Below are 53,191 nucleotides of genomic sequence, written 5' to 3'. Positions count from 1 at the left end.
ACATCGATGGGCAGGTCGTGCTCCGCCCGTATCCGCGCCGTGCCGTCGCCGAGGCGGCGCACCCGTACGGGCAGGGCGGCGGACCCCGCGTGCAGGATCAGCTCACCGGACCGGCAGTCGGCGAGCCAGTTCACCCGCGCGTCGAATTCCCGCGCGCCCGCCCACCAGCCGGGCGCGACCAGGGCGTCTCCCCTGCGGACGTGGTCGCGGTCGAGGCCGCGGAGGTTCACGGCGACGCGGGCGACGGCCTCGGCGTGGTCCACGCTCTCGCCGAGGCTCTGCAGCTGCCTGACCCTGACCGGCCGACGGCTGGACCACAGCAGCAGCTCGTCACCGCGCGCGAGGGTGCCGGCGCCCAGCGTGCCCGTCACGACCGTGCCGGCGCCCCGCACCGTGAAGACGCGGTCGATCCACAGCCGTGCGCGCGGGGTGGGGGCGGGTTTCGGCAGCCTTGCGGCCAGTCTGCCGAGCGCCTGGCGGAGTTCGGGGATGCCCGCTCCGGTGGGCGCGCTGGTGACGACGGCCTCCAGGCCGGACAGCGGGGTGCCGGACAGCCGGTCCCTGGCCTCCTCGACCGCAAGGGAACCGTCGCCGAGATCGGCCCGGGTGACGACGAGGACACCGTCGCGGACGCCGAAGGCGCGCAGGGCGTCCACGTGCTCCTGCGTCTGCCTGCTCCAGCCCTCGTCGGCGGCGACCACGAGCAGCACGGCCGGTACCGGACCGACGCCCGCCAGCATGTTGGGGACGAACCGCTGGTGGCCCGGCACGTCCACGAGGGCGAGGGTTTCGCCGGTGGGCAGGGTGGTCCAGGCGTACCCGAGGTCGATGGTCATGCCTCGCCGCTTCTCCTCGGCCCAGCGGTCGGGCTCCATGCCGGTCAGCGCCCTTACGAGGGTGGACTTCCCGTGGTCGACGTGTCCCGCGGTGGCCACGACGTGCATGACGGCGTCACCCGCCCGCGCGGTCGTCGACGAGCCCCGTGCTCCGGGCGGCGGCGACGGTCGCCGCGAGGACGTCGCCGTCCCGCTCCTCGGGGACGCAGCGCAGATCGAGCAGCAGCGCGCCGTGGGCGATGCGGCCCACCACGGCGGGCCGGCCCCGGCGCAGCGGTGCGGCGAGGGCCTCGGAGACCTGTACGGCGAAACCCGGCAGGGCGAGCCCGGGTGCTCCGCCGCCTCCGACGGCGCCCGGGTGCGGCGTGACGGCGGCGGCGAGCCCCCGGGCGTTGAGCGCGGCGGCGAGCGCGGCACTGCGCTCCCGCAACCGCTCGGGGTCGATGTGCACGGCCCGGCGCACGGGCGGCTCCGGGCCGCGCAGAGTCGCCTCCAGCGCCGCGAGGGTGAGCTTGTCGACGCGGAGGGCGCGGGCGAGCGGATGGCGGCGGAGCCGGTCGATCAGCTGCGTGGTGCCGAGGAGGAGCCCTGCCTGGGGTCCGCCGAGGAGTTTGTCGGCGCTGGCGGTGACCAGGGCGGCGCCCTGGCGGAGCCAGGTGGCGGCATCCGGTTCCGCGGGCAGCAGCGGGTCGGGGCGGAGCAGACCCGAGCCGATGTCGGCCACCACGGGCGCGTCGAGCGTGGCCAGTTCAGCGACGGACACGGCGGAAGTGAAGCCTTCGACGCGGAAGTTGGAAGGATGGATCTTGAGCACGAAGGCGGTGTCGGGGCCGACGGCGGCCCGGTAGTCGCCGAGGTGGGTCCGGTTGGTCGTGCCCACCTCGCGGAGTCTCGCGCCGGTGCTGACCAGGAGGTCGGGCAGCCGGAAACCGTCGCCTATCTCGATGAGTTCACCCCGGCCGACCACGATCTCCCGGCCCTGCGCCAGCGCCGTGGCCGCCAGGACGAGCGCGGCCGCGCCGTTGTTCACGAGATGGGCGTCCTCGGCGTCGGGCACGGCGGCACGAAGGGCGTCCAGTGTCGCCCGGCCGCGCCGGTCGCGGCGGCCGGTGGCCGTGTCGTACTCCACGTCCACATAACCGGCGGCGATGTCCACCGCCGCGCGTGCCTGAGCGGAGAGCGGGGCACGGCCGAGGTTGGTGTGGATGACGACACCGGTCGCGTTCAGCACGGGGCGCAGGGTGGTCGCGTGGTCCGGCAGGAGGCCGACGGCCAGATCGCCGATCCGATCCGGCGTCACCTCGCCGGCCCTGACCCTGTCCTGAGCCTGGTGCACGGCCTGTTTGACGAGGGCGGGGCCGAGCCGCGCCGCGGCTTCGGACAGGCGCGGGTCGGCCAGGACGGTGTCGGTGCGCGGCACCCGTCGCCGGGGTGCGACAGGTGCGGGAGATTCGGAGGCCATGGATTCAGCCTACGGTCACGAAGTGGTCGCCGAGCGGCGCGAGATGGCCGATGACGGGGGCTCCGGGGATCTCGCCCGCGATCAGGAGGCCACCGGAGGTCTGGGCGTCGGCCAGCAGAGCAGGGCCGTCATGGCGGCCGTGCCGGCGGCGGCCGGCCCGAGCAGGCCGGCGACCGCCACAGCGACAGAGGCCAGGCCGCCCACGATGTTGGCCGTTCCGAGGGGCTTGCTGTCTGCGATGCCGAAGCAGCCGCACGGGCGGTCACTGCCGCGGATGAGTTCTATCATGTCCATGACAGGAAAGGATCTCTCCGGGCTCACCGCGGATCACCATGCCCACGGCCATCTGGAGCGTCAAGAGGTCACAACGGCACCACAGTTCGGGGAAGTCGAGCTGCCGCTCGCTCCCTTGTGGAAGCGAAACCGCCGCTTCCACAAGGGGGTTTCCCATTCCGCGTTCACCGCAGACCTTGAAATACGCCCCACGAGGACCAACGATCAGGGATGCCGCCCGGAGACCACGGACCGCAAGACCGCGGACCGCGGACCACAGACCGGAAAAGGAGCAGAATTGACGGTGGAACAGGTACCGGTCGGTATGACGGACGGACTGCCCCGGCCCATCTATCTGGACCACCAGGCGACGACACCGGTCGACCCGCGTGTCGTCGACGCCATGCTGCCGTACCTCACCAGCGAATTCGGCAATCCGTCGAGCTCCCACGTCTACGGCAGAGCGGCGGCCGAGGCGGTGGGCAGGGCGCGCGCTCAGGTGGCCGCGCTGATCGGGGCACGGCCCGAGGAGGTCGTGTTCACCTCGTCCGGCACCGAGAGCAACCAGCTGGCGCTGGCCGGCACCGCCTACGCGAGGCGGGCGGCCGGAAGCGGAGACCATGTCGTCACCTCGGCCATCGACCACCCCGCGACCCTGGCTGCCTGCGCACAGCTCGAACAGGACGGCTTCCGCGTCACCCGGCTGCCGGTCGGCACGGACGGGCTCGTGGACCCGGACGACGTGGCGAGCGCCGCGGTGCCCGGCACGGTCCTGGTGTCGGTGATGCACGCCAGCAACGAGATCGGGACCGTCCAGCCGCTGGCCGACATCGCGCGGGCAGTCCGGGGCCGCGGCATCGCGCTGCACACCGATGCGGCACAGAGCCTGGCCACGGTCGTCACCGACGTGACCACGCTCGGGGTGGATCTGCTGAGCGTCGTGGGACACAAGATGTACGCGCCGAAGGGGGTCGGTGCCCTGTACGTGCGGGCGGGAACCCCGGGCCCGCCCCGCGGTTGGTGGGGGCGGCCAGGAACGCGGGCTGCGCGCCGGGACGGAGAACGTGCCGGGCATCGTCGCGCTGGGCGCCGCCGCCGAACTGGCGCTCAAGGAGCGGGAGAGCGACGCGGCCCGTATCCGGGGCCTGCGCGATCTCCTGCTCGGCCTGCTCATCGAGGGGATCCCCGGGCTGAGACTGAACGGGTCGCGGGAGCACCGCCTCGCGGGGAATCTCAGTCTCACCCTGCCCGCCACCTGCGCCGCCGCACTCGCGGCCGCGGTCCCTGAGGTCGCGTTCTCGGCGGGAGCGGCCTGTCACACCGGTGCGAGCGCACCGTCACCCGTACTGACGGCGATCGGGCTGTCGGCGGCGCAGGCGAGCCGTACCGTACGGCTGGGCCTGGGCAGGTACACCGGCGAGGACGACGTGCGGACGGCCGCCCGGGCCCTCGTACGGGGCGCACGCGGCGCCGCCGCCGTCACACCGGGGTGACCACTTCCGGCTGGGGACACGGCCGTGCCGCATCCGTCCCCGGACACAGCTGTGCCCGGCACCTGTATCGGGCGCCGGGCACAGGATCGGGCGGGCGTGGTGCTACGCGCGGCCCGCCGTCTTCTGGGTGCGGCGGGAGACCGAGTCGATGACCACTGCGGCCAGCAGAACAGCGCCTGTGATCATGTACTGAATGGCATTGGCCATACCGATCATGTTCAGGCCCTGCTGGATCGACTGGATCACGATCATGCCGAGCAGCGCGGACCAGACCTTGCCCCGGCCGCCGAAGAGGCTGGTGCCACCGATGACGGCCGCCGCGATGACCAGCATCAGCGTATTGCCGCCGCCGACGCTCTTGGTGGCTCCGCCCGACAGGCTCGCGATGAAGAGACCACCGAAGGCGCCCAGCATTCCGGAGAGCGCGAAGACGGTGATCCGGACCCGGTCGACGTTGATACCGGCGCGGCGCGCCGCTTCCGGGTTGCCGCCCACCGCGAAGACCTGGCGGCCGAAGGTGGTCCGGCGGGCCACGAAGTCCGCGACGACCAGCACGGCGAGGAAGAGCACCAGGGCCAGCGGCAGGCCGCGGGCACCCGAAGGCTCGTTCAGCACGTACGCGACGACGAAGCACAGGACCGCGACGACGGCGGTGCGCAGCACGACCTCGCTGGTCGGCCGGGCGGGCAGGCCTGCGGCCTTGCGGCGCCTGCTGTCCACCAGGAGCGAGGCGGCGTACGCGAGGACGGCGACCAGGGCGAGACCGTATCCGGCGGCCTTGTCCTCGAAGAAGTAGTTGGTCAGGTTCTCGACGATGCTGCCGGACGGCGTGTTGATCGAGCCCTCACCGCCCATCATCCACTCCTGCAGACCGCTCCAGCCGAGGAAGCCCGCCAGGGTGACGACGAAGGCCGGCACCCCGATCTTGGCGAAGAAGAAGCCGTGCAGGGCGCCGAGCGCCATGCCGGAGAGCACGGCGACGAGAACCGCCAGCCAGCCGTTCCAGCCGTGGTTGACGTTGAGCACGGCCCAGACGGCCGCACCGACACCGGCGACCGAGCCCACGGACAGGTCGATCTCGCCGAGCACCAGCACGAAGACGATACCGACCGCCATGATGCCGAGGCCGGAACTGTAGACGGCGATGTTGGCGACGGAACTGGCGGAGAGGAAGTTGCTGTTCTGGAACTGGAAGACGATCGCGATGACGATCAGCCCGACGAAGACCGGCAGTGAGCCGAGCTCGCCGCCGCGCAACTTGCGGGTGAACTCGGACCAGTAGCCCTTGAGGCCCTCTTCGCGGATGAACAGGCGCGGGTCCACGGCGGGGATGGGGGCCGCCGACTGCTCGGCTGCCGGTGCCGCCTCGGCGGCGGGCTTGTCGGTGGAAGTCCCGGGGGTCTTGGCGAGGTCGCTCACTTCGCGTCCTCCTTCGTGGCTGTGCGTGCCTGGCGGCGCGTGACGGCATTGTCCGTGGCGCCGGTGATCGCGGAGATGATCTCCTCGTGGGAGGTGGTCGCCACGTCGAAGACTCCGTTGTTGCGGCCCAGCCGCAGCACCGCCACCTTGTTCGCGACGGCGCGCACATCGGCCATGTTGTGGCTGATGAGGATGACCCCGTGACCGCGCTCGCGCAGCCGCTCGACGAGGTCGAGGACCTGGGCGGTCTGCTCGACACCGAGGGCGGCGGTCGGCTCGTCGAGGATGACGACCTTGGGGTCACCGATCAGGGCGCGGGCGATGGCCACGACCTGGCGCTGACCGCCGGAGAGCGAGGCGACCGGGATGCGGACGCTGGGTATCCGGATGGACAGGGTGTCCAGCAGTTCCTTGGCGCGCTTCTCCATCGCGATCTCGTCGAGGACGGAGGCCTTGCGCAGTTCGCTGCCGAGGAAGAGGTTGGCGACGACATCGAGGTTGTCGCAGAGAGCCAAGTCCTGGTAGACGGTGGCGACTCCGAGCTCCTGGGCGTCGTTCGGCCGGTTGATCCGGACCGTCTCGCCCTCCCACTCGATGGCGCCTTCGTCGATCGGGTGGACACCCGAAATGGTCTTGACGAGGGTCGACTTGCCGGCGCCGTTGTCGCCGACCAGGGCAACCACTTCGCCGGGGTGAATCTCCAGGTCCACGTCGGTGAGCGCCTGGACGGCGCCGAACCGCTTGGAGATTCCGCGCAACGCCAGCACGGGCGTAGCGGACACGTGAATCATCTCCTTCGCCGCCTGACCGGCGGGGATGGTGCTGCTGAGCACAGGGGGGTAGGGCCGTCGTCCGACCGCTGTCCTGCCCCGGAGGGCCGTCGCTCGACAGACGGCGGGGTGACGACGTGCCCCCAGGTCCCGTCGTCGGACCGCCGCCGTCGCCCGAGGGGGCGGCGGCGGTCCGACGACCGGACCTGGGAAGGAGTCCGGCGCCCGCCCCCGCCTGCGGGGCTTTGACGGGGCGGGTGCCGGACTGGCAGAGGTGCCCGGGGGAGCTTGCCCTCGGGTGTTACTTGATGCCGGCCGCGTCGCAGGCCGCCTTGTACTGGGCGGTGCAGATCTCCTCGACCGTGTAGACCTTGTCCGCGACGATCGTGGAGGCGATGTTCTCCTTGGTCACGACCGAGGCGTCGTACAGCTTCGACGGGGTGCCCTTGAACTCGCCCGAGAGGCTGTCGACCTTGATCGGGGCCAGATCGTCGATCTTCTCGCCCTTGAGCAGCCTGACGGCGATCTCGGCGGTGGTCTCGGCCTCCGGCTTGATCTGCTTGTAGATCGAGAAGGCCTGCTCGCCCGCGATGATGCGCTGCAGACCGGCGAGCTCGGAGTCCTGACCGCCGACCGGAATCTTCACACCCTGCTTCTTCAGGGCCGTGATGATGCCGCCGGCCATGCCGTCGTTGGCGGAGTAGACACCCTGGAAGCCGTCCTTGCCCAGGGAGTCGATGGCCGCTCCCATCTTCTTGTTGGCCTCGTCCGCCGACCAGTCCGGGATGTCCTGCTCGTAGACGACCTTCTTGACCTGCTTGTCGAGGACGCTGTGCGCGCCCTTCTTGAAGAAGGGGGCGTTCGGGTCGGTCGGCGAGCCGTTGATCATGACAACGTTGCTGTCCTTGGCCTTGGCGCCCAGCGCCTTGACCAGCGCCTCACCCTGGAGCTGGCCGATCTTCTCATTGTCGTACGACACATAGGCGGAGATCGGCCCCTCGGCAAGACGGTCGTACGCGACGACCTTGACGTCCTTCTTCGCGGCCTGCTGGACCCAGGACTTCGCGGCCTTGAAGTCGACGGTGTCGAGGATGATGACCTTCACACCCTGCGTGACGAGCGCGTCGAACTGCTTCTTCTGGGTCTCGGTGTCCTGCGCGGCGTTGTTGTACTTGACCTTGCAGTCGGCGCAGAGCGCCTTGATCTTCGCCTCCATGATGGGGCGGTCGAACGTCTCGTAACGCGTGGTCTTGTTCTCCGGCAGGAGCAGACCGATGGTCTTGCTGTCACCGCCGCCGGAGTCCTTGTCGTCGCCCGCCTTGCCACAGGCGGCGAGGGAGACGGCCATCGAAACTGCGGCCGTGCCTATGACGATGCGTCGCGTCATTGCGTTCATTGTGGGGTTTGCCTCCCTGACGAGGCCGCAGCGTTGCGGCCGAGGTGGCTGGAAGTCAACTCGGCCGCGACGCCAGCGTCAAGGAGTAAATTCTTAACGAGATGACAACGGTGCCATTCGTTATCTAAGTGAAGACAGGGGTGGCCGTCGACCGGGCGCTCTCCAAAAGGGTCGAATCCCCCATCTCGCTCAGTACCAGGGCCAGTGCGCCCAGCACTTCGGCCCGGCCGCCGAGCGCCCCGGGCAGCACGGAGAGCTGCCTGGCGGCGCTGGGAATGGCATAGCGGGAGACCGAGTCGCGGATCGGTGCGAGCACCAACTCGCCCGCCTCTGCGAGCGAACCGCCGAGCACCACCCGGCTGGGATTGAGCAGATTGCAGAGATTGGCCACCCCGCTGCCGATGTGCCGCCCGACGTCCCCGATCACCCGACGGCAGCCCGGATCGCCCCCGCGGGCCAACTGGACCACCCGTTCCATGGTGAGATCGGGCCCGTGACTGGGCTGGAGCAGCGGAAGGACGTATCGCGCGGCCGTGAACGTCTCCAGGCACCCCCGGTTGCCGCAGCGGCACACCGGGCCCGATTCGTCGAGCGTGATGTGCCCGATTTCGCCGGCCGTGCCGCCCGGCCCCCGGTAGATGTGCCCGTCGATCACCAGACCGGCGCCGACACCGCTGGCGACCTTGATGTAAGCGAGGTCCTTGACCCCCCGGCCGCTCCCCCAGACCAGCTCGCCGAGCGCCCCGAGGTTGGCGTCGTTGTCGACGTACACCGGCACGCCGAGCCGGCCTGCGAGCTCCTCGCTGGGGTTGATGCCCGTCCAGCCCGGCAGGATCGACGTGGAGCCCAGCGTGCCGGACTCGACGTCGATCGGGCCGGGAACACCGAGGCCGACCCCGATCACCTTGTCCGGGCTGATCCCGGTCGTCTCGATCAGCCGTTTGACCAGCCGCTCCGCCCGCCCGAACCCCTCCGCCGCCGAGGCGTCGACATCCATCGGCTCGGACTCCTCGGCGAGCACCTGGTGGGCGAGATTGCCGACTGCCACCCTCAGATGCGTATGCCCGAAGTCGACGCCGATCACAATGCCCGCGTCACCGCTGAGCGAGACACTGCGGGCCCGGCGGCCGCCCGCCGAGGTGGGGGTCACCTCGACCGTGCCGCCGTCCTTCAGTTCGCGAACGATGTTGGAGACGGTGGCCGCTGACAGGCCGGTGCTCCGTGCGATCTCCGCCTGGGTGAGCGAGCCGGCCATACGTACCGCGCGCACAACCCGCTCAAGGTTGGCGCGATGCAGAGATGTCTGCGACCCCGGAGTCTCCATCGACTCTCTCACTCCTACCATTTTCTCTAACATGTGAACTCTAAGCTGAGCGTTTTGGGGTGCTCCCCGTCAAGACCTTGAGCATGCGAAGCCTCGGATGAGCAGCATTGCCCGCACCGAGGCAGCCGCCTGCACACACGAACCGCCCGCCGGCGCGTGGCCGACGGGCGGTTCGTGTGTGTACGGAGGGTACGAGTACTACTTCACCGCACCCGCGGTGAGCCCTGCGACGACCTGACGCTGGAAGATGATGTACGCCGCGAGAACCGGCAGCATCGCCATCACCAGACCGGCGAAGAGACCGGACCAGTCACCCTTGTATCCCTGGCTGTTGGCCAGTTCGACCAGCCCCTGGGAGAGCACCCGGTGGCCCGGATCGGTATTGAGCACCGTCGGCAGCATGTACTGGTTCCACTGCCCGAGGAAGTTGAAGATACCGACGCTGATCAGGCCGGGCTTCGCCATCGGCAGCATCACCTGGAAGAACGTCCGGGTGTGCGAGGCCCCGTCGAGCATCGCCGCTTCCGCGACCGAGGTCGGCAGCGTCCGGAAGAACGAGGTGAGGAAGAAGACGGTGAACGGCAGCGAGTACGCGATGTAGACCATGATCAGTCCGTGCCGCGTGTTCAGCAGGCCCATGTTGTTCATGACGAAGAACAGCGGAACCAGCGCCAGGATGATCGGGAAGCTCATCCCGCCGATGAACAGGTAGTAGAGGAAGCGGTTGCCGGGGAAGTCGAACCGCGCCAGTACGTACGCCGCCATCGACCCGAGCACCAGAGTACCGACGAGCGAGCAGCCCACCACCACGACCGTGTTGAAGAAGTAGTCGCTCATGTGCGCCTGGCTCCAGGCGCGCGACCAGTTGTCGAAGTGCAGCTTGTCCGGCAGCGCCCAGGGCGTCGACAGGATCGAGTCGTCGGTCTTGAACGACGCCATCACCGCCCACAGCAGCGGCATGACGACCAGGATCGCCCAGATGATCAGCACACCGTGCGAGAAGACATTGAGGACCTGGCCCTCGCTGCTCTTCTCCTTGACTGCGGGCGCCGACGCCTTGGCCACGGGGGCCGGGTCCACGTCCGGGACCGCGGGCGGGGTGTCAGTGGTCTTCACGTGTACTCACCTCGTACTGTCGAGCCGGACACGGAGGCCGACCTGTGGTGCCTGCCGGTGATCCGGGGGCCGTCTCCCGTCAATCGCAGCATCAGAACTCCAGCCGCTCGCGCCGGCCCAGCCGCATCACGATGGCGGCGAAGGCCATGGTGACGATGAGCAGTCCGACACCGATCGTCGTTGCGTATCCGGCCTGCCCGTCGCGGAAGGCCGTCTGGTACACGTACAGCGGAAGGACCGTGGTCGAGTAGTCGGGACCACCGGGGCCCACGGTCATGACCTGTACGGCGGTGAACGCCTCCACGCCGAGGGCCAGGATCCCCATGTAGACCCAGCCCGACTGCACCGTGTCCCAGAGCAGCGGAAGCGTGATCCGGAAGAACGTCGTGAAGCGGTTGGCGCCGTCCAGGAGCGCTGCCTCGTAGAAGTCCTTCGGGATGGACGCCATTCCGGCCGAGAAGAGGACGACGAAGAATCCGACCGTCGACCAGACCAGCACCGACATGACGCAGACCAGCGCGAGACTCGGATCGCCCAGCCAGTCCGGCTGGATGGAGCCCAGACCGATTCCCTTCAGTGTCGAATTCAGCATCCCGCTGACGGGGTTGAAAGCGAACTGGAAGAGCAGAGCGACGATGACGATCGAGAGCACCTGCGGGAAGAAGTAGGCGATCTTGTAGAAACCCGAGCCCCGCACGCCGGAGACCGCGGCGTTCTTGCGCCGCCGGCCTCCGACATTGAGCATGAAGGCGAAGAACAACGCCAGGCCCAGCGTCACCAGCGGCAGCAGCAGCACGAGCAGCACGCTGTGCTGCAACGACTTCCAGAAGATGTCGTCCTTCAGCATCCTCGTGTAGTTGTCGAACCCGACCATCTTGAAGTCCGGGCTCAGGCCGGTCCAGTCCGTGAACGAGTAGTAGATGGACTGGATGAACGGCCAGATGACGAAGACCGCGTACAACGCGAGTGGGACCACCAAGAACCCCACGATGAAACGGTACTTGCCGTGCTGCATCGTTTACCGACCCCGATCTTTCCGCGGGTGCCGCCGCTGGTGACGGTTGCTCACTGGTGCTTGTAGTGCTTGATGGACTGGTCCTTGGCCGCCGCGTCGGCGAAGGCCTGGATCTTCTTGATGGCTTCCGCCGGGGTCGCGCGGCCGGCCATCATCTCGCCGATACCGGCGACACCGATCTGCTCCTTCTGGAGCTTCACGTACCAGTCCTGCAGACGCGGGTTCACCACGTTGTCGCCGGCCTTCTTCAGCGAGTCGACGCCGGACTGCATGGCGGTCGACAGGGTCAGACCGTCGGTGCCGCCGTTGAAGGCGCTGAGCGACTTGACCTGCTTGGTGAAGTTCTTCGAGGACTCCTCGGAGAGCATGATGCGCAGCTGCTCCATGCCGCCCTCGGGGTTCTTCGCCTTGGCCGGGACGACGAAGGGTTCGCCGCCGGAGGCCCAGATGGTGCCGAACGGCATCTTGTCGGACGAGTCCAGGCTGGACGGCGGCGCGACCATCATCTTGAAGTCCTTGGGCGTGGTCGGTGCCGCCTCGTTCTCCACCCACGAACCGTTCGGGATGAAGAGCGCCTTGCCCTTGGTCCACTCGGTCTGCGACTGGATGTGGGTCAGGCCAGGAGTGCCCTTGAGGATGTACCCCTTCTTGTACAGCTCGTAGTACGCCTCGAACGCCGCCTTGACCGCGGGGTCGTTCCAGGCGTTCGGCTCCAGGTTGTCGATCTTGTCGAGAACCTCCCGGCCACCGATCTTGGCGATGAACGGGTAGAGCGAGAACGGCAGGTAGTAAGGGTACTTACCGGCGTACGTCCAGCCGGCGATGCCCTTCTTCTTCGCCTTCGCGCAGAGGGCGAGCATGTCGTCCCAGTTCTCGGGGTACTGCGCGTCGAGGTTGTCGAGCGCGGTCTGCGAGTACCAGACGCCGTACACGGTGTACGCGTAGTACATGATCCAGACCGGGTCGCCGTCGAACTGACCCATCTCCAGGACACCCGGACGCAGCGTGTCGCGGACCTTCTTGGTCGGGTCGTCGATGGACGGGGCGTCCATCAGCGGCGTCAGGTCCAGCAGCTGCTTCTTGCCGACCAGGACACCCATGTCCATCTGCTCGGCACCGGAGTTGTCGATCAGGTCCGGCGGGGTGCCACCGTTGAAGCGCGGCTGCAGCTGCGACTGGATCTTCTGGGTCGCGACGTGCTTGACCTTCGGGGCCTTCGGGAACGCCGCGTTGTACTTCTTCTCCGCGTCGATCGCGTACTGCTGACCGAAGCCGCCGTCGAAGATGACCACCTCAAGGGGGGCCGTCTCGTTGACGCCGAGCGGGTTCGTCTTGCTGACCTTGCCCTTCTCGACCTTCTTGTCACTGCCGCTGTCGCTGCTCGCACACGCCGACAGGAAACCCATCGTAGGAACGGTGAGCAGGCCGAGCGCGGCAGATCGCTTGATCACATCGCGACGGCCGAGGCCCTCATTCTTGTGGGCGGAGGTGGATCCCATGCTCAAGTCCTCGCCTTCTCCAGGACTCAGGCGGTGTGTACCGGTCGCCCGTCGATATTCGCCTCAGGCGAAGGGCCCCGCCACCGCGGTCAGTTGCGCTTGGGTAGTGCTGATCTCAGGCTAGCCATGTGCAGTGGGGGCTTCGGGAGATCGGGCATCGGATGCACTTGTTGTGCGCGCCTTGGCCGTTCCCCCGTGTCCCCCTTGTCCGCGTCGCCGGAAAAAGCTGTGCGGATGCCGACAGGTATAGTCCACTCACGGCCGCCTGAGCAAGATCGAATGCAAGGTCGAGCAGCAGTCTTTCCCGAGTTGAGACCTCGCGGATACCTGGACCCCGTGCGCCCCGGTCCGGGTGTAACGATTTCCGCATTACGGTCGATTCGGCCGGCGATTCACGCTCAACACCCTTGACACATCGCGGCACTTGGCTCCCTACTGGACCTTGCGCATCTCCATGACAACGTTGTCCAAAGCGCACTTCCTCGGGAGGAATGGCTCGGCATGCAGCCCCGACATGGTTCTCGCAAGAGAGAAAGCCGTACGGCCGCTCTGATCGCGGCTTCACTGGTTCTGGTCGTGACAGCCCCCACCGCAGCCGCCGCTCAGTCGGCAGGGACAGGCGGAAAGGGCCAAAGCCCCTCGGCGGAACGGACATTCAGTTCGTCCTTCGAATCGGATGAAAAGCAGCCGGACTGGCGCAACACCGTCGAAGAAGGCCCTGACGGAAAGAAGCGGTCATCGGGCGTCGATGGCGGCTTCTCCGCAGGAATACCGGGCAATGTCACAGACAAGGTGACAGATGTCCGCGCCAGCAACGAGAACACCGGCGGCGGGGAGGTGAAGGAGAACCTGATCGACGGGGAGTCCGGCACCAAATGGCTGTCCTTCGAGCCCACCGCTTGGGTCGAGTTCGATCTCACCGAACCGGTGAAGGTCGTGACATACGCGCTGACGTCGGCCAATGATCACGACGAGCGCGATCCGAAGGACTGGACCCTGCAGGGCTCCGCCGACGGCAAGGACTGGAAGGACCTCGACTCCCGGACCGGCCAGACGTTCACCGAGCGGTTCCAGACGAAGTCGTACGATTTCACATCTGACACGGCATACCAGCACTACCGTCTGCAGATCACGAAGAACAACGGCGCCGCCGACGCGACCCAGCTCGCCGACGTCCAGTTCTCCGACGGCAGCACCCCGGTCCCGGCTCCCGACTCGATGCGCAGCCAGATCGACCGCGGCCCGTCCGGCTCCCCCACCGCCAAGGCGGGCGCCGGCTTCACGGGCAAGAAGGCCCTGCGGTACGCCGGTACGCACAAGGCGGACGGCCGGGCCTACTCGTACAACAAGATCTTCGATGTGAACACGGCTGTCACCCGTGACACCTCACTCTCCTATCTGATCTACCCCCAGATGGGCGAGACGGACCTCTCCTACCCGGCGACGCATGTCTCGGTGGACCTGGCGTTCACGGACGGCACGTATCTGAGCGATCTGCGGGCCACCGACAGCAACGGCGGCCTGCTGACCCCGCAGGGCCAGGCCGATGCCAAGCGGCTGTATGTCAACCAGTGGAACAAGGTCGACGCGACGATCGGCTCGGTTGCGGCGGGCAGGACCGTCGACCGGATTCTGGTGGCGTACGACTCCCCCAAGGGCCCGGCGAAGTTCCAGGGCTGGATCGACGACATCAAGATCGCCCCGAAGGCACCCGAGAAGCGCCGCTCGCACCTCTCCGACTACGCGTCGACGGTCCGCGGCACCAACTCCAGCGGTTCCTTCTCGCGTGGCAACAACTTCCCCGCCACCGCGCTCCCGAACGGCTTCAACTTCTGGACGCCGGTCACCAACGCCGGATCGACCAGCTGGCTGTACGACTACGCGCGCGGCAACAACGACGACAACCTGCCCACCCTCCAGGCCTTCAGCGCCAGCCACGAGCCGAGCCCGTGGATGGGCGACCGGCAGACCTTCCAGCTGATGCCGTCGGCGGTCTCCGGCACCCCGGACGCCTCCCGCAAGGCGCGGGCCCTGCCGTTCCACCACGAGAACGAGACGGCGAAGCCGCACTACTACGGTGTGACATTCGACAACGGCATCAAGGCCGAAATGACACCGTCCGACCACGCCGCCCGGATGCGGTTCACCTACCCGGGTGACGACGCGAGCATCGTCTTCGACAACGTCTCCAACGACGGCGGGCTCACCCTCGACCCGAAGAGCAGCTCCTTCACCGGCTTCTCCGATGTGAAGAGCGGCGGCTCGACCGGCGCCACCCGCCTCTTCGTCTACGGCGTCTTCGACGCGCCGGTCACCGCGAGCGGCAAGCTGTCCGGCGGCGGTGGCGACGATGTCACGGGCTACCTCCGCTTCGACGCGGGCAAGGACCGCACGGTCGACCTGCGACTGGCGACCTCACTGATCAGCATCGACCAGGCGAAGCAGAACCTCGCCGCCGAGATCCCCGCCTCCCGTTCCTTCGGCCGGGTGGAGGACCGGGCGCAGCAGGCCTGGGACGACATCCTGGGCAAGGTGGAGGTCGAGGGCGCGACGGCCGACCAGCTGACCACGCTGTACTCCAGCCTGTACCGGCTGTATCTGTACCCGAACTCGGGCTTCGAGAAGGTCGGCGGCAAGGACAAGTACGCCAGCCCCTTCTCACCGCAGGTCGGCTCCGACACCCCGACCCATACGGGCGCGAAGATCGTCGACGGCAAGGTGTACGTCAACAACGGCTTCTGGGACACCTACCGGACGACGTGGCCCGCGTACTCCCTCCTCACGCCGGACAAGGCCGGCGAGATGGTGGACGGCTTCGTCCAGCAGTACAAGGACGGCGGCTGGATCTCCCGCTGGTCGTCCCCCGGCTACTCCGATCTGATGACCGGCACCTCTTCGGATGTCGCGTTCGCGGACGCCTACGTCAAGGGCGTGAAGTTCGACGCCGAGGCGGCGTACGACGCGGCCCTGAAGAACGCCACCGTGGTCCCGCCGTCCTCGGGCGTCGGCCGCAAGGGCATGCAGACGTCCCCGTTCGTCGGCTACGCCAACACCTCCACGCACGAGGGCCTGTCCTGGTCGCTGGAGGGCTACCTCAACGACTACGGCATCGCGCAGATGGGCCGGGCGCTGTACAAGAAGACGAAGAAGGAGCGGTACAAGGAGGAGTCCGAGTACTTCCTGAACCGCGCCCGCAACTACGTCGACCTCTTCGACAGCAAGGCCGGCTTCTTCCAGGGCAAGGACGCCAAGGGCGACTGGCGGCTCCCGTCGGACCGGTACGACCCGCGGGTCTGGGGCTACGACTACACGGAGACGAACGGCTGGGGCTACGCCTTCACGGCCCCGCAGGACAGCCGGGGCCTGGCGAACCTGTACGGCGGCCGCGACGGCCTGGCCAAGAAGCTCGACACGTACTTCTCCACTCCCGAGACGGCGGGCCCGGAGTTCGTCGGCTCGTACGGCGGTGTCATCCACGAGATGACGGAGGCGCGTGACGTACGGATGGGCATGTACGGCCACAGCAACCAGGTCGCGCACCATGTCACCTATATGTACGACGCGGCCTCGCAGCCCTGGAAGACGCAGGAGAAGGTCCGCGAGGTCCTGAGCCGCCTCTACACGGGCAGCGAGATCGGCCAGGGTTACCACGGCGACGAGGACAACGGCGAGCAGTCGGCCTGGTACCTCTTCTCCTCGCTCGGCTTCTACCCGCTCGTCATGGGCGGTGGCGAGTACGCGATCGGCTCCCCGCTCTTCACGAAGACCACGGTCCATCTGGAGAACGGCCACGACCTGGTCGTCAGGGCGCCGAAGAACAACGCGAAGAACATCTATGTGCAGGGCCTGAAGGTCAACGGCAAGAAGTGGAACTCGACTTCACTGCCGCACGACCTGCTGGCCAAGGGCGGTGTGCTGGACTTCGACATGGGCGCCAAGCCGTCGAAGTGGGGCACCGGCAAGGACGCGGCGCCGACCTCGATCACCACGGACGACAAGGTGCCATCGCCGAAGGCGGACGTGCTGAAGGGCGAGGGTGCCCTGTTCGACAACACATCGGCCACCTCGGCGTCGGTCACCTCGGTGGACCTGCCGGTGCCCTCGGCCACGAACGCGGTCCAGTACACGCTGACGTCGAGCGCGGCGGACAAGGCCCCGACCGGGTGGGTCCTGCAGGGCTCGTCGGACGGCACGACATGGAAGGACCTCGACAAGCGGTCGGCCCAGTCGTTCGCCTGGGACAAGCAGACGAGGGTGTTCTCGGTGAGCACGCCGGGCTCGTACGCGCACTACCGCCTGGTGTTCGCCGGTGAAGGGACGCTCGCGGAGCTGGAGTTGCTCTCCTGATCCGACGCTCCCCCCGCTGGTGGCACCACCCGCGTTTCACACGGCCGGCCGGTACCTCCCCTGTGAGGTACCGGCCGGCCTGCGCGCTTCGACGGTGGGACGGGGACGGCATCGCGCCTCCGATCGGCCACGGCGCTCAGGACGACGAGGCGGCGGCCGGCGGCCCCCTCAGCCGGGTACGACGCCCTCGGTCCCGTTCGGGGAATCCGGAACAGCCCGAGGGAACAGGCTCTCGGGCAAGGTCACATTCCACGCCGTCATGACCGGCTGACCGTGCTCGGTGCCGAGCCGGGAGACGGCCCCCGTGGCGAGCTGGAACAGCGTGCCTTCGGCCGGGGTCAGGCCGAGATAGCGGGCGGTCAGAACGCGCAGGAAATGGGAGTGGGCGACGAGCGCGATGTCCTCGTCCGCGTCGCGGCCCGCCGCCTCCGCCACTTCGGCCAGCACCCGGTCGGCGCGGGCTCCGACCTCGGCTGGGGTTTCCCCGGGGTGTGCCTCGGGGCCGGGGGCGACTCCGTCGGTCCAGAGGTTCCACTCGGGGCGGGTGCGGTGGATCTCCTCGGTGGTCACCCCTTCGTAGCCGCCGTAGTCCCATTCGCGCAGCTCGGGTGTGATGCGGGGGGCGGCGAGTCCGGCGAGCTCCGCGGTGCGCCGGGCGCGTACCGCGGGACTGACCAGGGTGAGTGCGATCTGCCGGTCGGCGAGCAGGGGCGCCAGCGCGCGTGCCTGACGTTCGCCGAGGGGGGTCAGGGGCAGGTCGGTGTGGCTCGTGTGCTGCCCGGACCGCGACCACTCGGTCTCGCCGTGCCGGATCAGGATCAACTCGCCCATGGGTGCCATCCGCTCTCTGTGCTGTTCGTTCCGCGTGGCTCGCAGATCTGCAAACCCGCTGGTCGACCATCGCATTCCGTGCGCCCACGATGAAGCGGGCGGTGGCTCGTTTCCGGGTACGGCAGCCGCGTGGTCCGCGACATTCCGTCAAATGCCCCAGCCGGACGGACCGGACCCGGCAGGGCCGCAACCGGTCACGCGGCGCGCTGCTCCCGGCGGTTGCCACCGCGCAGCAGGGCGAAGACGACGGCGCACAGGACGAGGAAGGCCATCCGGAACCGGAGGAAATGGACCTGCGCACGGTCCTGAACGCGATCCCCGATCCCCTGCGATGGGGGATCGTCGTGGCCCTGCTCCACGAGCCGGAGGGCACGGCCCGCACCTGCGCGTCTTCAGCCCGCCGGTCTCCAAGTCGAAGACGACGCACCATTTCAGGCCCCTGCGGGAGGCGGGGCCGGCCCGGCAGGTGGACCGTGGCAACAGCCGCGCGGCCACGCTGCGCAAGGACGAACCGGACAAGCGTTTCCCGGGGCTGCTGGACCTGATCCGCACCCACTCCTGAAGCCGGGCCGGCCGGGCGATGTCACACCGGCTTCACGGCGCGGATCCGTCGTCGGTGAGGACTTCACGGATGACGTGTCGTGCGATCGTCACCATGGCCGGATTCGAGTCCCGGTAGTAGCGCAGTTCGCCGAGCGCGGTCGACAGCGCCCAGCCGCGGCCTCGCGCCCAGGCCGCGTCATCGGCCCGCAGAGCCGTACGGAAGACGCCGCGCGCGTGGGCCGGCAGCAGGTACCACGCCGCGATCAGGTCGACGGCGGCATCGCCCAGCCCCATGCAGCCGAAGTCGCGGCGACGAAGTTCGCCAGGTCCACCGCGAGCGGGCCGGGTTCGAGGACCTCCCCGACCGCCGGGTTCGCGCCGTCGAGCCATCGGAAGACCGACCAGTGCCACGGATAGCCATCCGCGGGCCCGCCCCTGCCCAGCGGTACGGGGATCGCGGCGGGAAGCGACGGGGCGAGCCGGGGCAGCCAGTGGTGCTCCTTCTCCACGTCACCGGCGGCTCCCGCGGTACGGGGCAGTCGCACCACCAGGTCCTCGCCGAGCCGGTACATGGCGTTGGACGTGCCCACGGGGACGACCGGTTCGACGGGCAGCCCGATCCACTGCGGGAACTGTGCGGCGATCAGCCGGAGCACCAGTGATCGGTCGATGTCCGGTTCGTCGGCGTGCATCTTGCCGGTGTGCATGAGGACCCTTCAGGAGTGTCGCACCGACCGGCGGTTGGCGGCCGACGGCCATACGAACGCTCGCGCGCGCCACCCGTCAACTCGTTTACCACGCACGGCCCTCGACAACCGGGCGGCGGCAGCCACCTACGGGTGGCGCGTTCCCCGATTCCCGGCCGGCGCGTCCGCGCGCCGTTACATTTCGGCGTATGCCGCAGCCCAAGGACCTCGATCCGTACACCGACGCCCGCTCCTTCTACGGCTCCGAGTTGCGCCGCCTGCGCGAGGCCGCCGGGCTGTCCCAGAGCGAGCTGGGCGACCGGGTCTTCTGCTCGGGTACATACATCGGGCTGTTCGAGATGGCGGAACGGCGCCCGCAGGAGGACATGTCCCGTGCCTTCGACGAACTGCTGGGGAGCGGCGAGCACCTTCAGCGGCTGTGCCGGCTGGCGCGGAAGTCGAAGGTGGCGAGCTACTTCGCGGATGCGGCGGAACTGGAAAAACGGGCCAGGTCCATCGAGGAGTACGCACCGATGCTGATGCCGGGTGTGCTCCAGACCCGTGCCTACGCAACGGCGTTGACCAGAGGCACGATGCGGCGAACGTCCGACGAGGGGGTGGAACGGACGGTCAGCGCTCGCATGGAGCGCGCTCAACTATTCAGCTGCGAGAACAGGCCGGACTTCTGGGCGATTATTCACGAGGCCGCACTGCGCGTGCCGATCGGCGGCCTCCCCACCATGAGGGATCAGCTCGCCCATCTCGTCGAGACAGCCCGGGCCCATCCTCATGCGATCTTGCAGGTTCTGCCTTTCTCCGCCGGCTTCCATCCTTTTCTGAACACCATGTCCTCGCTGATGCAGTTCGCCGATGCCCCGCCCGTTGTCTACACGGAGGGCGCCTACACGGGTCAACTCGTCGAGGAGGCGGCCCTGGTGGCGCAGTATCGATCGGCATACGATCTGGCCAGGGCCGTCGCGCTGTCGCCGGAGGCGTCCCTGGCACTGATCGCCTCGGCGGCGAAGGACTGCGACCGATGAACAGCACGCCCGACCTCAGCAGTGCCGCCTGGCGGACCTCGTCCTACAGCAACGGAGACGGTGGAAGCTGCGTCGAGGTCGCCGACAACGTCCCCGGCTTCGTCCCCGTACGCGACTCCAAGCTGGCCGACAGTCCCGTCCTGGCCCTCCGAACCACGAGTTGGGCGGCCTTCGTGCAGAGCATCAAGCAGTAGGGACCGGTTCGGAAGACACGCGAAGGGCCGCACCCGGGACTCCCGGGTGCGGCCCTTCGGCTCTGCTGCCTGCCTCGCGACTACTTGCGGATCAGGCTGCGGAGCACGTACTGCATGATGCCGCCGTTGCGGTAGTAGTCCGCCTCACCGGGGGTGTCGATGCGGACGACCGCGTCGAACTCCACACCGGTGTCGGTGGAGACCTTCACCGTGCGCGGCGTGGTGCCGTTGTTCAGCTCGGTCACGCCGGTGAAGGAGAAGGTCTCCTCGCCGGTGAGGCCGAGGGCCTCGGCGGTCGCGCCCTCCGGGAACTGGAGCGGGAGGACGCCCATGCCGATGAGGTTCGAGCGGTGGATGCGCTCGTACGACTCGGCGATGACGGCCTTGACACCGAGGAGCGCGGTGCCCTTGGCGGCCCAGTCGCGGGACGAGCCGGAGCCGTACTCCTTGCCCGCCAGGATGACCAGCGGGGTGCCGGCGGCCTGGTAGTTCTGCGAGGCGTCGTAGATGAACGACACCGGCGCGTCGGCCTGGGTGAAGTCGCGGGTGAAGCCACCCTCGGTGCCCGGGGCGATCTGGTTGCGCAGGCGGATGTTCGCGAAGGTGCCGCGAATCATGACCTCGTGGTTGCCGCGGCGCGAGCCGTACGAGTTGAAGTCGCGGCGCTCGACGCCGTGCTCCGTCAGGTACTTGCCGGCCGGGGTGTCGGCCTTGATCGCACCGGCCGGGGAGATGTGGTCGGTGGTGACCGAGTCGCCCAGCTTGGCGAGCACGCGTGCGCCGGTGATGTCGGCGACCGGGGTCGTCTCCATCGTCATGCCCTCGAAGTACGGGGGCTTACGGACGTACGTCGACTCGGCGTCCCACTCGAAGGTGTTGCCGGTCGGGATCGCCAGCGCCTGCCACTGGGCGTCGCCCGCGAAGACGTCCTGGTAGGACTTGTTGAACATGTCCTCGCCGATGGAGTTGGCGACGACGTCGTTGACCTCGGCCTCGGAGGGCCAGATGTCCGCGAGGTAGACCGGCTTGCCGTCCTGGTCGATGCCCAGGGCGTCCTTGGTGATGTCGACCTTCATCGAACCGGCGATGGCGTACGCGACGACCAGCGGCGGGGACGCCAGGTAGTTCATCTTGACGTCGGGGTTGATCCGGCCCTCGAAGTTACGGTTGCCGGAGAGCACCGAGGTCACGGCGAGGTCGTGCTCGTTGACCGCCTTGGAGACCTCCTCCGGCAGCGGGCCGGAGTTGCCGATGCAGGTGGTGCAGCCGTAGCCGACGAGGTTGAAGCCGACCTTGTCGAGGTACGGGGTCAGGCCCGCCTTGTCGAAGTAGTCGGTGACGACCTTGGAACCCGGGGCGAGCGTGGTCTTGACCCACGGCTTGCGGGTCAGGCCCTTCTCGACCGCCTTCTTGGCCACGAGCGCCGCGGCGACCATGACGTACGGGTTCGAGGTGTTGGTGCAGGAGGTGATCGCGGCGACGGTGACGGCGCCGTGGTCGATCTCGTACGTCGTCCCGTCGGGGGCCGTGACCGTGGTCGGACGCGACGGCACACCGTTGGCGGAGGCCGGGGCGTCGGAGGCCGGGAAGGACTCCTTGCCTGCCTCCTCGTCCTCGGAGACGTAGTTGCGGACGTCCTGCGCGAACTGCTGCGAAGCGTTGGCGAGGACGATGCGGTCCTGCGGGCGCTTCGGGCCGGCGATCGACGGAACGACCGTCGACAGGTCCAGCTCCAGCTTCTCGGAGAAGTCCGGCTCGGCGGCCGGGTCCAGCCAGAGGCCCTGCTCCTTGGCGTACGCCTCGACGAGCGCGACCTGCTGCTCGTCACGGCCGGTCAGACGCAGGTACTTCAGCGTCTCGTCGTCGATCGGGAAGATCGCGGCGGTGGAGCCGAACTCCGGCGACATGTTGCCGATGGTGGCACGGTTCGCGAGGGAGGTGGCGGCGACGCCCTCACCGTAGAACTCGACGAACTTGCCGACGACGCCGTGCTTGCGGAGCATCTCGGTGATGGTCAGCACGAGGTCGGTGGCGGTGGTGCCGGGCTTCAGCTCGCCGGTCAGCTTGAAGCCGACGACGCGCGGGATGAGCATGGAGACCGGCTGGCCGAGCATCGCGGCCTCGGCCTCGATGCCGCCGACGCCCCAGCCCAGCACACCGAGGCCGTTGACCATGGTGGTGTGCGAGTCGGTGCCGACGAGGGTGTCGGGGTATGCCTGGCCACCCCGGACCATGACCGTACGGGCCAGGTGCTCGATGTTGACCTGGTGGACGATGCCGGTGCCCGGGGGGACGACCTTGAACTCGTCGAAGGCGGTCTGGCCCCAGCGCAGGAACTGGTAGCGCTCCTTGTTGCGGCCGTACTCCAGCTCGACGTTCTGCGCGAACGCGTCGTTGGTGCCGAACTTGTCGGCGATGACGGAGTGGTCGATGACCAGCTCGGCCGGGGCGAGGGGGTTGATCTTGGCCGGGTCGCCGCCCAGCTCCTTGACGGCCTCACGCATGGTGGCGAGGTCCACGACACACGGCACACCGGTGAAGTCCTGCATGATCACGCGGGCCGGCGTGAACTGGATCTCCTGGCTGGGCTGTGCCTGGGAGTCCCAGCCGCCGAGCGCCCGGATGTGGTCGGCGGTGATGTTCGCGCCGTCCTCGGTGCGGAGCAGGTTCTCCAGCAGCACCTTCAGGCTGTAAGGGAGGCGCGCGGAGCCCTCCACCTTGTCCAGCTTGAAGATCTCGTACGACTCGTCGCCCACGCGCAGCGTGCTGCGGGCGTCGAAGCTGTTCGCCGACACGACAGTCTCCTTCATCAATGTGCGCGTACTCCGCGCCGCGCCTCATTACGGCGGGCGCCGCGTGGTGCCGCCTACGGCCCCTCGACCATCCGCTAAGGTAAGGCTTAGTTAGGTAACCCTTACCATCTGGCGGACTGCGGTGCGCCTTCGGCATATATCTCGATGTCGAGATAACTCTAGTACATCACCGCCGCACGGTCATGCGCGGGCGGCGCGGCTGCGCTGCGCCCGCTACTCTCGCCGCCGCACACCTCTTCTTCCGATGAACGTACCGACCCCGCGGCGGCGCGGGAACGTGCCGTCATCGGTGGGACGGGTACCCGGACGAAGGAGGAACATGAACGACGTCACCGAGTTCAAGGACATCTCCCCGACCACCCTCGCCGATCTCCTGGGCCGCGAGCAGGTCATGGACATCGGCATCCGCCCCCTGTGGCCCTCGGTCCCGCGCGTCGCCGGCCCGGCGTTCACCGTGCGGTGCCCTCCGGGCGACAACCTCATGCTCCACGCAGCCATCCACCGCGCGGAGCCGGGCTCGGTCATCGTCGTCGAGGCAGGTGACGTCGACTACGCACTCGCCGGAGGAAACGTCTGCGCCGTCGCTCAGCGCCGTGGGATCGCGGCGTTCGTGACCGACGGGGTGATCCGTGACCTCGCCGAGGTGCGTGAGATGGGCTTTCCCGTCTTCGCCAGAGGCGTCATACCCGTCCCGGGCGCCAAGAAGGCCATTGCGCCGCTCAACGGCCCGGTGCGGTGCGGCGGCGTGAGCGTCGACGCGGGCGACATCGTGGTGGCCGACGAAGAGGGCATCGTGGTCACTCCCCGCGCCCGCCGGGAGCAGGTGCTCCTCGACGCCCGGAAGAAGTTGGCCGAGGAGGCCGGCGAATCCCTCGATGCGTGGGAGGAAGCGCATCGCACCCGCATCGACAAGATCCTGACCGAAGGCGGCTTCGAGGGCTGATTCGAGGGCCGATTCGGCGTCAGGCTCCCGTCAAGGCCCGCGCCGCTCCCCCGGCCTCGCCCCGGATGGACGCACACCGCGCGCAGTCGCGGCGATACGCGTGGACCATGGAACGCACGGCGCGCCGGTAGCCCGCACCTTTCACGCACATCGGGCTGCGTAACCGCCGTGCCTCCTCACGCAGCCGTCACCCGAACGCCACACCCCACCACAGGCCCCATCTCATATCTGAGATAACCTTTCGTCATGTCAGACGACTATCTCGTACGCATAGGCAAGCTCATCCGTGACGCCCGTCAGCACCGGGGCTGGACACAGAGTCAGCTCGCCGAGGCGCTCGCCACCAGTCAGAGCGCCGTCAATCGCATCGAGCGCGGCAATCAGAACATCAGCCTTGAGATGATCGCGCGCATCGGTGAGGCACTCGACAGCGAGATCGTGTCGCTCGGATACGCCGGGCCCATGCACCTGCGGGTGGTCGGCGGGCGTCGGCTCTCGGGGTCCATCGATGTCAAGACGAGCAAGAACGCGTGCGTGGCACTGCTCTGCGCCTCGCTGCTCAACAAGGGCCGTACGGTGCTGCGCCGCGTGGCCCGCATCGAGGAGGTCTACCGACTCCTGGAGGTGCTGAACTCCATCGGCGTGCGGACGAGGTGGATCAATGAGGGAGTCGATCTGGAGATCGTCCCGCCGGCCCGGCTCGACATGGACGCCATCGACGCGGACGCCGCTCGTCGGACCCGTTCCATCATCATGTTCCTCGGTCCGCTGCTGCACCGGATGGACTCGTTCAAGCTTCCGTACGCGGGCGGCTGCGACCTCGGTACGCGGACCATCGAGCCGCACATGATCGCGCTGCGCCGGTTCGGGCTGGAGATCGCCGCGACGGAAGGGCTCTACCACGCCCAGATAGACCACTCGGTCACGCCCGACCGTCCCATAGTGCTGACCGAGCGCGGGGACACCGTGACCGAGAACGCGCTGCTGGCCGCCGCCCGGCACGACGGCACGACCGTCATCCGTAACGCATCCTCCAACTACATGGTCCAGGACCTGTGCTTCTTCCTGGAGGCACTGGGCATACGCGTGGACGGCATCGGCACGACCACACTGACCGTGCACGGCGTCCCGCACATAGATGTGGACGTCGACTACTCCCCCTCCGAGGACCCGGTCGAGGCGATGAGCCTCCTCGCCGCCGCCGTGGTGACGGAGTCCCGGCTGACGATCCGTCGGGTGCCGATCGAGTTCCTCGAGATCGAGCTCGCGGTGCTGGAAGAGATGGGCGTCGACTGCGACCGCACGACCGAGTACGCCGCCGACAACGGCCGTACCCGGCTGGTCGACCTCACGGTCCGCCCCTCCAAGCTGGAGGCGCCGATCGACAAGGTCCATCCCATGCCGTTCCCCGGGCTCAACATCGACAATGTGCCCTTCTTCGCGGCCATCGCCGCCTCGGCCCAGGGCCAGACCCTCATCCACGACTGGGTCTACGACAACCGGGCCATCTATCTCACCGACCTGAACCGCCTCGGCGGCAGGCTGCAGCTCCTGGACCCGCACCGGGTACTGGTCGAGGGCCCGACCCGCTGGCGCGCCGCCGAGATGATGTGCCCGCCCGCGCTGCGGCCCGCCGTGGTGGTGCTGCTCGCCATGATGGCGGCGGAAGGCACCTCCGTACTGCGCAATGTCTATGTCATCAACCGCGGTTACGAGGAGCTGGCGGAACGGCTCAACTCCGTGGGCGCGCAGATCGAGATCTTCCGCGACATTTGATGAGTGGATGCCGCCACACCCCGCCTGGCCTGCTACTTAGCGGGTCAGGGAGGGGTGCGGCGGCAGCTCTGGGACTTTGGGCCTGCGGCGGGCTACGGGCCACGCTCCACAGGCTCTGCCGACCGGCTACGGCTCCACGAAGATCGCGTTGATGGCGGCACTTCCCCGTGCGCCGGCGCGGGGCGGGAAGTGGGAGTACTTCCGCAGCGTGAACCCGGGGTCGGAGTGCACGGCGGCCCGATGCGCAGGCGGTCATGGGGGCGAAATACTGGCCAGGGAATCGAAGATGCGCGTACACGTGCTCGTTGCCGCCCGGGTTGTCGTGCCCCGCACTGCGGGGGAACCGACTCCCGTCAGGGGCAGTTCCATGCCCGGGACCGGGTGTCAGGTACCGGTCCCGGGCGGTCTGAGGGGGAGGCGTCAGGACCGGACGTTCACGGTGGTGGCGAGCGGCAGCGACTCCAGGCTGGAGCCGACGTGGACGGTGTAGTGGCCCGGGAGGGTGGTCCAAGTGCCGGTTGACTCGCCCCAGATCTGGAAGGCGCGTGCCGGCAGATCGATCTCCGCGACGACCGGTTCGCCGGGCTCGGCGACGACGTTCGCGAAGCCCGCCAGCCACATCCGGGCCCGTTCGATCGGCGGTCCGGCTTCGGCAGGCGCGAGGTAGATCTGCACGACTTCGCGGCCCGGGCGGTCGCCGGAGTTCCGGAGCTGGACCCGGACGGTGCGGTCGCGAAGCTCGATGTGCTCGTACGTCCAACGCGTGTAGCCGAGGCCGTGGCCGAAGGGGTAGGCGGGTGCGACGCCGCCGCGCTGCCAGGCGCGGTAGCCGATGAAGACGCCTTCGTCGTACGTCAGGACGCCGTCCTCGGGCATGACGCGGGTGACGGGTGCGTCTTCCAGGCGGGCGGGCCATGTGGTGGGGAGACGGCCGCCCGGTTCCTCCCGGCCGAGGAGGACGTCAGCGAGGGCCGCGCCGCCCTCCTGGCCCGGGAACCAGGTCAGGAGGACGGCGGCCACGTCCTCGCACCAGGGCATCTCGACCGGGGCCCCGGCGTTGACCACGACGACGGTACGGGGATTGGCGGCGGCTACGCGGGTGACGAGCTCGTCCTGGCGGCCGGGCAGACGCAGGTTTGCCCGGTCGAAGCCTTCGGATTCGACGCGTTCGGTGGTGGCTACCACCACGACGGCGGTGTCGGCGGCGCAGGCGGCGGCGACGGCCTCCTCGATCAGCGCGTCCTCGTCGCGTTCGGGGTCGCGGTGGGTGAGACCGAAGGTGACGCCGCGGATCGGCCCGTACGACACCTTCGGAGCGCGGTGGAGGAGGCTGACCTCGACGGTACGCCCCGCCTCCAGGCCGGCAGTCCCGCGCGGAATCGCTCTGCCGGTCAGCACCTCCATGGGGTCGCCCCCTCCGGGTCGGCGTCGTCGAACAGTACCGTTCCGTCCACGGTGAGCCGGAAGTCGCCGGTGCCGCCCGTGCCGAAGTGATGGGTTCCGCTGTCGCGCGGGGTGAAGGTGCCGGTGATCTCGACAGTCGCAAGGGCGTCGTAGTCGGCGTCCCCGGGCAGTGCGGCGTCCATCCACCGGACGCGACCGAGGGTGAGGGGCTGTTCGGCCAACACGGTTCCGTGCGCGTCGCGCAGTACGGCCCGCAGGGCGAAACCCTCGGTGGCCAAGCCGAGTTCGTCGTTCGGGTCGGCTCCCATGGCGTAGGTCAGCGTGGCGTGCGTCGGCAGCGCCTCGCGCAGGCCCTCCAGCGGTGAGACGACCCGGGCGGGGTAGACGGTCGCCGAACCGCCGCCCCGGAAGCGGGCATCGCGGGCCGCGCGGCCGATGAGCGCGATGCTTCGGACGGTCGACGGATCCAGCGGCAGTGCCTGCTCCTCGTTGCGGAGCAGGACGAAGGAGCGGGCGGCGATCTCACGGGCGACGGCCGGGCCGTCGAGGCGGGCGGGGCGCCTGTCGGCTGGAACGGCGGGCGCCACGCCCTTGAGGAGCCCGAGGCGTGCGGCAAGCAGCAGGACATGCCGGACGGCCGCGTCCACCGTCGACTCCGCGACGCGCCCGTCCCGTACCGCGGCGGCCAGCGCGGTGCCGAACACGGTCAGTGGGCCGGGCATGGCCACGTCGAGGCCGCCCTCGATTGCCTGGACGGTGTCGCGGGCCGCCAGCCAGTCGGAGACGACCACCCCGTCGAAGCCCCACTCCTCGCGCAGGACCCCCACCTGGAGGGCGCGGTGCTCAGTCATCGTGGCACCGTTGACCCGGTTGTACGCCGACATCAGTGCCCATGGGCGAGCGTCCCGGACGATCGCCTCGAACGGTGCGAGGTACAGCTCGCGCAGGGCGCGTGCAGGGACGCGGTTGTCGACGGTGAAGCGCTCGGTCTCGGCGTCGTTCGCGACGAAGTGCTTGACCGTGGCGGCGATCCCGCTCTCCTGAACGCCGGTGACGTAGCCGGTGCCGATGCGCGCGGTGAGCAGGGGATCCTCGGAGTACGCCTCGAAGTGCCGTCCGCCCAGAGGAGAGCGATGCAGGTTCACGGTGGGAGCGAGCAACACGTGGGCGCCTTTGCGGTGGGCCTCCTGAGCGAGGAGCCGGCCGGCGCGGCGGGCCAGCGCCGGATCCCAGGTCGCGGCCAGCGCGGTCGGGCTCGGCAGACAGAGGGACGGGTCGTCGGCGCTCCACGCGGCGCCGCGCACGCCCACCGGTCCGTCCGACATCACGAGGGAGTCCAGACCGATCTCGGGCAGCGCGGGCAGGGTCCACAGGTCCTGGCCCGCGAGCAGGCGGGTCTTGGCATCGAGGCCGAGGCGGGCGAGAGCCGCCTCGACGACGAGGTGGTAGTCGGCGCCCTCGGCCTGGGCCAGGTGTTCTATGTGTTCCACGTTCACGATTCCTAACTGGGAGAGTGGGAACGGACGAAAGCGACGGCCTCCGCCGCCGGTTCCTCGAAGCACCGGGCCGCCCCCGTGCCCGGGTGGAAGAACCCGTGGGGTGCTCCCTCGTACTCGACGAGCCGGCAGTCGCCGCCGGCCGCCCCATAGCGGCGCGGAAGCGTCGTGCGTCGGCTATCGGGACGAGTTCGTCCGCGGTCCCGTGACAGACGATCGTGAGCGGGGCACCGGGCCGGACGGGATGGAGGGGCGAGGCGGCGGCCGTCCGGCCGGACAAACCGAGAAGGTCGCGGAGTGCGAACCCGACGCCGCCGGTGCCGCGGAGATCCACGACCGGGTTGAACAACATGAGTCCGGCGACCGGCGGATCATCCGCCGTCGCGGTGAGCGCCGTGGTCGGAGCGAGCTGTCCGCCGGCGGAGCCCCCGCGAGGAAGGGCGGGACTCCCGGTGCGAGACGCCGTACGTGCTGGGCGGCGGCGCGGGCGTCGTCGAGACACCCGGCGAGCGTGGTGGCGCCATGGCCGGTGAGCCGGCAGTCCTCGTTCGCGGCGAGGACGCCGTCGGCGGCCGGCAGGCGGCACTGCGGGGCGAGCTGCTCGGGGCTCCCGTGCTCCAGCCGCCGTGGAGGAAGAGGACCACGGAGGTGGGACGGCTGTCCGCGGGCGCCCAGACCGGCAGAGGCGGTTCGGTGCCGCCCGGGGAGGCGTAATGGGCGCGGGACTCGGTGATGCGGGGCATGGAGGGTCCGTCGTCTCGAAGAGAAGGGGTAGGGGGCCGGACAGTGTCAGGAAGGGCCGGCTCCGGCTCCTGCCGCGCGGCGGTCCAGTTCGGCCTGGAGGGCGGACGCGTCGCGGGGGCAGGTGCGGTAGAGGAGGGTGAGGAGGATGCCGTTGGCCAGCATCAGGACGACGACGACCCACAGGAACGCCGCTTGGAGTCCGAAGGCGTCACCGATATAGCCGACCAGCACGGTGGTGAAGGCCCAGCCGGCAGCCTCGGCCGAGAGCATCAGCGCGAACGCTGCGCTGCGCATTTCCGGCAGGGTCACCGACATGACCAGCGGCCGGTTGATGCCGGGGGTGGCGCCCTGCACGAAGGCGAGCACGGAGAACAGCGCGATGTACGTGCCGAGGGAGGACCAGACGAACTGTGTCGTCACATAGGCGCCCAGCGCGTAGGCGAAGACTGTGAACTGCAGCGCTGCGACCCTGCCGGTACGGGGGTTGCGACGGTGAACCCGGTCGGTGACCAGTCCTCCCAGGAACGTTCCGGCGAAGTAGGCGATGGCGAACGGCACAGTCAGGAACGAGGCTTCGGAGTTGGCGAAGCCTCGCACGTCGACGAGGAAGGTCACACCAAAACTGAGGACCACGAACTGCCCGGTGGTCAGACGCTGGACGCAGATCAGCAGCAGGGAGCGGTTGCCCAGCAGCTCGCGGGCACGGGCCCACGTCAGCGCGCGCTCGACGGAGGCCGCCCCCGCGGCCTGAGGTTCGGCGGCGCCGACTCCGGGGTCGCGGAGGAACAGCAGGATCAGGACGCCGAACACCACCTGGATGGAGCCCGCGACGAAGAACCCGTACCGCCAGCCGTCCTTCACGTCGGAGAGCAGCCCGAGCAGCGGCCCGCTGATTCCTGTGGCCAAGGACGCCAGGCCGTACATGTAACCGGCCGCTCTGCCCCGCATCCTGTCGTCGAAGAGATCCGCGAGGAGACCGTTGACCAGGGGGCCGCCCCCGGCGACGCCCGCGGCTGCGATGGTGAACAGGACCAGAAGCTGCACGTAGTTCTGTGCGAACCCCGCCGCTATGGTCCATACACCCCAGAGGCCGGAGCACACGCCGAGGACGTTCTTGCGGGGGTAGCGCTCGGCAACCGCCACCCACACGGGTCCGAAGACCACCCCCACGAGCTTGCCGACGCCGACGAGCACGCCGAGCGCGGCGAGCGGGAGGCCGAGAGCTGTCCGCAGGGCGGGGAACAGCACCGACACCACGCTCCCTTCGCCGCTGTCGGCGCTGATCAGCCCACCCAGGAGCGCGACCTGACGCCAGCTTCGCGGCTTCTCGCCCGGGGTGGTGGGGAGGTGGGCGACGTCCGGTTGTGGAGGGGAAGGTGGTACGGCTTCGGTCGGCATCGTGCGGCTCCTTCATCGGCGCCCGGGCGGGATCGGTGAGGTGGTTCAGCGGTTCCGGACGGACTCCTGGTCACGGGTCTGGAGCAGGTGCGCCCACCGCCGGAGCAGTTCGGCGGTCCGGGGCCGATCGGGCGCGTGCCAGGAGACTGGGATGTTCACGGTGGCGAGCCGTTCTTCGAGGTCGTCGGCGAGTTGGGCGCGGCCGGTGTCGCGCAGGTGCTGGGCGTAGCGGACCGGGTCGTTGTAGTAGGTCGGGCCCGTCTGAAGGGTGGTCTGCATGGGGTCGGGCAGACAGCCGGGCCGGCCCGCGTACTCGTTCCACCACTCGGCGAGACGCGCGCGCATCCGTGCGGCGAGCTCCGGATCCGTCTCCATGAGGTCGGTGGTCAGGTACGGGTCCTCGGTGACGTGGAAGAGCTGTTCCCACTCGGCGCGGAAGGCGCCGGGGTGGTACGTGCGGATGTAGAGGTGGTCGCGGGTGCGGACGGCCCGTTGGTAGGTGTGGGCGCCGTGGCCGAGGACCAGGTAGTCGCGGGAGTCGATCCGCTCGCCCCGCACCGCTCCGGCGAACGAGGTGCCCTGCCAGCCGGCCGGCGTGCTGAGGTCCAGCAGCTCGCACAGGGTCGGGGCCAGGTCGATGTTGTAGAGCAGTGCGTCGTTGCGGCGGGCCTCGGCGGGCAGGTCGTCGGTGACGCCCGGCCAGTACACGACCAGGGGGAGGCGGTGGGTGGGCTCGTTGGCCAGACCGTGTTCCGCGTACGAGCCCTGCTCGCCGAAGGATTCGCCGTGGTCGGCGCTGACGATCACGGCGGTGTCTTGCGCGATTCCCAACTCGTCCAGGACGGACATGAGTTGGCCGAAGTGGTGGTCCCAGTAGGAGACGGCTCCGTCGTAGCCGTTGATGAGGTGCTCGAAGTCGGCTCGGGAGCGGATGGCGTCGGGCATGTTGTGCGGGACGGGGGAGGTTCCCTCGCCCATGAGGGAGTAGTGCAGGTCGAGGGCGCTGCGCGGACCGTAGACCTCGGCGTGCGCAGCGATGGTCTCCTCGTCGGGCCAGGACTGCACGGGGCCGGAGGCGGCCATCCTTTCGGTCCACTCGGCGGGTTGGGTGTAGTTGGTGTGCGGGTCCCAGTAAGTGAGGTGCAGGTACCAGTTGTCGTCCTCGGCGTGACGGCGGATCCAGTCGATCGCCGCCCGGTTGACGTCCTGGGCCTCCTCGTCGCCGGAGCGGTCCGTGGCGCGGATCGACTCGCGGAAGTTGGCGTGGAAGTGGTATGCGCGGTGGCGCTCGGCGAAGACGGAGACCGCGGCGGTGTAGTAGCCGCCCCAGCCGAGGCGCTGCCCGAGCAGGGGGCGGTCGGGCTCGGGGCCGTGGCCGGCGTCGAGCCGGAACTGGGCGGCGGGCCCGAAATGGCCGATGACGCCATTGCTGATGCCGAACTGGCCGCTGGTCAGGGCGGTCCGCGAGGGCAGACAGGGCGAGTCGCTGCAGTAGTAGCGGTCGAAGACGACGGACTTCTCAGCCAGTTGCTGGAGGTGCGGGGTGGTGGGGCGGTGGTAGCCGTAGGGGATGGTGTGGTCGGCGCGGAGGGTGTCGACGTCCACGTAGATGATGCGCATGACGAACTCCAGGCGTTTTCGGGTACGCCTGACCGCGGGCTCGCCCGAGGGGCGCCCGGGGCAGGGGGGCGACAGCCGGTGACGGCAGGAGGTGCTGCCGGAGAAAGAGATGAGGGAAGGGGAGACGAGGCGGAGGAGGGCGAGGGGGTGGCTCAGCGCTCGTGGCGCTCCGTTTCCCGGTCTTCCCGACGCCGCTCGATCTGGGCCTCAAGGCGTGCCTTGGTCAGCTGGAGCCAGGCGATGTACGCGGCGGTGGACGCGTAGCCGTTCTCGTGGGCCATGGTGTGGATCTCACGGGCCCAGGCCGGGTCGAGCTCAGGGATCTGCGCCTCGTAGGCGAAGGGAAGGGACGCCCCGGGTGAGGTCGTGACGTGCTTGAGCCGGTACTCCAGCTCGGTGGAGACGATGTCGAGCGCGATCTCCGGCCCGAGCTGGCCGCCGAAGACGAACCGCAGTTTGAAATCGGGGTCCATCGGCCGCTGTGACGGCTCGAAGGGGGAGCGGGCCCACGCCAGGAGCGCCATGCGGCCCTCCTCGGTCAGCCGGTACACCTTCGCGTCGGGGCGGCCCTCGCGAGGGTCGACGTCGAAGTCCACCCAACCGCGCTCGACCAGTTTGGCGAGCCGGCGATAGACCTGTGGGAGCTGCACGCCATAGCCGATGTAGCGGCCCGGCCCTTCCATCCACCCGCGCATGTCATATCCGGAGAGACGGCGCACGGCCAGCGCTCCGAGGATCACGTAGTCGAGATGCATTCGAGGTCACCTATGTTCCTAGGAACTTGCTCTTTTAGGTTCACCCGCCGGTCGACGGGTGTCAAGAGTGTTCACGCCGGCGCAACGCAACGGAAACCCGCGTGGCCGCTGGAGCTGTCCGGACTGTTCGCGGTGCGCGCGGCGACCCGGTAACGGTTGCAGTAGGACCGGTGGCACAGGTGAGAGCCGCCGCGGATGACCTTGTCGGTGCCGGTGTCCGGGCCCCTGGGACCGATCAGCGGACGGGCGGCGCCGTGGTCGGTGCTCCACCAGTCCGCACACCACTCCCACACGTTGCCGGACATGTTGAACAGGCCGTGTCCGTTGGGCTCGAAGGCGTCGACCGGGGCCGTGCCGCGGTAGCCGTCCTCGGCGGTGTTCTTCGAGGGGAAGGTGCCCCGCCAGATGTTGCAGCGGAAGGCGCCGCCCGGGTTCAGCTCGTCCCCCCAGGGGTAGCGCCGCTGCTCCAGGCCACCGCGGGCCGCGTACTCCCACTCGGCCTCGGTGGGCAGCCGTTTGCCGGCCCACCGTGCGTAGGCGGCGGCGTCATTCCAGGAAACGTGCACGACCGGGTGGTCGCCGCGGCCGTCGAGGGTACTGCCCGGCCCCTCGGGCCGGTCCCAGGCGGCGCCCTCGGCCCCGCACCACCAGGGGGTGCGCTCCGGGCGAGGGGCGCCACGTCGGAGTGCGGCGGGGAGGAAACCCGCGAACACGTACGACCAGCCGAAACGCTCCGCGTCCGTGACATGACCGGTCTCCGCGACGAACGCGGCGAAGGCATCGTTGGTCACCGCACAGGCGTCGATCCGGAACGGGCTGAGCCGCACCGGCCTCACCGGCCCCTCCCCGTCGCCCGGGAAGCCCTCCGCGTCCTCCGTTCCCATCAGGAACTCACCGCCGGGAAGCAACACCATGCCCTGGGGCGAGGGTTTGGCGCGCGAGGCGGGCGGGGTCCCGATTTCGGCGCAGGTCGGGCTTGCGGTGGCGGTCGGGCTCCCGCCGGCGGGCATGCAGCAGCGCGGGGGCGAGGCGGGATCGCTCATGAGTGCTCCTTGTGGAACGGAAGGGCCTTTGCTTCCGAGTACCTATGTTCTAACGTACATAGTCACTGAGAAGATGTGCGACCTGTCCGACGCGCGATCACCGCCGACAGGCCACGGGAGGGACACCCCGATGAAGGCCGTCATGGTCATGTTCGACACACTCAACCGACGCTTCCTGCCTCCGTACGGCGCGGACTGGACGCACGCTCCGAACTTCACGCGCCTCGCCGAGCGCACCGCGACCTTCGACACCTGCTACGCCGGGTCGATGCCGTGCATGCCGGCCCGGCGGGAGCTGCACACGGGCCGTCACAACTTCCTGCACCGGGGCTGGGGCCCGCTGGAGCCCTTCGACGACTCCGTGCCGCAGATGCTCACCGAGAGCGGGGTGTACACCCACCTGGTCACCGATCATCAGCACTACTGGGAGGACGGCGGTGCCACCTACCACGGCCGCTACCGCACCTTCGAGTTCTTCCGCGGCCAGGAGGGCGACCCGTGGAAGGGGCACGTCGCCGACCCCGAGATCTCGGAGAGTCTGCGGGTTCGGCGGGGCGAGGCGTGGCGCCAGGACTGGGTCAATCGGCGGTACCTGGCCGACGAGGCGGACCACCCGCAGACCCGGACCTTCGACGCCGGCCTGGAGTTTCTGCGCACGAACCACGGTGAGGACGGCTGGTTCCTCCAGATCGAGACCTTCGACCCGCACGAGCCGTTCTTCAGCTATCCCCGGCACAAGGAGCGGTACCCGCACGCCTACGACGGCCCCCACTTCGACTGGCCCGACTACAAGCAGGTCGTCGAGACCGAGGAGCAGGTGGACCACGCCCGCTACGAGTACGCCGCCCTGCTGACCATGTGCGACCGGTCCCTCGGCCGGGTCCTGGACACCATGGACGAACTGGCCCTGTGGGACGATACGATGCTCATCGTCTGCACCGACCACGGGCTGCTGCTCGGCGAGCACGGCTGGTGGGGCAAGAACGTCCAGCCCTGGTACGACGAGACCATCCACACCCCGCTCTTCGTCTGGGACCCGCGCAGCCGCGTCCAGGGCGAGCGCCGCGCCTCCCTCGTCCAGACCATCGACCTCGGCCCGACCCTGCTGGAGTACTTCGGCGTCGACCGTACCCCCGACATGCAGGGACGTCCGCTGCGGCAGACCGTCGCCGACGACACGCCCGTGCGCGAGGCGGCCCTCTTCGGCGCGTTCGGGGGACACGTCAGCGTCACCGACGGCCGGTACGTGTACATGCGGGCCTGCGCGAACCCGTTCAACCAGCCCCTGTACGAGTACACGCTGATGCCCGCCCACATGCGCGGGCTGTTCGGCCCCGCCGAGCTGAAGAACGCCGAGCTGACACCGCCGTTCCCGTTCACCAAGGAGGTGCCACTTCTGCGGGTGCCGGGGCACGCCATGTCCAATCCGTACGCCTTCGGCACCCTCCTCTTCGACCTCGACACCGACCCCGGACAAGAGGCCCCGCTCGTCGACGACGCACTCGAACTGCGCATGACGGCCCTGCTGGTCGAGCAGCTGCGCGCCGCGGACGCGCCGCTCGACCAGTACGAGCGCCTCGGCTTGCCGGAGTCGGGGCCGGTCATCGACGAGCACCTGCTGGTGCAGAAGCAGCGGGCACAGGCAGAGGCATCACGGCAGCCACCACCGCGTCCCGAGAACTTCCCCACCGGGCCGTTGAGCGTCCATGTCCCCCTGTGCGACCTGCTCACGCACCCCGGGGCAGCGGCCGTTCTGAGGGAGCACTTCGCAACCCTCCTCGACGGCCCCTTCGCCCGCATGGCCGCCGACCTCTCCCTTCTCCAGATCGCCGCCTTCGCGGTGGGCCTGCTGCCGGCCGCACGCCTGCACACCATCGCCACCGAACTCTCCGAGGCCGAAACCCGGTCCGGCACAGCAGGGAGCATCCACCGTGGACGCTGACGTCAGCGCCGTCGGGGCAGGACCTCACCGGGCTGGTCGCCGCGCATGAACTCAGCTCCCGGGGACGGAAGATGGCGCCGGCGTCCAGTTCCGTCGTGGCCTTCGGGACACCGGTGGCCGCTCGGACGGACTGGGTGTCGGTGATAACGAGGGACGGGGCCTCCAATCGCCGGGCTCTCTCCCGCGCCTGGCAGCACAGGAGTTCCCGGATCCGCTGGTCAATACCGTCTTCACGCCACAGGCCGAATGAGCAGAACGCCGCCGCATCTCGGCATGGACATGCGGCGCACCACGGCTTCCGCACGCGGCTTCATCCCCCGACGTGCCGCTCAACCCTGCACATCCCCCTTCAAGGAGCACGTTTCCATGGCCTCCCTCCTCTACCGGCTCGGTCGCGGTGCCTTCCGGCATCGCCGGGCGGTGCTGGCCGCCTGGCTGCTGGTGCTGACCGCGGTGGTCACCTGCGTGATCACGTTCGGTGGCACGACCAACGACGAGTTCACGGTCCCCGGCTCACCGGCACAAACCGCGATGGACACCCTCAAGAACGAGCTGCCCTCGGCGGCCGACACCAGCGCCCAGATAGTCTTCGCCGCCCCCGAGGGGCACCACATCACCGAACCGCAGTACGTCAGAGCGGTCAGCACCACCATGGCGGAAGCCGACAAGGCCCCACAGGTTGTCGGCGTCACCGATCCCGTGCAGAGCAAGGTCATATCGCCGGACCGCACCGCCGCTCTCGGCCAGGTCCGCTACCAGGTCAGCCGCGCCGACCTGCACGACGACAGCCTCACCTCGCTGGAGAAGACCACCCGGCCCGCAAAGGATGCGGGGCTCACGGTCGAGGTCGGCGGCTCTGCCTACGGCAGCGGCAAGAGCACCGGGCACACCAAGGAATTGTTGGGCGTCGCCGTCGCCCTCGTCGTGCTCACGATCACCTTCGGCTCGCTGTTCGCCGCTGGCATGCCCCTGCTGACGGCGATCACCGGCGTCGCCGTGACCCTGCTCGGCCTCTCGGCGCTGACCGGCGTCTTGACCATTTCCAGCACCGCGCCCTCGCTGGCGTCGATGCTGGGTCTTGCGGTCGGCATCGACTACGCGCTGTTCGTCCTCTCCCGCCACCGCTCCCAGCTCGCCACCGGTATGGACACCGAGGAGTCGGCGGCCCGGGCCACCGCCACCGCAGGCAGCGCGGTCGTCTTCGCCGGCCTGACCGTGATCATCGCGCTGTGCGGGCTGGCCGTCGTACGCATCCCGTTCCTGACCGTCATGGGCGTCGGCGGTGCAGCCGCCGTATTCATCGCGGTCGGCATTTCCACCACACTCCTGCCCGCCCTGATGGGCTTCGCCGGGGAACGGCTGCGTCCCAGGCCCGGCTCACGCGCCGCCCGCCGCGAGCAGGCCGCCCACGGCAGCGGGCAACACGGCGGGCACGGTGCGCGCAGGACGATGGGCGAGCGCTGGGGCAGGATCGCCATCCGCCGGCCGCTGCTGACCCTGCTGGCCGTCCTGATCGGCCTGCTGGCCGTCGCCGTACCGGCCCGCGACCTCCAACTGGCCCTGCCCGACAACAGCTCCGCACCTGCAGGCAGCAGTCAGCGGCAGGCGTACGACCTGGTCTCCGAGAAGTTCGGTCCCGGCTTCAACGGCCCGCTGCTCGTTCTCGCTGACACCTCCCACGCCGGGAACTCGCAAGCGGCCACCGCCACGCTCGTCAAGGACCTCAAGACCACCGACGGCGTCGCCTCGGTCGGCGAGCCGCAGGTCATCGATCACGGCGAGGCGACCGTCATCCAGGTGGTACCGAAGACCGGACCCTCGGACCAGAAGACGAAGGACCTCGTCCAGTACATCCGCCACGAGGCCACCGGCTGGCAGAAGCAGACCGGCTCCGAGGTGTCGGTGACCGGTACGACCGCCGTGAACATCGACGTCTCCGACCGGCTGGCGAGCTCTCTGATCCCCTTCGCGCTCGTCGTCGTCGGCCTGTCCCTGCTGCTGTTGCTGCTCGTCTTCCGTTCCGTGGTCGTGCCGTTGAAGGCCAGCCTCGGCTTCCTATTGTCGGTGGCCGCCACGTTCGGCGCGGTCGTGGCCGTGTTCCAGTGGGGCTGGCTCGCGAGCGCGCTCAGCGTCACGGAGACCGGCCCCGTCGTCAGCATCCTGCCCATCCTCGTGATGGCGGTCCTGTTCGGACTCGCCATGGACTACGAGGTGTTCATGGTCAGCCGCATGCGCGAGGCACACGTCCACGGCGCCGCACCCCGCGAGGCCGTCCTGGCCGGCTCATGCCACGCCTCCCGCGTGGTCACCGCCGCCGCGCTCATCATGTTCGCGGTGTTCGCGAGCTTCGTCCCCGGTGGCAGCACCATGCTCAAGCCGATCGCCTTCGCCCTCGCCGTCGGCGTCTTCATCGACGCCTTCCTGGTCCGTATGACGCTTGTCCCTGCGGTCCTCGCCCTGGTCGGCCGGGCGGGCTGGTGGCTGCCGAAGTGGCTGGACCGGCTGCTGCCCGACCTCGACATCGAGGGCGAACGGCTCTCGGCAGACCGGCAGAAGAAGGGCACGGACGGGCACGGCCCCGGCCTGCCCGTCACGGTCGGCGGGGCCTTCAGGGAAGACCCGCGCTGACAGAACGACCGGCAATGAGCCGACCGGAGTCCGTGGCCGTCGCCCGGTCACGGACTCCGTCTCTCCAAGGCACGCTTTACGCGTCGGGGCGGACTCCGATCCGCATGAACGCCTGCACGAGCGGGACCGGCGGTACCGCGGGCGACATGACCCGCGAGCCGAAGTGGACGACCACGAGTTCCAGATCACTTCTGCGGCGGCCCCAGTGGGACCCGGCGCACCGCCCGCCCGTGCAGGTCGAGCAGCCAGCCCATGCGCTTGAGCGAACGCAGCGCCACCGTACGGTCCTTGACCTCCAGCTCGGGGCAGCGCTGCGCGAGCGTCGTTTCGAACGGGCCGATGTCGAAGAGCCCGTGCAGCCACACCAGGACGAGCAGATTGTGCGGCCCGCTGACCGAGACGCACAGGCGGACCTGTTCCATCCGGGCCAGCAGCAGGCCGGTCTGTTCCAGCCGGGTGTGCGGGACCACCGTGCGGTAGATCATCATCGTCGGCAGCCCGGCCAGCGGATGCGCCAGATCGCAGCGGAAGGTGAGGTCGCCGGCCTGGATCAGGCGGGTCAGCCGGCGCCGCGCGGTGTGCTCGCTCAGGCCGGTGGCGGCAGCGAGCTCGGTGTGCCCGAGCCGCCCGTCGGTCCCCAACTCCCTTATCAGTGAAAGGTCTTCGGGCGCGGGCCGCCGCCCCAGCTCCGAGCTGTACGTGAGGTGCCGCGACGCCCGGCCCTGCGACAACTGGGCGTGCCCGGCCGGCTCCATCGCCCGGATCCGCCAGTCACTGCCCTCCCCGTACGCGGTGATGCCGAGCCGGGTCCGGGTGGAGCGCACGCCCGGCAGCCCGCCGATGTCCCGGTGCACCGCGCGGCCGAGCGCGGGCAGGTCGGCCGCCGCGACGGACACGAAGAGATCGAAGTCGCCGGCCGTCTCGTCGACGCTGATCACCCACGGGAGTTCGGTCAACTCGGCGGTGACGGACTCCATCGTGCCCGCCCGGCAGCGCACCTCGACGAAGGCGACCACGGTGGCCTTGCCGGACTCGTACGCGGTGATCCAGGCCAGGCGGCGGGCGCACAGCCGTTCCCAGCGCCGGGCCGCGGTCGTCGCGTCCACACCGAGCGCCCGGCCGATCCGGGTCCACGGGGCCCGCGGCGCCGTCTGGAGCGCGTCGACCAGCGCGAGGTCGGCCTCGGTGAAGCGATCGTCGGGATCCGGCAGATCGACGGCCTCAGTGATGCTTTCCGGCATTATGGCCCCTCCTCAGGCAATACCTCAGATCGTAGGGGCATTCCCGGCCGGTGCCCAGGCCCGGCCCCTCGTGATGAGGAGTGCCGTGTGTCCGCTCCGCCCTCCGCGGCCCGCACCGAGGCTGCGGCCCGCACCGTCAAGCCCGCATTGGAGCACACATGACCTCGACTCCCGCCCTGCTGTCCGGACTCGACGAGCGCCTCCCCGACCTGCTCGCCCTCTACCGCGACCTGCACGCCCACCCCGAACTCTCCTTCCGGGAGACCCGCACCGCCGCCCTCGTCGCGGCCCGCCTGCGCGCGCAGGGCTGGCAGGTGACCGAGGGCGTCGGCGGCACCGGCGTCGTCGGCGTCCTCACCTCCGGCCCCGGCCCCGTGGTCCTGCTCCGCGCCGACATGGACGCCCTGCCGGTACGCGAGGAAACCGGCCTGCCGTACGCCTCCACCGCCACCGGCATCGACCCCGACGGCAACGAGGTGCCGGTCATGCACGCCTGCGGCCACGACATGCACGTCACGTGTCTGCTCGGCGCCACCGGCCAGTTGGCCGCGCATCGCGACGCGTGGCACGGCACGGTGGTCGCCGTCTTCCAGCCCGCCGAGGAGGTCGGCGGCGCGCCCGCCGTGCTCGAAGACGGTTTCGCCGACCGCTTCCCGCACCCCGACATCTGCCTCGCCCAGCACGTGGCCCCGGCACCCGTCGGCTTCCTCGGCCTGCGCCCCGGCCAGGTGATGGCCGCGTCCGACAGCCTGCGGATACGGCTCTTCGGGCGCGGCGGGCACGGCTCCCGGCCCGAGGCCACGGTCGACCCGGTGGTGCTCGCGGCCGCGGTGGTGATGCGCCTGCAGACGGTGGTCTCCCGCGAAGTGGCCGCCGACCGGACCGCGGTGCTGACGGTCGGCTCGCTGCACGCGGGCACCAAGGAAAACATCATCCCCGACACCGCCGACCTCAGCATCAACATCCGCAGTACCACCCCGGCCGTACGCGACCAGCTCTTCGCGGCAGTCGAACGGATCGTCAGGGCGGAAGCCGCCGCATCCGGGGCCCCCAAGGAGCCGGAGATCACCCGCTTCCATTCCTTCCCGGTCACCGTCAACGACGACGAGGCCACCGCCACCGTACGCACCGCACTGGCCGATGCGCTCGGTGAACACCAGGTGTTCACCCTGCCCACCGGCGTCACCGGCAGTGAGGACTTCGGCGCCTTCGGCACCGCCCTCGAAACCCCTTCCGTCTACTGGTTCTTCGGCGGCACCGACCCCGCCGAGTTCGCCGGCCTGTCCTCCGCCGACCTCGTCACCGACGGCATCCCGCCCCGCGTCCCGGCCAACCACTCCCCCCTCTTCGCCCCAGTGCCCGAGCCGACGGTCACCACCGGGGTACGGGCCCTGCTCGCGGCGGCCGGCGCCTGGCTGTGCGCGGCGCCACGGGCCGTACAGTGACCGGAAGTTGAGGAACCAGGGGCCGTTTGCAGAGATCAACGGAAGGTGGATCACGGTGAGGTGATACATCGCCGTGATTCACCTTCCGTTGATACCGCGGGCCACAACGGGACATCCGCGTGTGTCGGACCGGAAGGTCATCAACGGGTCTGTCCGGACCGGGATCTGATGGCGTGACCTGCCGGACCACTGCGGGCCATGGACGGTCTGCACGCGTTTCCGCCGCCACGCCTTCAATGGAGTGTTCACTCACGCTCTTCAGCAGATCCGGGCCCGCGCGGACGCGGCCGGTGACATCGACCGCCTGGTGCAGATCGACTCCATCATCGTCCGCGCCCATCAGCACGCCGCCGCCACGGGCCGAAAAGGGGAGGCCGGTTGTGCCGGCGAGCCAAGGCGTCGTCCCCCCAGTCTCTTCCGGGATGTCCGAGGGCTCCAGTGCTGTAGTGCCGTCGCACCCCAGCCGACCTGCCGAAACGCAAGCGGGAAAGGAGGTGCGACGGCAACGACCCACCACATGCCACCCGCGCGCTCAGGTGTCCAGGTGGTCCACGGCCGGCCCGCCGACGGACGGATCTCCTCCATCGTCCCCGCCGATCACCAGGCGGCGTACACGGAGGCCACCGCCTACATCACGCGGATCAACAGCATCGACGCCTGGCGCTCCGACGACTTCGACCTCGATTACGTACTCATGCGGGCCCGGCTCGCGCCGCCCGGGCGTCGCCTCAAGGTGCTGCGCGAGGGAACGGTGACCCTCGCCAGGGACCGCCGGGCAGGTGTCGTCGACACACTCGCCGTGACCAGCGCACTGTCCTGGCTGGAGGTCGGCTCCTCGCTGGGCTCCAGGCGGTTCTTCCTCCTGGAGGGCGAGTGGTACGAGGGCGGGGCCGCCTACGTGGCGGAGAGCCGGGCCACTGTGGCGGCCCTGTTCCCTCCCGCTCCCTCCGTCTCGCTGCCCGCCTGGCTCGACGGTGAGTCCGAGAATACGTACAACAACAGGGTGGCCGATGAGGAGCGGCCGGGCTGGCTCTGCCTCGACACCAAGAACGTCACCAATCCCCTCCGGCCCAGGGACCAGGTCGAGATCTGCGATCTGCTCACGCCCGACGGCACCCTGGTCCTCGTCAAGCGCGCAGGCGGTTCCGGTCCGCTGAGTCACCTGTTCAGCCAGGCCAGGGTGGCGGTGGAACTGCTCCAGGAATCCGCCCGGGTTCGTGCGGAGTTCACTGCGAAGGTCACCCGGCTCAGCGGGGGCAGGTGCGTACTTCCCGACGACTTCACGCCCAGGCGGATCGTTCTTGCCATGCTGCTCAAGAACCGTGAGAACCTGACCCCTGAGTCCGTCTTCGGCTTCTCCCAGATCACCCTTGCCCAGACCGCGAAGGCCCTGGCAGCACGAGGGGTGGCTGTCGAAGTCATCGGAATCCCGGAGGGCAGCGTCGACACCGTTCCCCTGTCCATGTGTCGGGTGGGGATCGGTGCAGGGGTCCCCGGCTGAGCGTCCCAGACGCCGGTTCGTCGGGATAACAGCCATGCCGACGGTGCAACTGGTCAGCCGAAGTGCCCTCCGCGTGGACATTCCTGGGACTTCTCCGGTACTTGCAGTTGCGCCAATGGGCACGAGCGTGAAACAGCCGAAAGGCCATCTGTACGGGTCAGCGACCCCCAATCATCCAACACAGCGCGCCATGGGCTCGCTGGTCCTTGCCGCGACATCTGACCGGCAGATGCCGCCGCCTCTCCTGACCTGCGCGAATGCAGACCAAGAGGAGGTGCGGCGGCATCTGTGGGACTTCTCCGGGACTTTGGCCCCCAGACGGCCACCCCACCAGGGCCGATGGCACGCACTGGCGCAATCAGTACGCCGGTGCCCCGGTGCGATTGCGGCGTGCGGCAGGCACCGCAGGTGGTCAGGTTGGCATGAGTGCCGTGGTGGGGCCGTGCGCGGTGAGTCGTCCCGTTTCCAGGATGTGCACGGTGTCGGTGTAGGCGGCGACCAGATGGGTCTCGTGGCTGACGAGGGTGATGGCCATGTCGTGTTCGGTGCGCAGGCGTTGCAGGAGCTCCATGATGGCGATGGCGGTGTCGGGATCGAGCGCGGAGGTGATCTCGTCGCAGAGCAGGAAGTCGGGGTTGGCGGTGAGGGCTCGGGCGATGGAGACGCGCTGGCGCTGCCCGCCGGAGAGTTCGTGCGGGTAGCGGTGGACGAAGTCGGCCGGCAGGTCGACCTGGTCGAGCAGTTCGGTGATCCGGGCTGCGATCTGCGCCTTGGTCAGCTCGGTGTGCCGGCGCAGGGGCCGGGCCAGGGCCGCGCCTATGGTGCGGGACGGATTGAGCGCGCCCAGTGGGTTTTGCGGAACCAGCTGGATGCGCCGGTGGTGTTCGCGACGACGCTTGCGGGCTGCATGGGCCAGCGGGTGCCCGTCAAGGACGAGGGATCCGGCGTCGGGCCGCTGCAGGCCGGCGAGAACGCGCAGCAGGGTGGTCTTGCCGGATCCGGAGGGCCCGATGATCGCGGTCGCCGAGCCGGAGGGCGCTATGAAGTCGACCTTGTCGAGTGCCGGTTGGGCTGTGCCTCGGCCGCGGAAGGTCACGCTGACGGACTGTGCCGTGATCCCGTCCACGGGAGAGTCCGCGGATTCGGCCTTCTGCTGTGTCAGCGGTGTGCGTTGTCGAGGGAGGCGTGGTTGCGCGGTGGTGAGCTGTACGACGTGGTCGGCGCAGGCATCGACGAGTTCGGGGTCGTGGCAGGCCATGACGATGGCCAGACCGCGCGAGGTGGCCAGATGGCGCAGCAGACTGGCGATGTCGTCGCGCAGCGCTTTGTCGAGTCCCGCGGTCGGTTCGTCGAGGAGCAGCAGGTCGGGGGTGCGGGCGAGGGCGCGGGCGAGGGCGACGCGGCGCTGCTGGCCGCCGGAGATCGCGTTGGGCCTGCGGTCGGGGAATCCGCCGTCCGTGGGCAGCTTGCATTCGCGCAGCAGGTCAAGCACGGCCTGTTCGCTCGCAGTGGGGGCGGTTTCTGCGACGAGGTGGCGGATCTTCATCCGGGGGTTGAGCGCTGAGCCGGGGTCCTGGCCGACGTAGGCGACCTGGGTGCGGCGCATGGTCCGCAGTGCCGTCGGGTCAAGGCTGGGGACGTGATGGCCCAGGACGTCGAACGTGGTGCAGTGGGTGGTGGCTCGAGCGGGAAGGTGGCCGATCAGGGTGCGCAGCAGGGTGGTCTTGCCGGATCCGGAGGCCCCGGTCAGAGCGGTGATCTCCCCGGCCCGGACAGTCAGGCTGGTGGGCCGGAGCAGAACGGGTCCGTCGGGGATCCGGATGCTGAGATCGGTCACCGTCACCACTGTCGCGGATGCGCTGTCCTTGCCGGCTGACGCAGGGGCGGTGGGCTCGTTGGTGGTGGGCGACGGTAGGGGGTTGTTCACGGGGTGATCACCGCCTTGCGTGCGGAGCGGGGGGCGAGGGAGGTGGCGGCCAGGTTGACGCTGATGGCGAGGGCGGCGATGGCCAGGCTGGGGGCTACGACCGCCCATGGGTTGAGGAGGATGCCCGAGGAGTTCTCCCGGATCATCAAAGCCCAGTCCGCGGCGGGTGGCTGGGGGCCGATCTGCAGGAAACCGGCCATGGAGATGACGTAGACGGCTTCGACGAAGCGCAGGCCGAACAGCGCGAGGATGGTGGAGCGCAGGTTCGGCAGGAGTTCGCGGGTGGCGGTGTAGATGAGGGATTCGCCGCCGGCGAGGGCTGCTTCGACGTACCCGGCGTCGGCGAGGGGAGCGGCTGCGCCGGCGACGATGCGGACGGCGTAAGGGGTGCCCAGGATGATGGCGGCGCTGATGACGGCCCATCGTCCGCCGCCGGGCCAGGCCAGCGCGATGAGCATGATGCCGAGGATCGGCGGGAGCAGGATGAAGACGTCGGCGGTGCGTTCCACGGCCCTCCCCACGGCCGGGTGCAGGACGGCGAAGCAGCCCGCCAACGCGGCGAGCGCGGTGACGACGGCGGCGACCAGGAGGGCGCTGCCGATCAGGGCGGTTCCGCCGTGAAGGAGCCTGCTGAGGACGTCGCGGCCGAGCTGGTCCCCACCCAGTGGTGCGCCGTCGCCGGCGGTGGCGAAGGGAGCGGTGACCGGTTTGTCGAGGGGGTGCGCGGCAAGGAACGGGCCGGTGAGGGCCAGCAGGACCAGCAGGACACCCGGGACCAGACGCCGGATCACCCGTCCGCGGCCTGCAAAGCCCCTCGGCGCACGAGCTGTGGTGAGGGCGTTGCTCATGCGTGACTCCCCAGAACTCGGGCGCGGACGAGGTCGGCGGCCAGCAGGACCAGGCTGATGGCGGCACCGGCGCAGACGACGACTCCGGCGATGAGCGGGGTGTCGCGGGTGGATACGGCGCTGGCGAGCACGCTTCCGATACCGGGGTAGTTGAAGAGCGTTTCCACGACCACGGTGCCGCCCAGGAGCATGCCGGTGGAGGTGGCGAGGCCGGTGGCGATGGCCGGGACGGCGCCGGGCAGGGCGTGGCGCCAGATGACGCGGCGCACCGGCAGGCCGTCCAGGTGGGCGGCCTCGACGTGCGGTGTGGCCGCCTGGTCGGCGAGAGCGCCGCGCACGATGGTGGTGTTCCATCCGGTCTGCGGGACGACCAGGGCGAGGACCGGCATGATCAGCATGGTCCACGTGGCCGGCCTGCCGTCGGCCCCGGCCACGGTCACTGCGGGCAGCCAGCCGGTCCACAGCGAGAGCAACATCAGCAGGCCGACGGAGACGACGAATTCGGGGATGGCGAATGCCGAGGTCGAGGCATGGCCGATGACCCGATCGATGAGCCGGCCGGGGCGGGCGGCGGCCCAGCACCCCAGGGCCAGGGACGCCGCTGCGGTCAGGACGAAGGCGAGGGCCGCGAGCAGCAGCGTGTTCGGGAACGGGTCGGCCAGCATCTGCGTGATCTTCTCGCCTCGGGCGCTGACACCCAGGTCCCCGGTGAACAGCCCCGTCATCCAGTCCCAGAAGCGTTCCCACACCGGCCGGTCAAGTCCCAGCAGGTGGCGGCGGGCCGCGATGTCGGCGGCGCTCTCGCCGCGTTCGGACGTCGCGGTCGCAGCGTCCCCGGGAAGCAGCTCGACAGCGGCGAACACCAGGGCGAGCAGGATGACCAGCATGAGGACCCGCCGCCCCACGGCCGCGGCGAAGCGGCCGAGGAACGGAATCGGGAACGGGCGGCGTCGCGCGGTGGCCGCCCCTGTGCCGGCAGGAGCGGCCACCGCGCTGTCCTCGGGCGCGTGGCTCAACTCAGCCACACGTTCTCCAGTTGGACACGGCCGTAGCCGGGCAGCTTCGGCAGGTCCTGGACTTTCGCAGCGGCCAGGTCGACACCGTCGGCCATGCCCCACAGCAGGTAGCCGGAGCGGTCGTACTCGATCTGCTGCAGTTCGTGCAGGGCCTTGGCCCGCGCCTGTTCGTCCGTGGTGCCGATGGCCTTGCGGTAGGTGGCGTCGAACTCCTTGTCGGCGAAGCCCGATTCGTTCTGACCGGCGCCGCTGAGCAGGGTCTTGGACGCGAAGAACAGCACCGAGTCGTTGGTGCCCCAGTAGTTCGTGTAGAGGTCGCCCTTGAGCCAGGTCTTCTCGTAGAACGTTCCCGACTCCTGCTTGACCACCTTGATCTTGATCCCGGCCTCACGCGCCTGCGAGGCGAACAGGGTCGCGGAGTCGGCGATTCCGGAGACGTCTTCGGTGGTGTACAGCTCATAGGTCTTGGACAGGTCGAACTTGGCGTCTTCGAGGAGCTGCTTGGCCTTGGCCAGGTCGCGCTTGCGCTGCGGGATGTCCTTGGCGTAGTCGGGGTCGCCGGTGCCCATGATGTCGTTGGCGACGTTCCCGTATCCGGAGAGGGCCTGCTTGACCATTGCCTCGCGGTCCACGACCAGGCGCATGGCTTCCCGCACCCGCGGGTCGGCGAATGGGCCGTCGGCGGTGCGCATGACGATGGGCATCGACATGTCGTCGGGGCGGCGGACGACCTGGATGTCCTTGCGGGACTCCGCGGTGCGCGCGGCGATGGGGCCGGCGTTGGAGGCGACGTCGATCTGCCCGGCGAACAGGGCGTTGGCCATGGCCTGCGGCGTCTCGAACATGGTCACCTCGATCGCGTCGAGGTAGACGGTGCCGCCGTACCATTTGTCGTTGCGCACCAGACGGGCGTTGCCGTTGCGGTACCAGTCCAGCTTGAACGGGCCGGTGCCCGGCGCCTTCGCCACTGCCTTGTCCGGCGTGTCCTTCTTCATGACGAACGTGGCAAAGCGCGTCATGAGAGGGAAGTCGGCGTTGGCGTACTCGGAGACAACCACCACAGTGTCGGCGCCCTCGGCCGTGATGCTGTCGGCGTTCTTCACTCCGGGCAGGCGGGCTGCACCGGCCGGCGTGTTGCGCAGTCGACGCAGCGACCAGACCACGTCGTCGGCGGTGGCCGGGGTGCCGTCATGGAAGACCGCACCCTTGGCCACCTTGAAGCGCCACGTCTTCAGGTCCGCCGAGGGCTCCCACGAGGCCAGCCGGGGCACGGTGTTGGACTTGGCGCCCGGAACGGCGAGCGTGTCGAAGGTAAGCGCGAGAATCAGGTAGTCGCTCTCATTGGCCTGCGTGCCATGCGGGTCGCGGGTGATGGCGCCGGCCCGGCCGAGCGCGCCGATGCGCAGGGTGCCACCCTTTCGGGGCTTGCCGCCCTTGCCGGAGGAGTCGGCCGCGGTGTCACCGCTACCCGAGGAGCACGCCGCCAGCAGCGCGGCCGCCCCTATCGCCCCGCCGGCCAACAGCACCTGACGCCTGTTGATGTCCACGTACGTCCTCGCTCCATGTTCCGGGCAGCCCAAAGATGCCTAAGGTTTGCCTACCCTAACGACAGTCAATTCCACAAGAAGGGGCGGGATGGATCACGCGCAGGAGATTGCACACTCACTCATCGACCGATCCCGCCTTGAAGGGCTCCAGTCATCCTAGCTCGAAAGAAAGGTATGCCTTACCTAAGTTCAATGCTAGCGTTCGGTCGCCACCGGGAGCCGTAGCGCCTGCAGTGGCTGGCTGAATTGCCCTGTGCTGCTGCCAGTTGGCGACCGCCGCCTGCTGCGCACCGGCGGCACCGTCTGCCATCCCCGCACGGAACGGATCTTCTTGCCATGAGCGCGACAGCCATTGATCGACGAGGGCGTCAAGGTGGGCGACGTCGAGGCGTTCGCCACCTGCCGGGCCGTCGCCCGTACCGGCCTGCTCATCGGCGGCTCCGCCGGGGGCGTGGTCCACGAGGCGCTGACCCGCCTGCCTTCGCTGCCGCCGGGGACGACTATGGTCGCCCTGGTCAATGACGGCGGGGAGAAGTACATGGACACCGTGTTCAACGACGACTGGATGCAGGCCCGCGGCCTCCTCGATCCCGACGCGGAACGGGAGATCGACGAACTCCTCACCATGCTCCGCAGGAACCGGTAACCCGATGCTCACCACCCTCCTCCGCGACAGCCGGGCCCTCGCCACCCTCGCGGTCCCGCTGATCCTCACCCAGCTCGCACAGGTCGCCCTGACCACGACGGACACCGTCATGATGGGCTTCCTCGGCACACAGGAACTGGCAGCGGGCGGCCTGGCCATCGTCATCTTCAACCAGCTGCGCACTATGGGCGTCGGCCTGGTCACCTCCGTGGGCAACCAGATCGCCGCCGCCGGAGCCCGCGCCGAACAAGCCGCTCAGGATGCGAACCAGGACGGGCAGGAACAAGGCCGCGAGGAGGTGCAGGGCATCGTCCGCGCCAGCATGGCGCTGGCCACCCTCGCGGGCATCGCCGGCGCCGTCCTCATGATCCTGATCGGGCAGGCCCTGCCGTGGCTCGGGCAGGACGCCGCAGTCGCCGACCGCGCGCAGACCGTGATCTTCGCGCTCGCCCCCGGCCTGCTGCCCTGCCTCTGGTTCCAGGTGATCCGCCAGTTCACCGTCGGCATGCAGCGCCCCCAGGCCCTGCTGCAGATCACCATCGCCTCGATCGCGGTCAACGCGGGTCTCAACTGGATCCTCATCCACGGCACCTGGGGCCTGCCCCGCATGGGTCTGACCGGCGTCGGCATCGCCACCTCCAGCGTCTACCTGCTGACCTTCATCGCTCTCTACCTGTCGGCGAAGAAGGACACCACCCTCGCCCCGCTGCTGTCCCTGAAACTGATGAAGGCCGATCCGGAAGTCCTCAAGCGCTTGCTGCGCCTGGGCATTCCGATCGCCGCCACCTACGGCTCCGAAGCGGGGTTCTTCTCCCTCACCGCGCTGATGGCCGGGTCCTTCGGGCCCGCCGCACTGGCCGCGCACACAGCCGTCAACCAACTCGTCTACATCGTCTTCCAGGTCGCCGTCGGCCTCTCCCACGCCGCCTCGATCAACGTCAGCCGCGAACTGGCACTGGGCCGCTACGACGACGCCCGACGCATCAAGAACACCGCGCTGGCCTGCGCCGGCGTCGTCATGATCGTCGTCGGCATCCTCTACCTCACCCTGCCCGAGCTCGTCCTGGCCCCCTTCCTGGAGTCCGGCTCGGACAACGCGCTCACCATCGCCGGCCACCTGCTGATCGTGACCGCGTTCCTACAGTTCTTCGACTGCGCCCAGAACATCGGCGTCGGCCTGCTGCGTGGACTCGACGACACCAAGAGCGGATTTCGCATCACGCTCATCGGTTACTGGGCCGTCGGCCTGCCCGCGGCATGGCTCCTCGCCTACGCCCTGGACCTCGAAGCCGTGGGCATCTGGCTCGGCCTGCTCACCGGCCTCGCCACCACCGCCATCCTGCTCCTGCGCCGCTACTCCGCCTCCCTCACCGCACGAGCCGACGACCGGACATCCGTCGCGGCAGCCTGAATCGGACCGACACCTACCTCACGGCACAGGACACAAGGAGGACCGAAGCGAGTGGCTGAACACCCGCAGGGCGAGTCGAGCCACCACAGCGCGTGGGCGCGCTCCATCGTGGCGACCCTCGTCGCACCCCACGAGACTCGACCACACCCTCGTCTCGACCCTCACGGGATGGCCGTGCTCTCCGAGGAGAACGCCCCGTGGCGGGCCGACGCCATGGTCACGGAGCCGCCTGGTCCCTTCCACGACATCCGACCGTCCGGCGCCGTCGAGTACCACGTCGCGATGATCTCCGGCAGCAGCCCGCCGCCGCTTCGGGCCGGTGGTCGTGGTGGGGAGGAGGGAGCGAGACGGGCTTCATGTCCAGAGCTGTTCGCCGAAAGTCCCGGCGGGTGCGGGGCCGGGCAGGACGTAGGCCACGGCCGAGGCGCGATGTTGGAGGAAGGGGGTGAGGGCGTCGCGGGCGGCCAGACGGTCCTGGACGCGGGTGAACTGGGCAGGGTCGCGCATGAAGGCGCAGAAGAGAAGGCCGCGGTCGGTCGGGCCGTCGTCGTAGCTGTAACTGCGGCGGAGCATACGGGCACCACCGTCGAAGCGGGGGCTGGCAAGACGCACGTGGGCGGTGGCCGGGATGACGTAGGAACCGTCGGGGTTCTTCGCGTAGATGTCCGGCTCGTCATGCTCGGCGGTGCCGCTGAGGGGGACGCCGTCGCGGGCGCGGCGGCCTATCACCCGATCGCGCCGGCCCTCGGGAAGGGCCGCGAAGCCGGTGACGTCCATGCGGATCCTGCGGTAGACCAGAACGGTGCCGTTCCGGTGGGCTCCGGGTGGGCCCCAGACCCACTGCTCGGCCGCCGCGTGATCGGGGTTGGCGGTGCCGTCCTTGGAGCCGAACAAGTTGCGCGGCGTGGTGCCCGGCACCGTGTGGGGCAGGAAGCCGGACTGGGTCCAGCGCGATACGGCGCCGGCGGCGTGCGCGGCCCTGTCGGCGAGTTCGGCGACGATGGTGAGGGTCCAGCGGTCGGCTGCACACAGTTGGACCAGGATATCGCCGTTGCTGCGGTGCGGGTCGAGACGGTCGCCGGGGAAGGGGGACAACTCGCCAAGAGAATCGGGGACGTTGAGGCCGAGGCGGGCGGCAAGGGCGGGGCCGATGCCGACCAGGGAGGTGAGCCGGGTCGCACCGCCGCCCCGGAGTCGCGGGTCCGGCGGGGCGTCGGAGGCTGCGGTGGCGAGCGTGCGGGTCAGCGCGTCGAGGACGCCGCGCAGGGTCTTCCGGTCGGTGGCGGCGGAGGTCTGCGGGATGTCGAAGGAGAGCAGGTGCGTCGCCGGTTGCTGGGGCGCCGTGACACCCGCCTGTCGGACGCCGTGGAAGGGAATCGCGGCCTCGGCCGGCGGGGCGCCGGTGGCGGCACGGACGGCTGTCCGGCCGTCTCTCGCCAGTTCGTCGGCCGCCGCGCCGATCCCGGCGGCGAGCACCGCTCCGCCGGCGAGCAGTGCCCGGCGCCGCCCGAAACGGGTTGCCGCGGGTCGGGGTGAATCCTGCGCATTTCCCTGTTCGGTGGGCATACGCCTATTGGAGACGATAAAACAACTGCCATGCAAATCCTGTCTGGAGAAGCCCTGTTGACGCGTGCGGCAGTTCCGGCGGCCGTCTTCCGGGCGGCGCTGCGTCTGTCGGTGCTGGTCGTCTCGGTCGCCATGGCGGCCACCGGGTGCTCCGGTACGGGGTCGACGTCGGACGATGCGCGGCATCCGGCGGGGAGCGTGCTGCGTGTTCCGCAGGACTTCCCCTCGGTGCAGCAGGCGGTCGACGCCGCTCGTGAGGGCGAGACGGTACTGATCGGCCCGGGCGTGTACCGGGAGAGCGTGCGCGTCACCAGGCCCCGCGTGGTACTGCGCGGAACGGACCGCAACAAGGTGGTCTTCGACGGCGGCGTGCGTCTGGCCAACGGCATCACCGTGACCGGCGCCGGCTCGGTGGTCGAGAACCTCACCGTGCACGGCTACCTCGCCAACGGCGTGCTGTTCACCGGCGTCACCGACGAGCGGTTGCAGCAGCGCGGCGCGGGTGGCTCCGCCTACGACCCGCTGGACACCACCCGCTTCCCTCCCGTCCGGGGCTTCCGCGCGACCCGGGTGACGTCGTACAACAACGGTCTGTACGGCATCTACGCCTTTGACGCGCGCGACGGCGTGATCGAGGACTCCTACGCCTCCGGGCACGCAGACTCCGGCATCTACGTCGGCCAGTGCAAGCCCTGCGCCACCGTCGTCCGTGGCAACACGGTGGAGCGCAACGCGGTCGGCATCGAACTGACCAATGCCTCGGACGGCCTGTCGGTGCTGGGCAATCGCGTCGCCCGCAACCGGGTCGGCGTCACAGTCAACTCCAACGACCTGGAGGCCCTCGCCCCGCAGCACGGCGCGGTGATCGCGGGCAACGTGGTCGCAGACAACAACGCCGCCGACACGCCCGAGCAGGCGGACGGGGGCTTCGGCATCGGCATCGGCATCGGCGGCGGCACCGCGAACCGCGTCCAGCGCAACCTGGTCCGGGGCAACCGGGCGGCCGGAGTGATCGTCACCGACCCGCCGGGGCATCCGGCGAGCGGCAATCGCGTCGAGGGCAACCGCGCCACCGGCAACGGCATCGACCTCGTGCTGGCCTCTGTCGACCCCGGCAACTGTTTCGCCGGCAACCGGCCCGCCACCCAGAGCCCGGACGACCTGGAGGGTCGCGCGGGCTGCGGCAATCGCGGTCGGGGCGCGCTGCCCGCCGGCCGGACAGCGCCGGTGCAGGCGC

Annotated in this window: 35 protein-coding genes and 5 pseudogenes; 15 read left to right on the top strand and 25 right to left on the bottom strand. The window is 69.3% G+C overall.

The genetic code is table 11. The annotated features are described in order from the left end of the window. From selB to GA0115254_RS45495, 3 genes and pseudogenes are all read right to left on the bottom strand, one after another. On the bottom strand, nucleotides 1-944 hold a 944-nt coding region (selB, locus tag GA0115254_RS02005), incomplete at its 3' end, for a selenocysteine-specific translation elongation factor (protein ID WP_093893520.1). A 7-nt stretch (nucleotides 945-951) separates the two neighbouring features. Continuing rightward, entirely contained in the window at nucleotides 952-2,298 is a 1,347-nt protein-coding gene (gene selA / locus GA0115254_RS02000; protein WP_093893519.1) for an L-seryl-tRNA(Sec) selenium transferase, read from the bottom strand. 4 nt (nucleotides 2,299-2,302) lie between these two features. After that, a pseudogene (locus GA0115254_RS45495) lies at nucleotides 2,303-2,428 on the bottom strand (selenide, water dikinase SelD); the annotation flags it as partial. Here GA0115254_RS45495 and GA0115254_RS47365 point away from each other — a divergent pair. Beyond that, a pseudogene (locus GA0115254_RS47365) lies at nucleotides 2,429-3,505 on the top strand (cysteine desulfurase family protein); the annotation flags it as partial. It lies immediately after the preceding pseudogene. 130 nt (nucleotides 3,506-3,635) lie between these two features. Further along, the gene (locus GA0115254_RS45485; RefSeq protein ID WP_256102353.1) at nucleotides 3,636-4,064 is read left to right on the top strand and encodes an aminotransferase class V-fold PLP-dependent enzyme; all 429 of its coding nucleotides are present in this window, start codon (nucleotides 3,636-3,638) and stop codon (nucleotides 4,062-4,064) included. 102 nt (nucleotides 4,065-4,166) lie between these two features. Here the strand turns inward: GA0115254_RS45485 and GA0115254_RS01985 are convergent, their stop codons facing one another. From GA0115254_RS01985 to ngcE, 7 genes are all read right to left on the bottom strand, one after another. Then, complete coding sequence (locus tag GA0115254_RS01985) at nucleotides 4,167-5,483, bottom strand: sugar ABC transporter permease (protein WP_093893517.1); 1,317 nt, start codon at nucleotides 5,481-5,483, stop codon at nucleotides 4,167-4,169. After that, nucleotides 5,480-6,274, bottom strand: coding sequence for an ATP-binding cassette domain-containing protein (locus GA0115254_RS01980; RefSeq protein ID WP_093893524.1), 795 nt, complete (start codon nucleotides 6,272-6,274; stop codon nucleotides 5,480-5,482). The genes GA0115254_RS01985 and GA0115254_RS01980 overlap by 4 nt, the downstream gene beginning before the upstream one ends. Before the next feature lie 280 nt (nucleotides 6,275-6,554). After that, the gene (locus GA0115254_RS01975) at nucleotides 6,555-7,649 is read right to left on the bottom strand and encodes a substrate-binding domain-containing protein (RefSeq protein WP_370740811.1); all 1,095 of its coding nucleotides are present in this window, start codon (nucleotides 7,647-7,649) and stop codon (nucleotides 6,555-6,557) included. Between the two features lie 124 nt (nucleotides 7,650-7,773). After that, nucleotides 7,774-8,973 carry an ROK family transcriptional regulator gene (locus GA0115254_RS01970; protein WP_093893516.1) on the bottom strand — a complete coding sequence of 400 codons (1,200 nt, stop codon included), beginning with the start codon at nucleotides 8,971-8,973 and terminating at the stop codon, nucleotides 7,774-7,776. A 198-nt stretch (nucleotides 8,974-9,171) separates the two neighbouring features. Next, on the bottom strand, nucleotides 9,172-10,089 hold the full coding sequence (locus GA0115254_RS01965; RefSeq protein WP_093893515.1) for a carbohydrate ABC transporter permease: 918 nt from the start codon (nucleotides 10,087-10,089) through the stop codon (nucleotides 9,172-9,174). 91 nt (nucleotides 10,090-10,180) lie between these two features. Beyond that, a complete protein-coding gene (locus tag GA0115254_RS01960) occupies nucleotides 10,181-11,104 on the bottom strand; it encodes a carbohydrate ABC transporter permease (protein ID WP_093893514.1) in 924 nt (307 codons plus the stop codon). Between the two features lie 50 nt (nucleotides 11,105-11,154). Continuing rightward, nucleotides 11,155-12,603 carry an N-acetylglucosamine/diacetylchitobiose ABC transporter substrate-binding protein gene (ngcE, locus tag GA0115254_RS01955; RefSeq protein ID WP_093893513.1) on the bottom strand — a complete coding sequence of 483 codons (1,449 nt, stop codon included), beginning with the start codon at nucleotides 12,601-12,603 and terminating at the stop codon, nucleotides 11,155-11,157. Nucleotides 12,604-13,104: 501 nt separating this feature from the next. On the opposite strand from ngcE, the gene GA0115254_RS01950 reads away from it, so the two are divergent. Next, on the top strand, nucleotides 13,105-16,950 hold the full coding sequence (locus tag GA0115254_RS01950) for a GH92 family glycosyl hydrolase (protein WP_093893512.1): 3,846 nt from the start codon (nucleotides 13,105-13,107) through the stop codon (nucleotides 16,948-16,950). 168 nt (nucleotides 16,951-17,118) lie between these two features. Here the strand turns inward: GA0115254_RS01950 and GA0115254_RS01945 are convergent, their stop codons facing one another. The 3 genes and pseudogenes from GA0115254_RS01945 to GA0115254_RS01935 form a co-directional block, all read right to left on the bottom strand. After that, nucleotides 17,119-17,781: a histidine phosphatase family protein gene (locus GA0115254_RS01945; protein WP_093893511.1), complete on the bottom strand. Its 663-nt coding sequence runs from the start codon at nucleotides 17,779-17,781 to the stop codon at nucleotides 17,119-17,121. A gap of 194 nt (nucleotides 17,782-17,975) precedes the next feature. Beyond that, nucleotides 17,976-18,140 (bottom strand): hypothetical protein, encoded by a 165-nt coding sequence (locus GA0115254_RS44130; RefSeq protein ID WP_176739937.1) that lies wholly within the window; start codon nucleotides 18,138-18,140, stop codon nucleotides 17,976-17,978. Nucleotides 18,141-18,375: 235 nt separating this feature from the next. Next, nucleotides 18,376-19,031: pseudogene (locus GA0115254_RS01935) on the bottom strand (phosphotransferase). Between the two features lie 188 nt (nucleotides 19,032-19,219). On the opposite strand from GA0115254_RS01935, the gene GA0115254_RS01930 reads away from it, so the two are divergent. Together GA0115254_RS01930 and GA0115254_RS01925 are read left to right on the top strand one after the other, a co-directional pair. Beyond that, the gene (locus GA0115254_RS01930) at nucleotides 19,220-20,050 is read left to right on the top strand and encodes a helix-turn-helix domain-containing protein (RefSeq protein WP_093893510.1); all 831 of its coding nucleotides are present in this window, start codon (nucleotides 19,220-19,222) and stop codon (nucleotides 20,048-20,050) included. Further along, a complete protein-coding gene (locus tag GA0115254_RS01925) occupies nucleotides 20,047-20,244 on the top strand; it encodes a DUF397 domain-containing protein (RefSeq protein ID WP_093893509.1) in 198 nt (65 codons plus the stop codon). Before GA0115254_RS01930 ends, GA0115254_RS01925 begins: the two co-directional genes overlap by 4 nt. A gap of 80 nt (nucleotides 20,245-20,324) precedes the next feature. Here GA0115254_RS01925 and acnA read toward each other — a convergent pair whose 3' ends face one another. After that, nucleotides 20,325-23,039 carry an aconitate hydratase AcnA gene (acnA, locus tag GA0115254_RS01920; protein ID WP_093893522.1) on the bottom strand — a complete coding sequence of 905 codons (2,715 nt, stop codon included), beginning with the start codon at nucleotides 23,037-23,039 and terminating at the stop codon, nucleotides 20,325-20,327. Between the two features lie 337 nt (nucleotides 23,040-23,376). Between acnA and GA0115254_RS01915 the strand changes: the two genes are divergently transcribed. Together GA0115254_RS01915 and GA0115254_RS01910 are read left to right on the top strand one after the other, a co-directional pair. Further along, complete coding sequence (locus tag GA0115254_RS01915; protein WP_093893508.1) at nucleotides 23,377-24,000, top strand: RraA family protein; 624 nt, start codon at nucleotides 23,377-23,379, stop codon at nucleotides 23,998-24,000. Nucleotides 24,001-24,246: 246 nt separating this feature from the next. Further along, entirely contained in the window at nucleotides 24,247-25,776 is a 1,530-nt protein-coding gene (locus tag GA0115254_RS01910; protein WP_093893507.1) for a helix-turn-helix domain-containing protein, read from the top strand. Between the two features lie 420 nt (nucleotides 25,777-26,196). On the opposite strand, the pseudogene GA0115254_RS01900 reads toward GA0115254_RS01910, so the two are convergent. Continuing rightward, nucleotides 26,197-28,652 (bottom strand): annotated as a pseudogene (locus GA0115254_RS01900) (glycoside hydrolase family 3 C-terminal domain-containing protein). 492 nt (nucleotides 28,653-29,144) lie between these two features. Between GA0115254_RS01900 and GA0115254_RS01895 the strand changes: the two are divergent. Continuing rightward, nucleotides 29,145-29,390 carry a hypothetical protein gene (locus tag GA0115254_RS01895; RefSeq protein WP_093893506.1) on the top strand — a complete coding sequence of 82 codons (246 nt, stop codon included), beginning with the start codon at nucleotides 29,145-29,147 and terminating at the stop codon, nucleotides 29,388-29,390. A 75-nt stretch (nucleotides 29,391-29,465) separates the two neighbouring features. On the opposite strand, the gene GA0115254_RS01890 is transcribed toward GA0115254_RS01895, so the two are convergent. From GA0115254_RS01890 to GA0115254_RS01875, 4 genes are all read right to left on the bottom strand, one after another. Next, on the bottom strand, nucleotides 29,466-30,818 hold the full coding sequence (locus GA0115254_RS01890) for an MFS transporter (RefSeq protein ID WP_093893505.1): 1,353 nt from the start codon (nucleotides 30,816-30,818) through the stop codon (nucleotides 29,466-29,468). 45 nt (nucleotides 30,819-30,863) lie between these two features. Beyond that, on the bottom strand, nucleotides 30,864-32,438 hold the full coding sequence (locus GA0115254_RS01885) for a sulfatase family protein (protein WP_093893504.1): 1,575 nt from the start codon (nucleotides 32,436-32,438) through the stop codon (nucleotides 30,864-30,866). A 152-nt stretch (nucleotides 32,439-32,590) separates the two neighbouring features. Beyond that, nucleotides 32,591-33,193, bottom strand: coding sequence for a PadR family transcriptional regulator (locus GA0115254_RS01880; RefSeq protein ID WP_093893503.1), 603 nt, complete (start codon nucleotides 33,191-33,193; stop codon nucleotides 32,591-32,593). Between the two features lie 71 nt (nucleotides 33,194-33,264). Beyond that, nucleotides 33,265-34,107 carry a formylglycine-generating enzyme family protein gene (locus tag GA0115254_RS01875; protein ID WP_370740812.1) on the bottom strand — a complete coding sequence of 281 codons (843 nt, stop codon included), beginning with the start codon at nucleotides 34,105-34,107 and terminating at the stop codon, nucleotides 33,265-33,267. Between the two features lie 259 nt (nucleotides 34,108-34,366). Here GA0115254_RS01875 and GA0115254_RS01870 point away from each other — a divergent pair, with 259 nt between their 5' ends. Both GA0115254_RS01870 and GA0115254_RS01860 read left to right on the top strand, forming a co-directional pair. Next, nucleotides 34,367-36,178 (top strand): sulfatase, encoded by a 1,812-nt coding sequence (locus GA0115254_RS01870; RefSeq protein WP_093893501.1) that lies wholly within the window; start codon nucleotides 34,367-34,369, stop codon nucleotides 36,176-36,178. Between the two features lie 366 nt (nucleotides 36,179-36,544). After that, nucleotides 36,545-38,806: an MMPL family transporter gene (locus GA0115254_RS01860; protein ID WP_093893500.1), complete on the top strand. Its 2,262-nt coding sequence runs from the start codon at nucleotides 36,545-36,547 to the stop codon at nucleotides 38,804-38,806. 185 nt (nucleotides 38,807-38,991) lie between these two features. Here GA0115254_RS01860 and GA0115254_RS01855 read toward each other — a convergent pair whose 3' ends face one another. Then, complete coding sequence (locus GA0115254_RS01855; RefSeq protein WP_093893499.1) at nucleotides 38,992-40,047, bottom strand: Lrp/AsnC family transcriptional regulator; 1,056 nt, start codon at nucleotides 40,045-40,047, stop codon at nucleotides 38,992-38,994. A gap of 158 nt (nucleotides 40,048-40,205) precedes the next feature. Between GA0115254_RS01855 and GA0115254_RS01850 the strand changes: the two genes are divergently transcribed. Continuing rightward, complete coding sequence (locus GA0115254_RS01850; protein ID WP_093893498.1) at nucleotides 40,206-41,492, top strand: amidohydrolase; 1,287 nt, start codon at nucleotides 40,206-40,208, stop codon at nucleotides 41,490-41,492. 517 nt (nucleotides 41,493-42,009) lie between these two features. Further along, the gene (locus GA0115254_RS01845) at nucleotides 42,010-42,993 is read left to right on the top strand and encodes a TIGR04141 family sporadically distributed protein (RefSeq protein ID WP_093893497.1); all 984 of its coding nucleotides are present in this window, start codon (nucleotides 42,010-42,012) and stop codon (nucleotides 42,991-42,993) included. 412 nt (nucleotides 42,994-43,405) lie between these two features. On the opposite strand, the gene GA0115254_RS01840 is transcribed toward GA0115254_RS01845, so the two are convergent. From GA0115254_RS01840 to GA0115254_RS01825, 4 genes are all read right to left on the bottom strand, one after another. Next, nucleotides 43,406-44,920 (bottom strand): ABC transporter ATP-binding protein, encoded by a 1,515-nt coding sequence (locus GA0115254_RS01840; RefSeq protein WP_093893496.1) that lies wholly within the window; start codon nucleotides 44,918-44,920, stop codon nucleotides 43,406-43,408. After that, the gene (locus GA0115254_RS01835) at nucleotides 44,917-45,768 is read right to left on the bottom strand and encodes an ABC transporter permease (RefSeq protein WP_093893495.1); all 852 of its coding nucleotides are present in this window, start codon (nucleotides 45,766-45,768) and stop codon (nucleotides 44,917-44,919) included. The genes GA0115254_RS01840 and GA0115254_RS01835 overlap by 4 nt, the downstream gene beginning before the upstream one ends. Then, nucleotides 45,765-46,655 (bottom strand): ABC transporter permease, encoded by an 891-nt coding sequence (locus GA0115254_RS01830; protein WP_093893521.1) that lies wholly within the window; start codon nucleotides 46,653-46,655, stop codon nucleotides 45,765-45,767. Before GA0115254_RS01830 ends, GA0115254_RS01835 begins: the two co-directional genes overlap by 4 nt. A 125-nt stretch (nucleotides 46,656-46,780) precedes the next feature. Then, nucleotides 46,781-48,331, bottom strand: coding sequence for an ABC transporter substrate-binding protein (locus GA0115254_RS01825; protein ID WP_093893494.1), 1,551 nt, complete (start codon nucleotides 48,329-48,331; stop codon nucleotides 46,781-46,783). Between the two features lie 352 nt (nucleotides 48,332-48,683). On the opposite strand from GA0115254_RS01825, the pseudogene GA0115254_RS01820 reads away from it, so the two are divergent. Further along, nucleotides 48,684-48,977, top strand: a pseudogene (locus GA0115254_RS01820) (cysteine synthase family protein); the annotation flags it as partial. 4 nt (nucleotides 48,978-48,981) lie between these two features. After that, nucleotides 48,982-50,388: an MATE family efflux transporter gene (locus tag GA0115254_RS01815; protein ID WP_093893493.1), complete on the top strand. Its 1,407-nt coding sequence runs from the start codon at nucleotides 48,982-48,984 to the stop codon at nucleotides 50,386-50,388. A gap of 354 nt (nucleotides 50,389-50,742) precedes the next feature. On the opposite strand, the gene GA0115254_RS01810 is transcribed toward GA0115254_RS01815, so the two are convergent. Beyond that, nucleotides 50,743-51,954, bottom strand: coding sequence for a Dyp-type peroxidase (locus GA0115254_RS01810; protein WP_093893492.1), 1,212 nt, complete (start codon nucleotides 51,952-51,954; stop codon nucleotides 50,743-50,745). A gap of 30 nt (nucleotides 51,955-51,984) precedes the next feature. On the opposite strand from GA0115254_RS01810, the gene GA0115254_RS01805 reads away from it, so the two are divergent. After that, nucleotides 51,985-53,191, top strand: a 1,207-nt coding sequence (locus GA0115254_RS01805) for a right-handed parallel beta-helix repeat-containing protein (RefSeq protein WP_256102351.1), incomplete at its 3' end; no start/stop codon positions are given.

Origin of the sequence: Streptomyces sp. Ncost-T10-10d (genome assembly GCF_900091955.1) — a bacterium.
GTDB lineage: Bacteria > Actinomycetota > Actinomycetes > Streptomycetales > Streptomycetaceae > Streptomyces.
This window is presented reverse-complemented; position numbering and strand designations above follow the sequence as displayed.

Bases quoted from the DNA above. Each gene is read 5' to 3' on its own strand.
- GA0115254_RS01910 (WP_093893507.1), top strand. From the start codon at position 24,247: ATGTCAGACGACTATCTCGTACGCATAGGCAAGCTCATCCGTGACGCC.
- GA0115254_RS01835 (WP_093893495.1), bottom strand. From the start codon at position 45,768: ATGAGCAACGCCCTCACCACAGCTCGTGCGCCGAGGGGCTTTGCAGGC.
- GA0115254_RS01960 (WP_093893514.1), bottom strand. From the start codon at position 11,104: ATGCAGCACGGCAAGTACCGTTTCATCGTGGGGTTCTTGGTGGTCCCA.
- GA0115254_RS01930 (WP_093893510.1), top strand. From the start codon at position 19,220: ATGCCGCAGCCCAAGGACCTCGATCCGTACACCGACGCCCGCTCCTTC.
- GA0115254_RS01875 (WP_370740812.1), bottom strand. From the start codon at position 34,107: ATGGTGTTGCTTCCCGGCGGTGAGTTCCTGATGGGAACGGAGGACGCG.
- GA0115254_RS01880 (WP_093893503.1), bottom strand. From the start codon at position 33,193: ATGCATCTCGACTACGTGATCCTCGGAGCGCTGGCCGTGCGCCGTCTC.
- GA0115254_RS01845 (WP_093893497.1), top strand. From the start codon at position 42,010: ATGCCACCCGCGCGCTCAGGTGTCCAGGTGGTCCACGGCCGGCCCGCC.
- GA0115254_RS01860 (WP_093893500.1), top strand. From the start codon at position 36,545: ATGGCCTCCCTCCTCTACCGGCTCGGTCGCGGTGCCTTCCGGCATCGC.
- GA0115254_RS01870 (WP_093893501.1), top strand. From the start codon at position 34,367: ATGAAGGCCGTCATGGTCATGTTCGACACACTCAACCGACGCTTCCTG.
- GA0115254_RS01850 (WP_093893498.1), top strand. From the start codon at position 40,206: ATGACCTCGACTCCCGCCCTGCTGTCCGGACTCGACGAGCGCCTCCCC.
- GA0115254_RS01885 (WP_093893504.1), bottom strand. From the start codon at position 32,438: ATGCGCATCATCTACGTGGACGTCGACACCCTCCGCGCCGACCACACC.
- GA0115254_RS01980 (WP_093893524.1), bottom strand. From the start codon at position 6,274: ATGATTCACGTGTCCGCTACGCCCGTGCTGGCGTTGCGCGGAATCTCC.
- selA (WP_093893519.1), bottom strand. From the start codon at position 2,298: ATGGCCTCCGAATCTCCCGCACCTGTCGCACCCCGGCGACGGGTGCCG.
- GA0115254_RS01975 (WP_370740811.1), bottom strand. From the start codon at position 7,649: ATGAACGCAATGACGCGACGCATCGTCATAGGCACGGCCGCAGTTTCG.
- GA0115254_RS01815 (WP_093893493.1), top strand. From the start codon at position 48,982: ATGCTCACCACCCTCCTCCGCGACAGCCGGGCCCTCGCCACCCTCGCG.
- GA0115254_RS01890 (WP_093893505.1), bottom strand. From the start codon at position 30,818: ATGCCGACCGAAGCCGTACCACCTTCCCCTCCACAACCGGACGTCGCC.
- ngcE (WP_093893513.1), bottom strand. From the start codon at position 12,603: ATGGGATCCACCTCCGCCCACAAGAATGAGGGCCTCGGCCGTCGCGAT.
- GA0115254_RS01950 (WP_093893512.1), top strand. From the start codon at position 13,105: ATGCAGCCCCGACATGGTTCTCGCAAGAGAGAAAGCCGTACGGCCGCT.
- GA0115254_RS01830 (WP_093893521.1), bottom strand. From the start codon at position 46,655: ATGCTGGTCATCCTGCTCGCCCTGGTGTTCGCCGCTGTCGAGCTGCTT.
- GA0115254_RS01915 (WP_093893508.1), top strand. From the start codon at position 23,377: ATGAACGACGTCACCGAGTTCAAGGACATCTCCCCGACCACCCTCGCC.
- GA0115254_RS01810 (WP_093893492.1), bottom strand. From the start codon at position 51,954: ATGCCCACCGAACAGGGAAATGCGCAGGATTCACCCCGACCCGCGGCA.
- GA0115254_RS01970 (WP_093893516.1), bottom strand. From the start codon at position 8,973: ATGGAGACTCCGGGGTCGCAGACATCTCTGCATCGCGCCAACCTTGAG.
- GA0115254_RS01945 (WP_093893511.1), bottom strand. From the start codon at position 17,781: ATGGGCGAGTTGATCCTGATCCGGCACGGCGAGACCGAGTGGTCGCGG.
- GA0115254_RS01925 (WP_093893509.1), top strand. From the start codon at position 20,047: ATGAACAGCACGCCCGACCTCAGCAGTGCCGCCTGGCGGACCTCGTCC.
- GA0115254_RS01855 (WP_093893499.1), bottom strand. From the start codon at position 40,047: ATGCCGGAAAGCATCACTGAGGCCGTCGATCTGCCGGATCCCGACGAT.